This window comes from Mycobacteriales bacterium, from assembly GCA_035550055.1.
Classification (GTDB): Bacteria; Actinomycetota; Actinomycetes; order JAFAQI01; family JAFAQI01; genus DASZTV01.
In genome coordinates this window covers 1-49,014 of record DASZRO010000036.1, presented here as the reverse complement: position 1 = coordinate 49,014, position 49,014 = coordinate 1, and the positions used below count along the sequence as shown (strand labels likewise).

47 protein-coding genes and 3 tRNA genes are annotated in these 49,014 nt (G+C 69.5%); 40 read left to right on the top strand and 10 right to left on the bottom strand.

What is annotated here, in order from left to right:
• Nucleotides 1-26 precede the first annotated feature (26 nt).
• Both VG899_06575 and VG899_06570 read right to left on the bottom strand, forming a co-directional pair.
• A tRNA-Cys gene (locus tag VG899_06575) sits at nucleotides 27-98 on the bottom strand.
• 59 nt (nucleotides 99-157) lie between these two features.
• Nucleotides 158-230, bottom strand: a tRNA-Gly gene (locus tag VG899_06570).
• 73 nt (nucleotides 231-303) lie between these two features.
• On the opposite strand from VG899_06570, the gene VG899_06565 reads away from it, so the two are divergent.
• Nucleotides 304-1,221: an arginase family protein gene (locus VG899_06565; GenBank protein HWA66018.1), complete on the top strand. Its 918-nt coding sequence runs from the start codon at nucleotides 304-306 to the stop codon at nucleotides 1,219-1,221.
• Nucleotides 1,218-2,036 carry an aminotransferase class IV gene (locus tag VG899_06560; protein HWA66017.1) on the top strand — a complete coding sequence of 273 codons (819 nt, stop codon included), beginning with the start codon at nucleotides 1,218-1,220 and terminating at the stop codon, nucleotides 2,034-2,036. The genes VG899_06565 and VG899_06560 overlap by 4 nt, the downstream gene beginning before the upstream one ends.
• Before the next feature lie 22 nt (nucleotides 2,037-2,058).
• Here VG899_06560 and VG899_06555 read toward each other — a convergent pair whose 3' ends face one another.
• Nucleotides 2,059-2,484, bottom strand: coding sequence for an SsgA family sporulation/cell division regulator (locus VG899_06555; protein HWA66016.1), 426 nt, complete (start codon nucleotides 2,482-2,484; stop codon nucleotides 2,059-2,061).
• A gap of 123 nt (nucleotides 2,485-2,607) precedes the next feature.
• On the opposite strand from VG899_06555, the gene VG899_06550 reads away from it, so the two are divergent.
• Nucleotides 2,608-2,684: transfer RNA gene (locus VG899_06550), tRNA-Val, on the top strand.
• A 32-nt stretch (nucleotides 2,685-2,716) separates the two neighbouring features.
• Here the strand turns inward: VG899_06550 and VG899_06545 are convergent.
• A complete protein-coding gene (locus VG899_06545; GenBank protein ID HWA66015.1) occupies nucleotides 2,717-3,388 on the bottom strand; it encodes a hypothetical protein in 672 nt (223 codons plus the stop codon).
• 122 nt (nucleotides 3,389-3,510) lie between these two features.
• Here VG899_06545 and thrS point away from each other — a divergent pair, with 122 nt between their 5' ends.
• Nucleotides 3,511-5,442 carry a threonine--tRNA ligase gene (gene thrS / locus VG899_06540; GenBank protein HWA66014.1) on the top strand — a complete coding sequence of 644 codons (1,932 nt, stop codon included), beginning with the start codon at nucleotides 3,511-3,513 and terminating at the stop codon, nucleotides 5,440-5,442.
• Entirely contained in the window at nucleotides 5,439-5,978 is a 540-nt protein-coding gene (locus tag VG899_06535) for an HIT domain-containing protein (GenBank protein HWA66013.1), read from the top strand. Before thrS ends, VG899_06535 begins: the two co-directional genes overlap by 4 nt.
• 105 nt (nucleotides 5,979-6,083) lie before the next feature.
• On the opposite strand, the gene VG899_06530 is transcribed toward VG899_06535, so the two are convergent.
• On the bottom strand, nucleotides 6,084-6,446 hold the full coding sequence (locus VG899_06530) for a hypothetical protein (protein ID HWA66012.1): 363 nt from the start codon (nucleotides 6,444-6,446) through the stop codon (nucleotides 6,084-6,086).
• Between the two features lie 30 nt (nucleotides 6,447-6,476).
• A complete protein-coding gene (locus VG899_06525; GenBank protein ID HWA66011.1) occupies nucleotides 6,477-8,627 on the bottom strand; it encodes an elongation factor G-like protein EF-G2 in 2,151 nt (716 codons plus the stop codon).
• Nucleotides 8,628-8,726: 99 nt separating this feature from the next.
• On the opposite strand from VG899_06525, the gene VG899_06520 reads away from it, so the two are divergent.
• From VG899_06520 to VG899_06490, 7 genes are read left to right on the top strand one after another with little or no spacing between them, the layout of a single operon-like run.
• A complete protein-coding gene (locus tag VG899_06520; protein HWA66010.1) occupies nucleotides 8,727-9,356 on the top strand; it encodes a CDP-alcohol phosphatidyltransferase family protein in 630 nt (209 codons plus the stop codon).
• Entirely contained in the window at nucleotides 9,353-10,270 is a 918-nt protein-coding gene (locus VG899_06515) for a phosphatidylinositol mannoside acyltransferase (protein ID HWA66009.1), read from the top strand. The genes VG899_06520 and VG899_06515 overlap by 4 nt, the downstream gene beginning before the upstream one ends.
• Nucleotides 10,271-10,277: 7 nt before the next feature.
• Nucleotides 10,278-11,444, top strand: a complete 1,167-nt coding sequence (locus tag VG899_06510; GenBank protein ID HWA66008.1) for a glycosyltransferase family 4 protein — start codon at nucleotides 10,278-10,280, stop codon at nucleotides 11,442-11,444.
• Nucleotides 11,445-11,455: 11 nt separating this feature from the next.
• Nucleotides 11,456-12,004 (top strand): NUDIX hydrolase, encoded by a 549-nt coding sequence (locus tag VG899_06505; GenBank protein HWA66007.1) that lies wholly within the window; start codon nucleotides 11,456-11,458, stop codon nucleotides 12,002-12,004.
• Nucleotides 12,001-12,903 (top strand): pyridoxal 5'-phosphate synthase lyase subunit PdxS, encoded by a 903-nt coding sequence (gene pdxS / locus VG899_06500; protein HWA66006.1) that lies wholly within the window; start codon nucleotides 12,001-12,003, stop codon nucleotides 12,901-12,903. Before VG899_06505 ends, pdxS begins: the two co-directional genes overlap by 4 nt.
• Nucleotides 12,904-12,917: 14 nt before the next feature.
• Nucleotides 12,918-13,490 (top strand): pyridoxal 5'-phosphate synthase glutaminase subunit PdxT, encoded by a 573-nt coding sequence (gene pdxT / locus VG899_06495; protein HWA66005.1) that lies wholly within the window; start codon nucleotides 12,918-12,920, stop codon nucleotides 13,488-13,490.
• On the top strand, nucleotides 13,487-14,236 hold the full coding sequence (locus tag VG899_06490; protein ID HWA66004.1) for a YebC/PmpR family DNA-binding transcriptional regulator: 750 nt from the start codon (nucleotides 13,487-13,489) through the stop codon (nucleotides 14,234-14,236). The genes pdxT and VG899_06490 overlap by 4 nt, the downstream gene beginning before the upstream one ends.
• A 43-nt stretch (nucleotides 14,237-14,279) precedes the next feature.
• Here VG899_06490 and VG899_06485 read toward each other — a convergent pair whose 3' ends face one another.
• Entirely contained in the window at nucleotides 14,280-15,218 is a 939-nt protein-coding gene (locus VG899_06485; GenBank protein HWA66003.1) for a hypothetical protein, read from the bottom strand.
• A 213-nt stretch (nucleotides 15,219-15,431) separates the two neighbouring features.
• Between VG899_06485 and ruvC the strand changes: the two genes are divergently transcribed.
• The 9 genes from ruvC to VG899_06440 all read left to right on the top strand — a co-directional run bounded on the left by ruvC (nucleotide 15,432) and on the right by VG899_06440 (nucleotide 25,667).
• Entirely contained in the window at nucleotides 15,432-15,998 is a 567-nt protein-coding gene (gene ruvC / locus VG899_06480) for a crossover junction endodeoxyribonuclease RuvC (GenBank protein ID HWA66002.1), read from the top strand.
• Entirely contained in the window at nucleotides 15,995-16,618 is a 624-nt protein-coding gene (gene ruvA / locus VG899_06475; protein ID HWA66001.1) for a Holliday junction branch migration protein RuvA, read from the top strand. The genes ruvC and ruvA overlap by 4 nt, the downstream gene beginning before the upstream one ends.
• A gap of 7 nt (nucleotides 16,619-16,625) precedes the next feature.
• Complete coding sequence (gene ruvB / locus VG899_06470; GenBank protein ID HWA66000.1) at nucleotides 16,626-17,699, top strand: Holliday junction branch migration DNA helicase RuvB; 1,074 nt, start codon at nucleotides 16,626-16,628, stop codon at nucleotides 17,697-17,699.
• Between the two features lie 61 nt (nucleotides 17,700-17,760).
• Entirely contained in the window at nucleotides 17,761-18,204 is a 444-nt protein-coding gene (gene yajC / locus VG899_06465; GenBank protein HWA65999.1) for a preprotein translocase subunit YajC, read from the top strand.
• 56 nt (nucleotides 18,205-18,260) lie between these two features.
• Nucleotides 18,261-20,093, top strand: a complete 1,833-nt coding sequence (secD, locus tag VG899_06460) for a protein translocase subunit SecD (GenBank protein HWA65998.1) — start codon at nucleotides 18,261-18,263, stop codon at nucleotides 20,091-20,093.
• Nucleotides 20,093-21,277: a protein translocase subunit SecF gene (gene secF / locus VG899_06455; protein ID HWA65997.1), complete on the top strand. Its 1,185-nt coding sequence runs from the start codon at nucleotides 20,093-20,095 to the stop codon at nucleotides 21,275-21,277. Before secD ends, secF begins: the two co-directional genes overlap by 1 nt.
• A 23-nt stretch (nucleotides 21,278-21,300) precedes the next feature.
• Nucleotides 21,301-21,807: an adenine phosphoribosyltransferase gene (locus tag VG899_06450; GenBank protein HWA65996.1), complete on the top strand. Its 507-nt coding sequence runs from the start codon at nucleotides 21,301-21,303 to the stop codon at nucleotides 21,805-21,807.
• Between the two features lie 110 nt (nucleotides 21,808-21,917).
• Nucleotides 21,918-23,228 carry a PKD domain-containing protein gene (locus tag VG899_06445; GenBank protein ID HWA65995.1) on the top strand — a complete coding sequence of 437 codons (1,311 nt, stop codon included), beginning with the start codon at nucleotides 21,918-21,920 and terminating at the stop codon, nucleotides 23,226-23,228.
• Between the two features lie 96 nt (nucleotides 23,229-23,324).
• The gene (locus VG899_06440) at nucleotides 23,325-25,667 is read left to right on the top strand and encodes a bifunctional (p)ppGpp synthetase/guanosine-3',5'-bis(diphosphate) 3'-pyrophosphohydrolase (protein ID HWA65994.1); all 2,343 of its coding nucleotides are present in this window, start codon (nucleotides 23,325-23,327) and stop codon (nucleotides 25,665-25,667) included.
• A gap of 3 nt (nucleotides 25,668-25,670) precedes the next feature.
• Here the strand turns inward: VG899_06440 and VG899_06435 are convergent, their stop codons facing one another.
• Together VG899_06435 and VG899_06430 are read right to left on the bottom strand one after the other, a co-directional pair.
• Nucleotides 25,671-26,378, bottom strand: a complete 708-nt coding sequence (locus VG899_06435) for a peptidylprolyl isomerase (protein ID HWA65993.1) — start codon at nucleotides 26,376-26,378, stop codon at nucleotides 25,671-25,673.
• Nucleotides 26,379-26,381: 3 nt separating this feature from the next.
• The gene (locus tag VG899_06430; GenBank protein ID HWA65992.1) at nucleotides 26,382-27,074 is read right to left on the bottom strand and encodes an FKBP-type peptidyl-prolyl cis-trans isomerase; all 693 of its coding nucleotides are present in this window, start codon (nucleotides 27,072-27,074) and stop codon (nucleotides 26,382-26,384) included.
• 92 nt (nucleotides 27,075-27,166) lie between these two features.
• Between VG899_06430 and VG899_06425 the strand changes: the two genes are divergently transcribed.
• Genes VG899_06425 through aspS form a run of 3 tightly spaced genes read left to right on the top strand, consistent with a single transcriptional unit; the run spans nucleotide 27,167 to nucleotide 30,927 of the window.
• Nucleotides 27,167-27,859 carry an MBL fold metallo-hydrolase gene (locus tag VG899_06425; GenBank protein ID HWA65991.1) on the top strand — a complete coding sequence of 231 codons (693 nt, stop codon included), beginning with the start codon at nucleotides 27,167-27,169 and terminating at the stop codon, nucleotides 27,857-27,859.
• A 3-nt stretch (nucleotides 27,860-27,862) separates the two neighbouring features.
• On the top strand, nucleotides 27,863-29,194 hold the full coding sequence (gene hisS / locus VG899_06420) for a histidine--tRNA ligase (protein HWA65990.1): 1,332 nt from the start codon (nucleotides 27,863-27,865) through the stop codon (nucleotides 29,192-29,194).
• A complete protein-coding gene (aspS, locus tag VG899_06415) occupies nucleotides 29,191-30,927 on the top strand; it encodes an aspartate--tRNA ligase (protein ID HWA65989.1) in 1,737 nt (578 codons plus the stop codon). Before hisS ends, aspS begins: the two co-directional genes overlap by 4 nt.
• Before the next feature lie 9 nt (nucleotides 30,928-30,936).
• Here the strand turns inward: aspS and VG899_06410 are convergent, their stop codons facing one another.
• On the bottom strand, nucleotides 30,937-32,340 hold the full coding sequence (locus VG899_06410; protein ID HWA65988.1) for a hypothetical protein: 1,404 nt from the start codon (nucleotides 32,338-32,340) through the stop codon (nucleotides 30,937-30,939).
• Between the two features lie 22 nt (nucleotides 32,341-32,362).
• Here VG899_06410 and VG899_06405 point away from each other — a divergent pair, with 22 nt between their 5' ends.
• The 16 genes from VG899_06405 to secG all read left to right on the top strand — a co-directional run bounded on the left by VG899_06405 (nucleotide 32,363) and on the right by secG (nucleotide 48,916).
• Nucleotides 32,363-33,718, top strand: a complete 1,356-nt coding sequence (locus VG899_06405) for a replication-associated recombination protein A (GenBank protein HWA65987.1) — start codon at nucleotides 32,363-32,365, stop codon at nucleotides 33,716-33,718.
• A gap of 6 nt (nucleotides 33,719-33,724) precedes the next feature.
• Nucleotides 33,725-34,174 carry a DUF948 domain-containing protein gene (locus tag VG899_06400; GenBank protein HWA65986.1) on the top strand — a complete coding sequence of 150 codons (450 nt, stop codon included), beginning with the start codon at nucleotides 33,725-33,727 and terminating at the stop codon, nucleotides 34,172-34,174.
• On the top strand, nucleotides 34,174-34,425 hold the full coding sequence (locus VG899_06395; GenBank protein HWA65985.1) for a hypothetical protein: 252 nt from the start codon (nucleotides 34,174-34,176) through the stop codon (nucleotides 34,423-34,425). Before VG899_06400 ends, VG899_06395 begins: the two co-directional genes overlap by 1 nt.
• Nucleotides 34,422-37,097, top strand: a complete 2,676-nt coding sequence (alaS, locus tag VG899_06390) for an alanine--tRNA ligase (GenBank protein ID HWA65984.1) — start codon at nucleotides 34,422-34,424, stop codon at nucleotides 37,095-37,097. The genes VG899_06395 and alaS overlap by 4 nt, the downstream gene beginning before the upstream one ends.
• On the top strand, nucleotides 37,097-37,540 hold the full coding sequence (gene ruvX, locus VG899_06385) for a Holliday junction resolvase RuvX (protein HWA65983.1): 444 nt from the start codon (nucleotides 37,097-37,099) through the stop codon (nucleotides 37,538-37,540). The genes alaS and ruvX overlap by 1 nt, the downstream gene beginning before the upstream one ends.
• A gap of 46 nt (nucleotides 37,541-37,586) precedes the next feature.
• The gene (gene mltG, locus VG899_06380) at nucleotides 37,587-38,672 is read left to right on the top strand and encodes an endolytic transglycosylase MltG (protein HWA65982.1); all 1,086 of its coding nucleotides are present in this window, start codon (nucleotides 37,587-37,589) and stop codon (nucleotides 38,670-38,672) included.
• The gene (locus VG899_06375; protein HWA65981.1) at nucleotides 38,669-39,511 is read left to right on the top strand and encodes a shikimate dehydrogenase; all 843 of its coding nucleotides are present in this window, start codon (nucleotides 38,669-38,671) and stop codon (nucleotides 39,509-39,511) included. The genes mltG and VG899_06375 overlap by 4 nt, the downstream gene beginning before the upstream one ends.
• Nucleotides 39,512-39,561: 50 nt before the next feature.
• Nucleotides 39,562-40,575 carry a type I glyceraldehyde-3-phosphate dehydrogenase gene (gene gap, locus VG899_06370; GenBank protein HWA65980.1) on the top strand — a complete coding sequence of 338 codons (1,014 nt, stop codon included), beginning with the start codon at nucleotides 39,562-39,564 and terminating at the stop codon, nucleotides 40,573-40,575.
• A gap of 2 nt (nucleotides 40,576-40,577) precedes the next feature.
• The gene (locus tag VG899_06365; GenBank protein ID HWA65979.1) at nucleotides 40,578-41,738 is read left to right on the top strand and encodes a phosphoglycerate kinase; all 1,161 of its coding nucleotides are present in this window, start codon (nucleotides 40,578-40,580) and stop codon (nucleotides 41,736-41,738) included.
• On the top strand, nucleotides 41,738-42,535 hold the full coding sequence (gene tpiA / locus VG899_06360; protein ID HWA65978.1) for a triose-phosphate isomerase: 798 nt from the start codon (nucleotides 41,738-41,740) through the stop codon (nucleotides 42,533-42,535). Before VG899_06365 ends, tpiA begins: the two co-directional genes overlap by 1 nt.
• Before the next feature lie 124 nt (nucleotides 42,536-42,659).
• Nucleotides 42,660-44,420 carry an ABC transporter family substrate-binding protein gene (locus VG899_06355; protein HWA65977.1) on the top strand — a complete coding sequence of 587 codons (1,761 nt, stop codon included), beginning with the start codon at nucleotides 42,660-42,662 and terminating at the stop codon, nucleotides 44,418-44,420.
• 98 nt (nucleotides 44,421-44,518) lie between these two features.
• Complete coding sequence (locus tag VG899_06350) at nucleotides 44,519-45,490, top strand: ABC transporter permease (protein ID HWA65976.1); 972 nt, start codon at nucleotides 44,519-44,521, stop codon at nucleotides 45,488-45,490.
• A complete protein-coding gene (locus VG899_06345) occupies nucleotides 45,483-46,436 on the top strand; it encodes an ABC transporter permease (GenBank protein ID HWA65975.1) in 954 nt (317 codons plus the stop codon). The genes VG899_06350 and VG899_06345 overlap by 8 nt, the downstream gene beginning before the upstream one ends.
• The gene (locus tag VG899_06340) at nucleotides 46,433-47,548 is read left to right on the top strand and encodes an ABC transporter ATP-binding protein (GenBank protein ID HWA65974.1); all 1,116 of its coding nucleotides are present in this window, start codon (nucleotides 46,433-46,435) and stop codon (nucleotides 47,546-47,548) included. Before VG899_06345 ends, VG899_06340 begins: the two co-directional genes overlap by 4 nt.
• Entirely contained in the window at nucleotides 47,548-48,627 is a 1,080-nt protein-coding gene (locus VG899_06335; GenBank protein ID HWA65973.1) for an oligopeptide/dipeptide ABC transporter ATP-binding protein, read from the top strand. Before VG899_06340 ends, VG899_06335 begins: the two co-directional genes overlap by 1 nt.
• A 58-nt stretch (nucleotides 48,628-48,685) precedes the next feature.
• On the top strand, nucleotides 48,686-48,916 hold the full coding sequence (gene secG, locus VG899_06330; protein ID HWA65972.1) for a preprotein translocase subunit SecG: 231 nt from the start codon (nucleotides 48,686-48,688) through the stop codon (nucleotides 48,914-48,916).
• Nucleotides 48,917-49,014: the final 98 nt, after the last annotated feature.

Below are 49,014 nucleotides of genomic sequence, written 5' to 3'. Positions count from 1 at the left end.
TGCTCTGCCGAGATGGCCTCCGGCTGAGGCGGGTGCGGGAATCGAACCCGCGTACAGGGCTTTGCAGGCCCTTGCCTAAGCCACTCGGCCAACCCGCCTGGTCTTCCAACCAAACGCGACGGGCGCACTCTGCCGCAAAGGCGAAGGGCGCCCACCGAGCGGACGACGGGATTCGAACCCGCGACCCTCACCTTGGCAAGGTGATGCGCTACCAGCTGCGCTACGTCCGCGCGCGAGCACGCCAGGGCGTGCTTCGTGCGTCGTCGACTCTACATGTGCCGCAGCCGTGACAGCATCGCGAGCGTGAACCGGGGCACCTCCGACCACCGCTGGCCGAGCGCCGCGGAGTGGCTCGCGGCCGGTCCCGGCGCCCGACCCGTGGACCTCGCCGTCATCGGGATCCCCACTTTCGCCACGTCCGTACCGAACACCGGAGCGCACGCAACGCCCGCCGCGGTACGCCGGGCGCTGGACCAGCTGACGACCTGGTCGCCCTCGCGCGGTGTCGATCTCTCGCAGCTGGTCGCGCCGTGGGACCGCGGGGACGTCGACGACCCCGACGTCCGGGTCGAGGGGGAGTGGCGGGTCCGTACCGCCGTCGAGACCGCCGCGGCCAAGGCGCGGCTGCTGGTCGTGATCGGCGGTGACAACTCGCTGACCTACCCGGCGATGGCGGGTGTGTTCGGGGACGATCTCGGCCGTGCCGGGCTGGTCACGGTGGACGCTCATCACGACCTTCGCGAGGCGCGCAGCAACGGGGCGCCGGTCCGCGAGCTCATCGCGGCCGGGTTGCCGGGGGAGCGCATCGTGCAGGTCGGGATCGCCGACTGGGCGAACAGCCGCTCCTACGCGACGGAGGCGCACGCCCGCGGCGTGACGGTGATCGGGCGAGGTGAGGTCGCCGAGCGAGGGATCGCCGAGTGCATGCGGGAAGCCCTGGACGTCGCGGCGGCCGGCGATGCCGGCGCCTACGTCGACCTCGACCTCAACGCCTGTGACCGGGCGGTCGCGCCCGCGTGCCCGGCAAGCCTGCCCGGCGGGCTGAGCGCGCGCGAGATGCTGACCGCGGCCTTCCTTGCCGGCGCTGATCCGCGGGTGCGCGCCGCCGACATCACCGAGGTCGACGCGACACAGGACGCCGACGACGAACGGACGGTCCGCCTGGCCGCGATGTGCCTGCTCGAGATCGCGGCGGGCCTGGCGACCCGGAGCGACCGATGACGCTGTGGGTGAACGGCGTAGTCGTCGACCCGGCGGCGCCGGTGGTGCGCGCCGACGACCACGGCGTGACCGTCGGGGACGGGGTCTTCGAGACGATGAAGGTGACCGGTGGGCAGCCGTTCGCCCTCACCCGGCATCTGCGACGGCTGGAGTCCTCAGCCGCCGGGCTCGGCTTGCCGGTCGACCTCGACCTGATCCGCGACGGCGTTGCGGCGGTGGTGGCGGCGCAGCCGCTCGGCTCGGCGCGGCTGCGGGTCACCGTCACGGCCGGCCCCGCGCCGTACGGCAGTGACCGCGGCGACAGCCCGGTGACGGTCATCGTCGCCACCGCGCCGTTGGCCGAGTGGCCGCCGACCGCCGATGTGGTGACCGTGCCGTGGACCCGCAACGAGCGGGCCGCGACGGCCGGACTGAAGACGACGTCGTACGCCGACAACGTGGTCGCCCTCGACTACGCCCATCAGCGCGGCGGCGCGGAGGCGATCTTCGCCAACACGCGAGGCGAGCTGTGCGAGGGGACCGGCAGCAACGTGTTCCTCGGGATCGACGGGCAGCTCGTGACGCCTCCGCTGTCCAGCGGCTGCCTGGCCGGCATCACGCGAGAGCTCCTGGTCGAATGGCTGGGTGACGTCGCGGAGCGTGCGGTGCCGCTCGAGGCGCTCGCCGCCGCCGACGAAGCGTTCCTGACGTCGAGCACACGCGACGTGCAGCCGATCCGGGCCGTCGACGGGCGGGTGCTCGCCGCGGCGCCCGGGCCGCTCACCGCACGGGCGCGTGAGGTGTTCGCCCAGCGCAGCACCGAACCGGACCCGTGACCGGCCGGGCTACTCGGGCCGGCTACTCGTAGCCGAGCAGCGAGGCGAGCTCGGCGCCGACGTCGACGAAGTTGCTCTCGCAACCGGTCGGCACGAGGGCGTAGGTCTTGGTGAGGAACTGGACGAGCTCGGCCAGCGGCGCCTCGAACAGGGCGGTGCCGGACGGGCTCGACAGCGACAGCCGGACCTGTTGGACGCCCGCGTCCCCGGTGGACGGCCACACCTGGACGTCCCCGTCACCGACCGGATGGGTCACCCCGTCGGTCAGCAAAGAGCGCGCGAAGGTCCACTCGACGACGTCGTCGGTGCCGGTGTGGAAGCCGATGCGCACGGCGTACGGGTCGCGCGGGAGGTAGCTGAGCTCGGCGTGAACCGCGCGATCGGGTCCGTCGGCGACGACCAGTCGCAACTCCATCTCGGCGGTGACCGAGTCGTGGCGGGAACCCATCTCTACGACCCTCCGGCGGCTCAGGCTGATGATGGCATGTTCCCGGAGTCGGTGCGAGGTAACCGTTTGTCGGCCACTCCGTGCGACATCGGTTGCGCCGCTGCGCGCTAACCTGTGCCGGCCGGGCGATTAGCTCAGTTGGTTAGAGCGCTCGCCTCACACGCGAGAGGTCACTGGTTCGAGTCCAGTATCGCCCACCACCTCCTCCCACCCGGCCGCGTTCACGCCGCCTTCATCGCTGCATCGCACGTCGGATCAGTTCGGCGCGATCAGGCAGTCCGCGTCGCTCGGCGACCGCCAGTTGCAGCGCCAGGGCAGGCACGGGAATCGTCAATCCGCGCCAGACGACGTGCTCCAGGTGATCGCCCGCCGCCGGTTCCTGCTCGTGGGGCGGGTCGGCGCCGCTCGGGTGCGCGTCTGACAACCACTCGATGAGGACGCCGTGCCATGCCCGGCCGCCGCGGTCGGCGACCCAGCCGGTCAGCTCCGTGACCGGCTCGACCAGGAGATCGGCGAGGAGGCGTCCGGCGAGGGACGCATCGCTGACGTGCAGATCGAGGTCGCCGGGCGTGACGTCGACGCCGCGTACGGCGAGGGCTCCGCTGCCGTAGAGCCACCACCGCAGCCCGCTGTCCTGGACGCGGCCGACCCACTCGACCAGTCCGGCCTGCCAGTCGATCGCGACCTCGCGCAGGCTCTGCTGGATCATCAGCTCGACTCGTGAGGTGAAGCGACCGAAGATCTCCGCCACGTCGGCACTGCGGTCGAGTCTCCTGGTGAACGTGCCCGGTGCCGAGCTCGGCCACCACCCCATCTTCGGCAGTCGCTCCTGGTAGCGGGCGACATCGGTACGGACGACGAACTCGACCTGCGTGCCGACGTCGCGCAGCTCGGTCTCGATCATCGTCGCTCCAATATGCGGTGAACTGACGAACGCCTCCAAGTACCCTCGCGCTCGTGCCTGAGATCACCGTGACCGTCAACGGATCGAGCGTTGTCACGGAGTCCGGTACGACGGCCGGCGCGCTGTTCCGCAGCGCCGAGCTCGACGCGGTCGTCGCCCGTGACGGCAGCGGCGCCTTGCGCGACCTGTCGTGGAAGCCGCAAGACGGCGACGTCCTCGACCCCGTGCCGATGGACTCACCCGACGGCTTGGCGGTGCTCCGGCACTCGAGCGCCCACGTGCTCGCGCAAGCCGTGCAGGAGCTGTTCCCGTCGGCGCGGCTGGGCATCGGCCCGCCGATCACCAACGGCTACTACTACGACTTCGACGTCGACACCCCGTTCACTCCGGACGACCTCGAGCGTCTGGAAAAGCAGATGCGCAAGATCATCAAGGAGAGCCAGACCTTCACCCGCCGAGTCGTCACCGACGCCGAGGCGCGTTCCGAGCTCGCGGACGAGCCGTACAAGCTCGAGCTGATCGGCCTCAAAGGCTCCGCCGAGGAGGCTGCCGAAGGCGCCTCGATGGAGGTCGGCGCGGGCGAGCTCACGATCTACGACAACCTGCGCCGCGACGGCTCGGTGGCGTGGAAGGACCTCTGCCGCGGCCCCCACTTGCCGAGCACGAGGCTGATCCCGACGGTCAAGCTGATGCGGACCGCCGCGGCGTACTGGCGCGGGGACGAGAAGAACCAGCAGCTGCAGCGCGTCTATGGCACCGCCTGGGCCACGCAGGAGGACCTCGACCGGCATCTCGAGCTGCTCGAGGAGGCGGAGCGTCGCGACCACCGGCGCCTGGGTGCCGAGCTCGACCTGTTCTCCTTCCCTGACGAGATCGGCTCGGGCCTCGCGGTCTTCCATCCCAAGGGCGGCGTGATCCGCATGGCGATGGAGGAGTACTCCCGCCAGCGACACATCGAGGCCGGGTACGAGTTCGTGAACACCCCCCACATCACCAAGGGCAAGCTCTACGAGGTCAGCGGGCACCTCGACTGGTACGCCGAGGGCATGTTCCCGGCGATGGAGCTCGACAACGGCGAGTACTACCTCAAGCCGATGAACTGCCCGATGCACAACCTGATCTTCGGCGCGCGGGGCCGCTCCTACCGTGAGCTGCCGCTGCGGCTGTTCGAGTTCGGCACGGTCTACCGGTACGAGAAGTCCGGCGTCGTACACGGCTTGACCCGGGCACGCGGCTTCACCCAGGACGATGCGCACATCTACTGCACCCGCGAGCAGATGCGCGACGAGCTCACTTCGCTGCTTCAGTTCGTGCTCGGGCTGCTCGCGGACTACGGCCTGAACGACTTCTACCTGGAGCTGTCGACGAAGGACCCCGACAAGTACGTCGGCAGCGACGAGGACTGGGAGGTCGCGACCGAGACGCTGCGTTCGGTCGCGGAGGCCTCCGGCCTCGAGCTCGTCCCTGATCCGGGCGGCGCGGCGTTCTACGGCCCGAAGATCTCGGTACAGGCGCGTGACGCGATCGGCCGCAGCTGGCAGATGTCGACGATCCAGCTCGACTTCGCGCTTCCGGAGCGCTTCGGCCTGGAGTACCAGGGCGACGACGGCCAGCGCCACCGGCCGGTGATGATCCATCGGGCGTTGTTCGGCTCGATCGAGCGGTTCTTCGCCGTACTCCTCGAGCACTACGCGGGCGCCTTCCCCGCGTGGCTTGCGCCGATGCAGGTCGTCGGCATCCCGATCCGCAGCGAGAACGCCGCCTACCTCGACGGCGTCGTGGCGAAGCTGCGCGCTTCGGGCATCCGCGCGGAGGTCGACGCCAGCGACGACCGGATGCAGAAGAAGATCCTCAAGGCGCAGCAGGAGAAGGTGCCGTTCATGTTCGTCGCCGGCGAGCGTGACGAGGTGGCGGACGCGGTCTCGATCCGTTATCGCAACGGCATCGAACGACGCGGAGTTCCGGTCGATGCGGCGATCGCGGAGGTGGTCCGCAACGTTGCGGAGCGCCAGATCGCCGCCGACGCGCTCAACCCCGAACCCGCCACGGAATGAGCACGCCGGATCTCGAGCACCAGGCCGGCGTCGGCGTACCCGACGAGTGGCAGCGCATCTGGATGCCGGAGCGGCTCGCCTACATCCAGGGTGCCGGCAAGTCCGACGAGTGCCCGTTCTGCGCCATCCCGGCGATGTCCGACGAGGACGGGCTGATCGTTCACCGCGCGACGTTGGCGTACGTCGTGCTGAACCTCTACCCGTACAACGCGGGGCACCTGATGGTCGTGCCGTTCCGCCACGTCGCGGGCTATCCGGACCTCACCGACCCGGAGGCGGCTGAGGTAGCCACACTCACCCAGTCCGCGATGCGGGTCATCCGGGAGGTCAGCGGCGCACAGGGCTTCAACATCGGCATGAACCAGGGCGTCGTCGCGGGCGCCGGCATCGCCGAGCACCTCCACCAGCACGTCGTACCGCGGTGGGGTGGCGACACGAACTTCATGCCGGTCGTCGCCCGGACCAAAGTGCTGCCGCAACTGCTGCGCGACACCCGCCGGCTCCTCGCCGAGGCCTGGCCCGCTTTCTCGAAGTAGCACACAACGCGCCTCGGACCAACGCCGCTTTGCGGTATTTCGCCCGATTCCGGCGCGACTTCGTGTGCTACTTCGGGCGTGGGGCTGGGGTGATGGCCGCGGAAGTCAGATGTCGATGATCTTGTGGTGCCGGTCGTGGCCGGTGACCTGGTTGTTGCGGGCACCGGCGGAGAAGGCGAGTACGGCGACCGCCGACACGCCGAGCTCGATCAGGATCCGCCCGATCCAGTGGCCGTGCCGCCCGAGCGCGCCCACCGCGATGAGGCCTCCGATGATCGAGCCGGCCCAGCCGGCCACGATCGTGGCGATCACCCCGATGTTCTGCCGGCCCGGGATGATCAGCCGCGCGAGGCCACCGAGGACGATGCCGGACACCGCGATGCTGACCATCGTCCACACCAGGAAGCCGACCAGCGGGAGGACGACGAACAGCGCCAGCAGGATCAGGAAGATCGCGAGGATCGGCATGATCCGAGCCTACGTCCGCTGCTTCGGCCGTTACTGAGACCGCGATGAGGAGATCACCTTCGACGCGAGCTGCGGCGGCATCGGCTCGTAGCGGAGGTGGTGGCGGCTGAAGCTGCCCGTGCCGTGCGAGAGCGAGCGCAGGTCGATGGCGTAGCGGGTCACCTCGACTTCCGGGACCTCGGCCCGGACCAGCGTGCGGCCGGTGCCGACCGGCTCAGTCCCGGTGACGCGGCCGCGCCTGGTGGACAGGTCGCTCATGACCGCGCCGACGTAGTCGTCCGCGACGAGCACCGACACTTCGAGGACCGGTTCGAGCAGTGAGATCTGCGCCTTCTCCGCGGCGTCTTTGAGAGCGAGCCCGCCGGCCATCTGGAAGGCCATGTCCGAGGAGTCGACGGAGTGCGCCTTTCCGTCTCGCAGCGTCGCCCGGACGTCGACCACCGGATAGCCCGCGGCGACGCCGCGTTCCATCTGCGCGCGGATGCCCTTCTCCACTGACGGGATGAACTGGTTGGGCACCGACCCGCCGTAGATCTTGTCGACGAACTCGAAGCCCGCTCCCTCCGGGAGTGGCTCGAAGTCGACGTCGCAGACCGCGAACTGACCGTGGCCGCCCGACTGCTTCACGTGCCGGCCGTGGCCGCTGGCCGCGCTCGAGAACGTCTCGCGCAGCGGCACCCGGAGCTCGACCCGCTCCACCGCGACGCCGTACTTGCTCGACAGCCGATCGATGAGGACGTCGGCGTGCGCCTCGCCCATGCACCACAGGATCAGCTGGGCCGTTTCGGTGTTGCGGTCGAGGCGCACCGTCGGCTCCTCGGCGACGACCCGTTGCAGCCCGGTCGAGAGCTTGTCCTCGTCGGCCTTGCTCTTCGCCTCGATCGCGACCGGCAGAAGCGGCTCCGGCATCTCCCAGGCGGCGACGAGCAGCGGGTCGTCCTTCGTCGACAGCGTGTCGCCGGTCTCGGCGCGGGCCAGCTTCGCGATGGCGACGATGTCCCCGGCGATGGCGTGGTCCACCGGGTGCAGCGTCTTGCCGAGGGGCACCGCGAGCGAGCCGACTTTCTCGTCCACGTCGTGGTCTTCGTGACCGCGCTCGGCGAGGCCGTGACCGGACACGTGCAGCACCGCGTCGGGTCGCAACGTGCCGGAGAAGACCCGGACCAGGGAGATGCGTCCGACGTACGGGTCGGTCGTGGTCTTGACGACCTCCGCGCACAACCGGGACGCCGGGTCGCAGACCAGCGGCTCGACGGGTGTGCCGTCCGGCCGGGTCACGGGCAGCTGCGGGTGCTCGAGTGGCGAGGGAAACGCGCCGGTGAGCACCTCGAGGAGCTCGGCCATGCCGAGCCCGCTGCCGGCGCACGCCGTCAGTACGGGGTAGAAGCTGCCGCGGGCGACCGCCGTCTCCAGGTCGTCGATGAGCACCTTCACGTCGATGTCCTCACCGCCCAGGTAGCGGTCCATCAACGTCTCGTCCTCGGACTCGGCGATGATCCCCTCGATCAGGGTGTTGCGGTGCTCCTGGATCAACGGCAGGTGCTCGGGGTCGGGATCGCGTTGGACCCGCTGCCCGCCGCTGTAGTCGACGACCTGCTGGGACAGCAGCCCGATCAGGCCCGCGACCTCGTCGCCGTCCCCGTGCAGCGGCAGGTAGATCGGGAGTACGCCGTCGCCGAACGCCTCCTGGCAGGCCGCCAGGGTCGCGTCGTAGTCGGCGCGGGGCGAGTCCAGCCTCGTGATCACGACGGCACGCGGCATGCCGACCGTCGCGCACTCCTCCCACATCATCCGCGTCGTGCCGTCGATCCCATCGGCCGCGCTGACGACGAACAGCGCAGCGTCCGCGGCGCGCAACCCGGCGCGCAGGTCACCGGTGAAGTCGGCGTAGCCGGGGGAGTCCAGGAGGTTGACCTTGACGCCGGCGTGCTCGAACGGGGTGAGGGTCAGGCTGATCGACCGCTGCTGGCGGATCTCCGCTTCGTCGAAGTCGCTGACCGTCGTGCCGTCCTCGACGCGGCCGGCCCGCGGGATCGTCCCGGTCGCGACGAGGAGTGCTTCGGCCAGCGTGGTCTTGCCGGCACCCGAATGGCCGACGAGCACGACATTGCGGATCCGCCCCGGCTCGTCGGCCACTGGTGCCCTGCCCGCGGCTCCTGAAGTGCTCGTCTTGTCGGCCATGGTTGCCTCCTCGTCTCGCCCCTCGGTTCGGACTGTCCTCCTGAAGTGCCGACCCGACAAGACCTCGACCGAGATCGATCTCGCTATCCTCAGCGCACGATGCTCGGCATCCACGCTCGCCCGCAGATCAACCGTGTGGTCGATCCCATTGCGCGCCGTATGGTCGCGATCGGCATCACTCCCGACGCGCTGACGGTCGTCGGCACGATCGGGGTCACCGGCGGTGCGCTCGGCTTCTATCCGCGCGGTCGGTTCCTCGTCGGCACGCTCGTCATCACCGCGTTCGTGTTCTCCGACCTCATGGACGGCGCAGTGGCGCGGGCTCGTGGCACGAGCGGCCCGTGGGGTGCGTTCCTCGACTCGACGCTGGATCGCGTCGGCGACGGGGCGGTGTTCGGCTCGCTCGCGCTCTGGTACGCCGGGCGGGGCAACAACACCACGCTGTGTGCGGTCGCGCTTTATGACCTCGTCGCCGGCGTCGTCACGTCGTACTCCAAAGCCCGTGCCGAAAGCCTCGGGATGACCGCGAACGTCGGCATCGCCGAGCGCTCCGAGCGGCTGATCGCGATCCTCGTGCTGACCGGGTTCTCCGGGATCTTCGGGCTGCCGGTGCTGCGCGCCATCGGCTTGTGGGGCCTCGCCGCCGCGACGTCGGTGACCGTGATCCAGCGGATCGTCGAGGTACGCCGTCAGGCGAAGCTGCTCCAGGCCCGAGCCGCCGCCTCTTGAACGAGAACCTCGCCGACGTCGTCTACGCGGCGGGCTGGGCGGTCATGCGCGGCATGCCGGAGCGGCTCGCCCGGCGGCAGTTCGACGCGATCGCCGATGCCTACTGGGTCCGGTCCGGCTCCGGCGTGATCACGCTGCACGACAACCTCGCCCGCGTGGTGCCCGACGCGAGCGACCGCGAGCTGCGACTGCTCACCCGCGACGGTGTCCGGTCCTACATGCGCTACTGGTGCGAGGTGTTCCAGCTGCCGAGCATGCGCAAGGACGACCTGATCGCCCGCACGCACTGCGTCGACGAGCAGCGGCTGCGCGACGCCGTCGCCGCAGGCAAGGGCATGATCCTCGCGCTGCCGCACATGGGGAACTGGGACCAGGCCGGGGCTTGGCTGGCGGGGACAGGGGTCCCGTTCACGACCGTCGCGGAGCGGATCAGGCCCGAGTCGCTGTTCAACCGGTTCGTGACCTTCCGCGAGTCCCTCGGGATGGAGGTCGTCCCGCTCACCGGTGGCGAGCGGGCGCCGTTCGAGCTGCTCGCCGAGCGGCTTCGAGCCGGCGGGACGCTGTGCCTGCTCGCCGACCGCGACCTGACCGCGACGGGCATCGAGGTCGACTTCTTCGGGTCCGGCGCCCGGATGCCCGCGGGCCCGGCTGCGCTCGCGCACGACACCGGCGCCGCACTCCTGCCGGTCACGTTGACCTTCCCCGACCGCCGGCACTGGCGCACCCGGATCCACGAGCAGATCGTGGTGCCGGACGAGGGTGACCGGGAGGCGAAGATCCGGGCGATGACCCAGCAGATGGCGGACGCCTTTGCCGAGGCGATCAGGACCGACCCGCAGGACTGGCACATGCTGCAGCGCGTCTGGGTGGATGATCTGGACACGTCGCGGTTGAGCGACAACCTCTCGGTCTGAGGCAGCCATGCGCATCGGCATCGTGTCGCCGTACCCGTGGGACATCCCCGGCGGCGTCGTCGCGCACATCGCCGACCTGACCGAAGCCCTGCTGGGGCGGGGCCACCACGTCGAGGTGATCACTCCCGTCGACGACGACGAGGTGCCGCTCCCGGCGTACGTGACCCGTGCCGGGCGCAGCGTGCCGATCCCGTACAACGGCTCAATCTCACGGCTGCTCATCGGTCCGGTCAGCCAGCTCCGACTGCGCCGGTGGTTGCACGACGGCGACTTCGACGTGCTGCACGTCCACTCCCCGGAGACCTTCTCGCTGTCGTTGCTCGCGCTGGGCAACGCGCGAGGGCCGATCGTCGCGACCTTCCACGCCGCCAACCCGAAGTCGCGGATCCTCAGCCTGCTGCAGACGCCGCTGCAGATCTACATGGAACGGCTCGCCGGCAGGATCGCGGTCTCCTCGGCCGCCCGTAAGACGATCGTCGAGCACCTCGGCGGCGACGCGGTCGTCGTGCCGAACGGCGTGCACGTCGGGCGGTACGCCGCAGCGGCCCCGCTGTCCGGCTGGCAACGCACGGACGCCGGGATCGGCCGGACGATCGGGTTCGTCGGGCGCGTCGACGAGCCCCGCAAGGGGCTGCAGGTCCTCTTCGACGCGCTGCCGACGCTGCGTGAGGAGTTCCCCGATTTGCAGGTGCTGGTCGCCGGACCGGGGGAGCCGCCCGCCGTGCCGCGGGGGGTGACGATGCTCGGCCGGGTGAGCGATGCCGACAAGGCGCGGCTGTACGCCTCGGTCGATGTGTTCGCTGCGCCCAACACCGGCGGCGAGAGCTTCGGGATCATCCTGCTGGAAGCGATGTCGGCGGGTGCCCCGATCGTCGCGAGCAACCTCGACGCCTTCGCGCAGGTGCTCGAGGGCGGCCGGCTCGGAGAGCTGACGGCGGTTGGGGACCCGGCCTCCCTCGCCGCGGGGTGCGCCGATCTGCTGCGGTCGGCCGAGCGTCGAGACGAGCTGCGCGAAGCCGCGCGTGCCGTCGTCACCCGGTACGACTGGTCGGTCGTCGTCGGGGAGATCTTGCGGGTCTATGAGACCGCGATCGCGGCCTCGACGGGCCACGTCGAGGAGGACCCCGACCTGATCGACACCGCCGCGTTCGAAACCCAGCTCCGCGGGCTGTAGCGTCGCGCGTTGTGGCGGTCAGGTTGGTCGCTCTTGCCGCCGTCCTTGCCGTCATCGCGCTCTACGGCGTGTTCACGGCTCGACGGCTCGACGGGCTGCACGCGAGGATCGACGCGGCCGCCGCGGCCCTCGACGCCCAGCTGCGCAAGCGCAGCGCATCGGTGGCGGTGCTGGTGGCGGAGCTGCCGGCGGCGCTCGGCGGCGGCGCTGCGACGGCCGTGTCGGGGACGCTCGCCGTCCGCGGCCTCGCCCACGACCGAGAGGTGGCCGAGAACCTGCTCTCCCGCGAGCTCGCCCGCCTCGCCGAGGAGCATCGACAGGTGTTCCTCGCACCGAGTGCGGCCGCAATCGACGTGCACGACGACGCGCTGCGGGCATCGATCGCCCGGCGCTTCTACAACGACACCGTTCGCGACGCGCTGGTGATCCGGGACCGTCGTACGGTCCGCTGGCTGCGGCTGGCCGGTCACGCGCCGCACCCGGCGTACTTCGAGATGGACGACGAGGAGCTGCCGACGCCGGCGAACTCAGTTGTCAAGCGGCATAAAGTTGAGGTGTGAGCACTTCGGAATCCGCGGCCTCGACCGGTACGGCGCGCGTCAAGCGCGGGATGGCGGAGATGCTCAAGGGCGGCGTGATCATGGACGTCGTCACCCCGGAGCAGGCGAAGATCGCCGAAGACGCCGGCGCGGTCGCGGTCATGGCGCTGGAGCGGGTGCCCGCGGACATCCGTGCCGAAGGCGGCGTCTCCCGGATGAGCGACCCCGACATGATCGACGGGATCATCGCGGCGGTGTCCATCCCCGTCATGGCGAAGGCCCGGATCGGCCATTTCGTCGAGGCGCAGGTGCTTCAGTCGCTCGGCGTGGACTACATCGACGAGTCCGAGGTGCTGACCCCGGCCGACTACGCCCACCACATCGACAAGTGGGCGTTCACCGTGCCGTTCGTCTGCGGCGCGACGAACCTCGGCGAGGCGCTTCGCCGGCTCACCGAGGGTGCGGCCATGATCCGCTCGAAGGGTGAGGCCGGGACCGGAGACGTGTCCAACGCGGTGACGCACATGCGCTCGATCCGCGGCGAGATCCGCCGGCTGGCCGGGATGAGCGAGGACGAGCTCTACGTCGCGGCGAAGGAGCTGGCGGCGCCGTACGAGCTGGTCAAGGAGGTCGCCGAGACCGGTGCCCTTCCCGTGGTGCTGTTCACCGCCGGAGGCATCGCCACGCCCGCCGACGCCGCGATGATGATGCAGCTCGGGGCGGACGGCGTGTTCGTCGGCAGCGGCATCTTCAAGTCCGGCGACCCTGCGGCGCGGGCGCGGGCGATCGTCCAGGCGACCACGATGTACGACGACGCCGACGTGGTCGCGAAGGTCAGCCGCGGTCTCGGTGAGGCGATGGTCGGCATCAACGTCGAGTCGCTGCCGGTCGACCACCGGCTGGCTCAGCGCGGCTGGTGAGTGCAGTCCCCGACATCGGGGTTCTGGCGCTTCAGGGCGACGTTCGCGAGCACCGCGCAGCGCTCGAGGCCTGCGGCGCGCGGGTGAGGGCCGTTCGACGTCCGGATGAGCTCGGCGCGCTCGACGGGATCGTGATCCCCGGCGGAGAGTCGACGACGATCGGCAAGCTGCTGGTGACCTTCGAGCTGCTCGAGCCGCTGCGCAAGGCGATCGCCTCGGGGCTGCCGGCGTACGGCTCGTGTGCGGGGATGATCCTGCTGGCCGACCGCATCCTCGATGGCACCTCCGACCAGGTGGCGCTCGGCGGCATCGACATGACCGTCCGTCGCAACGCGTTCGGCCGTCAGGTCGACTCGTTCGAGGCAACGGTCGACGTGGCCGGGCTCGGCGAGGTGGACGGGGTGTTCATCCGCGCTCCGTGGGTCGAGCAGCTCGGTCCGACGGCGACCGCTCTCGCTCGCCACGACGGTAGAATCGTCGTAGTGCGGCAGGGAACGCTGCTCGCGACGGCCTTCCACCCGGAGTTGACCGGCGACCCGCGCATCCACGAGCTCTTCGTCTCGATCGTCAAGGAGAACGCGCAGTGAGCGGCCACTCGAAGTGGGCGACGACCAAGCACAAGAAGGCCGTCGTCGACGCCCGGCGCGGCAAGCTGTTCGCCAAGCTGATCAAGAACATCGAGGTCGCGGCTCGTACCGGAGGCGGCGACCCGGCCGGCAACCCGACGCTGGCCGACGCGATTGCGAAAGCCAAGGGCAACTCCGTCCCCAACGACAACATCGACCGCGCGGTGCGCCGCGGATCCGGCGTGGACGCCGGCGGCGCCGACTGGGAGGCGATCACCTACGAGGGCTACGGCCCGGGTGGCGTCGCCCTTCTCGTCGAGTGCCTCACGGACAACCGCAACCGCGCCGCGTCCGAGGTCAGGACCGCGCTCTCGCGCAACGGCGGGTCGCTGGCCGACCCCGGCAGCGTCGCGTACCTGTTCAACCGCAAGGGTGTCGTGCTGGTCGCCAAGGCTGACGGGCTGTCCGAGGACGACGTCCTCGGCGCGGTGCTCGACGCCGGCGCCGAGGAGGTCAACGACCTCGGCGAGGAGTTCGAGGTGATCTCCGAGGCCACCGACAACCCCGCCGTACGCGCCGCGCTCGAGGCGGCCAACATCCCCGTCGAGTCTGCCGACACCGCCTTCCTGCCGTCGGTCTCGGTGCCCCTCGACGACGAGAACGGCCGCAAGGTGCTGCGCCTCGTCGAGGCGCTCGAGGACTGCGACGACGTCCAGAACGTCTGGGCCAACTTCGACGTCAGCGACGAGGTCCTCGAGTCCGTCTAGCCGATCCGTGAGCCGGTGGATACCGCCGGAGGTACCGCGCGGCTCACAAAGGTCCACGACAGTTGGGACAGGGCCGCAGGACGCCCGTCCATCCCTGCTGACGCAGAACCTCCGCCTGCTCGGCCGCCACCTGACAGGGACGATCAACGACGTCTGCCCAGCCGTAGCGAAGGTGTCGGAGCCCGGCGATCTCGCTTCGGTTGTCGCGGCGCATGTCCCGCCATCGTTCGCGGGTTCGGTCGTGGCCGAGGCGTCCGTCGAGCTCGATGTGCAGGCCGAACTCCTCGATCACGACGTCGAGATACTCGACGTGGCTTCCGCAGCGACGAACCTGCCGGCGACCCGCCGGCAGACCGTGGCGGCGTCGGATGGCTGCGTCTCGGAGCTCGAGCGGTGACTGCGCGCCGGCGGCAATGTCTGGCAGCGCGTCCAAGATCAGCGGGCGCCATCGGGTACGAGGCTTCGCCAGCACTGCGCTCCGCAATCGGAACGCAGTCGTCGTACGAGTACGAACGGCGTCGCCGATCAGGCCAAGTGCGGCGTCGGCACTGTTCCTTCCGGCCAGCAGGTCGAGCACGGTTCTTTCGATCGTGGTGCGCCGCGGCGACAGGCACGGATGGATCTCGTCAGCGACCAGGGTGCGGGATCGGTGCAGGGTGAGTCCGACCTGCTCGTCGACCTGGCGGGGGTAGGGAACGAGCAGATGGACTTCGGGCGGAGTTCGACAGAGTCGCCACAAAGCGCCGGCGGACTCGTGGCTGAGCACGCTGCTCGCTCCTGCGTAGAGCAATGCGGCGTGGTGAACTGTCTCGGCCGGGAGCGGCCCGCTGAACGTGACATAGACCCGCGGGAAGGGTGACTGCCACCGGCCGCTCGCCACCAGACGATGAACCTGTCGCTTGCTCAGGCCCGCAGCCAGGCACTGGTCCAGACTTGTGGCGCCGCCGCGGTCAAGCCCAAGGGCTTCGGGTCGGTCGATCATCGGTGCAAGATGCAGTCAGCAGTCAGCAGTCAGCAGTGAGCGTCGAGCGGGGCGTCGACGCTTGGTGCGGAAGTTGCTCAGTCCGTGAGCCGGTGGATACCGCCGGAGGTACCGCGCAGCTCACAGTTGGGTTTGGGCGCGTCGCTGCGTCGTCCGCGGGCCGGTCACCGTTAATGTTCTTCCGAACGTATGTTCGGAAGAACGGGGCGAGCGGTGCGGGTGCTGGGCGTTGATCCGGGGCTGACCCGGTGCGGGCTGGGCGTGGTCGACGGCGCCCCAGGTCGTTCGCTCGACGCGGTGGCCTACGACGTCGTACAGACCCCGCCGACCGACGACGTCGCGCACCGGCTGCTCGCGATCGACCGCCAGATCGCGGACTGGATCGAGCGCCACCGCCCCGATGTCGTCGCCGTCGAGCGGGTGTTCAGCCAGCACAACGTCCGGACCGTCATGGGTACGGCGCAGGCGGCCGCAATGGCGATCACCGCAGCGGCCCGGGCCGGAGTCCCGGTGGCGATGCACACGCCGAGTGAGGTCAAGGCCGCGATCACCGGCTCCGGACGTGCCGAGAAAGCGCAGGTCGGCCACATGGTGGCCCGCATCCTGAACCTCGCTGGGGCGCCGAAGCCGGCGGACACCGCCGACGCGCTCGCGCTGGCGATCTGCCACGTGTGGCGAGGAGCGGCGATGGCGCGGCTGGCGCAGGCGCAGCAAACGACGCACGCACAGCAAGCACAGCACGCACAGCGCACCCGCGTGGCCGCGGCGGCCGCCCGATGATCGCCACGATCAGCGGGGTCGTGGCGCTGGTCAGCGCTGACGGCGCCGTCGTCGAGGTCGGCGGCATCGGGGTGGCGGTGCAGTGCACGCCGGCGACGCTCGCGACGCTGCGGGTGGGGGAGCACGTGCGGCTGGCGACCAGCCTGGTCGTGCGAGAGGACTCGCTGACCCTGTTCGGCTTCGCCACCGACGACGAGCGGTCGGTGTTCGAGACGTTGCAAGGCGTCACCGGGGTCGGACCGAAGCTCGCCCAGGCGGTGCTTGCCGTGCTGAGCCCCGACGCGGTTCGCGCCGCCGTCGCCACCGACGACGTCGGAGCGCTGACCTTGGTCTCCGGCGTGGGCCGCAAGGGCGCGCAGCGCCTGGTGCTCGAGCTGAAGGACAAGCTCGGCGCGCCGAGCGGTGGCGGGGCGACCGTGGTCCGGCTGCCGGGGCAGAACCCGGGCGCCTGGCGCGACCAGCTGCGCGACGCGCTGACCGGCCTCGGCTGGTCGGGGCGTGAGGTCGACGACGCGCTGGTGGCGGTGGGTCCCGAGGCGGAGGCGGCGATCGCGGTGGGCGACGCCCCCAACATCTCCGCTCTGCTGCGTTCCTGCCTGCAGATGCTGAGCCGGGCCTAGGCGAACCATGGCGGAGTCCGAAGACCTGGTGTCGGCGTACGCAGGTGCCGACGAAGAGGTGATCGACGCCGCGCTGCGCCCCAAGCGGCTCGACGACTTCGTCGGACAGCCGCGGGTCAGGGAGCAGCTCGCCGTGGTGCTCGACGCCGCGCGGGGGCGTGGCCGCCCCCCGGACCACGTTCTGCTGTCCGGCTCGCCGGGTCTCGGCAAGACGACGTTGGCGATGATCATCGCCAACGAGCTCGGCGCGCCGTTGCGGATCACCAGCGGGCCGGCGATCGAGCGGGCCGGCGATCTTGCGGCGCTGCTGTCGACGTTGGGCGAGGGGGAGGTGCTCTTCCTCGACGAGATCCACCGGATGGCGCGCCCCGCCGAGGAGATGCTCTACGTCGCCATGGAGGACTTCCGGGTCGACGTCGTGGTCGGCAAGGGACCGGGCGCGACCGCCATCCCGCTCGACGTCGCGCCGTTCACGCTGGTAGGCGCAACCACCCGCGCCGGCCTGCTCCCGGGTCCGCTGCGGGACCGGTTCGGCTTCGTCGCCCACCTCGACTTCTACTCCCCGGAAGAGCTCGAGACCGTGCTGCGCCGCAGCGCCACGCTGCTCGAGGTCACGCTGACCCCCGACGGCGCGGCCGAGATCGGCGGGCGGGCGAGGGGCACGCCGCGAATCGCCAACCGGTTGCTGCGACGGGTGCGTGACTACGCGGAGGTGCGCGCCGACGGCATCGTCAACCGCGAGGTGGCGCAGGCTGCTCTGGCGATGTACGACGTCGACGAGCTCGGCCTGGACCGGCTCGACCGGGCTGTGCTCGAGGCGCTGATCGTCCGCTTCGACGGCGGACCGGTCGGCCTCACCACGCTCGCCGTCGCGGTCGCCGAGGAGCCCGAGACCGTCGAGACCGTCGCTGAGCCGTTCCTCGTCCGGGCCGGGTTGCTCGCCCGCACGCCGCGCGGCAGGGTCGCGACGCCGGCTGCCTGGCGGCATCTGGGACTGCGCCGGCCGCCTCTCGGTGGAGTCGGCGACGCGGCGATGCTGCCCTTGATCGACCTCGACGATCAAGGTGCCGACGTAGACTGACCCACCGGTTGGCGGAGGAGTCTCGCCGACTCATCGGCTTGTCGAGGAGAGGGCGAGGCGCGTGCACGCCAGTTTGCTGGCCAGGGCCGTGTTGGCGCTGCCCGCGGCGAGCAGCAGCGGCGGCAGCACCAGCGGCGGCAGCAGCGCCGGTGGGAGCAGCTTCGCGCCGTTCCTGCTGCTGATCGTCCTGTTCTTCCTCGCCTACCTGCTGTTCATCCGTCCCGCCCGCAACCGGCAGCGTGCCGCGGTCGAGTCCGCCCGCAAGGCGGCACCCGGTGACGAGATCATCACCACCTCAGGTTTGCTCGCCACGGTGGTGGAGGTGAACGACGACGCGCTGACCCTCGAGATCGCTCCGGGTATCAGGGTGCGCTACGTGCCCGCCGCCATCCTGCGGGTGCTCGGCGACGAGCCGGAGGAGGGTTCGCCCGACGTGACGAACCACGAGGTCATCGAGGAGCCGGAAAACCCGCCTGACCCGACGGACGGCCCGACCGGCACGTAGCGGTCGAAGCAACGACGGTCGGCGTAGTACTCACTCCCGGAAAGGCAGACACGAACGTGGCACAAGCCACCAAGGCACGTCCAGGCAGAGCCCTGGCCGGGATGGCGCTGTTGATCGTCGGGCTCTACCTCGGCGTGTTCCTGGGCCCGTCGGCGACGCCCGCGCTCGGTCTGGATTTGCGGGGCGGCACCCAGGTGACCCTCACTGCCGAGCCGCTTCAGGGCAAGGGCGGGATCACCAAGAGCGAGCTCAACCAGGCGGTCGACATCATTCGCAACCGAGTCAACGGGCTCGGCGTGGGCGGTGCCGACGTCACGACGCAGGGCAGCAACCACATCATCATCTCGGTGCCCGGCAAGGGACGAAACAAGATCGTCGCCACCGTCGGCCAGACCGCGCTGCTGCGTTTCCGCCAGGTGCTCGGGGTCGGCAACTACGTGCCGGCGCCGACCACGACCACGTCGCCGAGCGCGTCCCCGACGGTGTCGATCTCCCCGGGCAAGTCGTCCAAGACCGCGAAGGGCACCACGCCCGGCAAGACGTCCTCGCGCAAGACGAAGTCGAACGGCGACGCGCTGACCTCCGCGTTGCTCGCCAAGCCGACCGTGACGCCGACCCCGACGCCCACGCCCACCGCGTCGGTGACATCGACCACCAGCCCCGCGGTCACGCCGTCGCCGAGCGCGAGCAGCCTTGCCTCGCAGACCAGCGACCAGCCGCTGCCGGGCAGCGAGTCGGCGACGCTGACCTCGGCGTTCGAGACGTCGTTCGCGAACTGGGACTGCTCGAAGCACCCGAACCCGACGAACGGCAACGACATCCCGGGCGACTACATCATCGCCTGCGACCCGTCCACGTCGCCGAACTACAAGTACCTGCTCGCGCCCGCCGCGATCGAGGGGACGCAGGTCAAGACGGCGTCGGCGGGCCTGAGCACCCAGGGCGTCGACTGGCAGGTCAACCTGACGTTCAACGGGTCGGGCTCGTCGGCTTGGTACAACCTGACCAAGAAGGCCTACGAAGCGACCGGGAGCAGCTCCAGCGGTTACGGCAGCTGCAGTCCCCCCAAGGGCTGCAACGGGGTCGCCATCACTCTCGACGGTGTCGTGCAGTCCGCGCCCGCTAGTCAGACCGACGGCATTGCCGGCGGCCTCACCGACATCACGGGCAACTTCAGCCAGAGCCAGGCGACCGATCTCGCCGACGTACTCAAGTACGGCTCGCTGCCGCTGAAGTTCGGCCAGTCGGATGTGGAGACGGTGTCGGCAACGCTCGGCTCGAACCAGCTGCACGGCGGTCTGATCGCCGGTGCGATCGGACTGGCCCTGGTCATCTTGTTCTCCCTGCTCTACTACCGAGCGCTCGGGCTGGTGACCATCGGCAGTCTCGCGGTGTCGGGCTTGATTCTGTACGCCGTGACGACGCTGCTCGGCCACTCGTCGGTCGGGTACACCCTGTCGCTGCCAGGCATCGCAGGCTTCATCGTCGCGGTCGGTATCACCGCGGACTCCTTCGTCGTCTACTTCGAAAGACTTCGCGACGAGGTGCGTGAGGGCCGGCGGCTGCGCAGCGCGGTGGACCGGGCGTGGCCCCGGGCGCGACGGACCATCCTGTCGGCGGACACGGTCTCGCTGCTCGCCGCGCTGATCCTCTACATCGTCTCCATCGGCGACGTACGCGGGTTCGCCTTCACGCTGGGTCTGTCGACGCTGTCCGACCTGCTGATCGTGTTCTTCTTCACCAAGCCGTTGCTGACCATCCTCGGCCGCCGCCCGGCGTTCGACTCCGGCAAGGCGTGGACCGGCATCGGGCGCGCCCGCGCCGGCGTGACACGAGACGCCGACGATGAACGGTCCAGTCGGCCCGCCCGCGGGAAGGTGGCGAACTGATGGCGCGCAACGACGCCGACTCACTGGCTACCAAGCTCTATCGCGGTGAGGTCTCCTACAACTTCATCGGCCGCAGGCTGTGGTGGTACGTCGGCTCCGGGATCGTGATCCTGGTCGGCATCGTCAGCCTTGCCGTGCAAGGCCTGAACCCGTCGATCGACTTCAAGGGCGGAGCCCAGTTCCTCGGGCCGCTCAACGGCCACTCGCTGTCGGACGTCACGGACGCGGTGAGCTCGACCGGCATCACGCCCGAGGTGTCGGAAACGGTCGGCAGCGGGTCGGCCAAGCAGTTCGACGTCCAGACGGTGACCCTCACCAACACCCAGGTCGTGAAGATCGAGGACGCGCTGAGCAGCAAGCTCGGCATCACCGAGGACCAGATCAGCCCGACCACGGTCGGTTCCAACTGGGGCTCGCAGATCACCCACAAGGCGATTGAGGGTCTGATCATCTTCCTCATCGCCGTGATCGTCTATCTGTCGATCCGCTTCGAATGGAAGATGGCGCTCGCCGCGATCATCGCGCTGCTCCACGACCTCGTGATCACGGCCGGCATCTACTCGCTGTCGGGCCTGCAGGTGAGCCCGTCGACCGTCATCGCGCTGCTGACGATCCTCGGTTACTCGCTCTACGACACCGTCGTCGTGTTCGACAAGGTGCGGGAGAACACCGCGAGCATCGCCGGCGGCAGCCGCATGACGTTCAGCCAGGCGACGAACCTCGCCGTCAACCAGACGCTGGTGCGTTCCATCAACACCTCCGTCATCGCGCTGCTGCCCGTGATCGGTCTGCTCGTGATCGGTGCCGGCTTCCTCGGCGCCGGCTCACTGAAGGACCTGTCCTTCGCGCTGTTCATCGGTCTGGCGTCCGGGGCGTACTCCTCGATCTTCATCGCCTCGCCCCTGTTGTGCGACTTCAAGGAGCGGGAGGCGACCTACCAGCAGCTGGCGAAGCGGGTCGCGACGCGGCGGGAGCGGGAGGCCGTCTCGGCCCCGGCCGTCGCGACCGCCGCAGGCCCGATCCCGGCGGACGTCGCACCTGAGGTGCTGACACCGGCCGACCTCGCCGCTGCCGAGGGCGAGGCGCCCCGCCCGCGCCGTACCGGCGCCCCGCCGAAGGCGGGTGCACGGCCCGCCGGTCGCCGGCGCCCGGGCGGTGGTAACAGGTCGCGCAAACGGAGGTGAGCCCGCTCGACCTCGAAGCCGTCATGCGTACCCGGGTGCGCGACGTCGAGGGGTTCCCCGAGCCGGGAGTGACCTTCAAGGACATCACTCCGCTGCTCGCCGACCACGTCGCCTTCGCCGGTGCAGTGGACGCCATCGTGAGCCACCACGGCCGCGGCACCATCGACAAGGTCGCCGGGATCGAGGCTCGAGGATTCATCCTCGCCGCCGCGGTCGCCTACCACTTCGGCGCCGGCTTCGTCCCAGTCCGCAAAGCCGGGAAGCTGCCGAGCGCGACGTACTCCTCGGCCTACGTCCTCGAGTACGGCGAAGCCGTCCTGGAGGTGCACCGCGACGCGTTCTCCGCGGGGGAACGCGTGCTGATCGTGGACGACGTGCTGGCGACTGGCGGCACTGTCGCGGCGGCCGCCGACCTGGTACGGCGCGGCGGCGCGCGAGTGGTCGGGTGCAGCGTGCTGCTGGAGCTCGAGGCGCTCGGCGGTCGAGCGAAGCTCGGCGATCTCGAGGTCCAGGCACTCCTTACCTACTGACTTGCGGCGGTTGCGGCGCGGTCGCCGCAAATGGCTCGAAGTAGCCATGGATACGTACGGCTCACGCGCAGATGCTTCAACTACCCAGTCTGCCCAGTGAGGGGAACACCGTGCGTTTTCACTCTGTCGTGTCATCCGGCATCGCCGTTGGCGCGGCCGCGACGATCACCGTCCTGACCGCCGCGACCGCCGTCGCCGCCACACCGAAAGCCGCCTCGGCGGCGCCCAAGCATCCCGTCGCCGCGTTGAGCGTCTCGACGAGCAAGCCGGCGGTCGGCACCGATGTCGTCGCCAACGCGAGCCGCAGCCGTCTGCCGAAGGGCGATGTGCTGCGCAAGGCGAAGGTGACCTTCGGTGACGGCACCGCCATCAGCCTTGCCAACCTGAAGACTCGCGCGAGCCACGCCTACGCCAAGCCGGGAACGTTCAACGTCGTGCTGACGATCGTCGACCGGCACGGCGTGAAGGTGACCAAATCCAAGTCCGTGACGGTCCACGCCGCGCCGGCCAAGACGCCCCCGGCGTCGTCCGGCTTGCCGGTCACGGTGCCCAGCGGGGTGACCTCGAAGTCGCTGATCTCCTCCCTCGGCCTGTCCTCGGCGACGCTGTCGAGCGTCGCGTCGCGCGTCGGCATTCCGGCGAGCACCCTCACCGACCTTCCCGTCGGCTTCCTCGGGCTGCTGCCCGGCGGCGACCTGACCGGTGCGACGTTGCCGAGCCTGCCGGGTCTGTCGGGGCTGCCGACCTCGGGCGACCTCGTCTCGCTGCTCGAGTCCACCCTCGGCGGACTGCCGTTCTCGTTGCCGACGGGCGGTGGCCTGACCGGCTCCCAGCTGATCGGCTCGGTGCCTTCGACGGTGCTGTCGGCGGTGCAGCTGTCGACGCTGTCGACGTTGTTCGGGGTGCCGACGTCGGTGCTGTCGGGACTGCCGTTGAGCATCCTGAGCCTGCTGCCCGGCAACCTCGTCCAGATCGTCGCCTCGACCGGCCTTCCGATCAGCATCCCGGCGGGACTGTCACCCGACGCCTTGATCTCTTCCCTCGGCCTGTCGTCGACAGCGTTGTCGAGCATCTCCTCGCTGACCGGTATCGCGTCGAGCACGCTCGGCGGTCTGCCGGTCGGCTTCCTGAGCCTGCTGCCGGTCAGCGACCTCACCGGGGCCGGCTTGCCCAGCCTGCCGGGCCTGTCGAGTCTGCCCGTCGTCGGCAACCTGCTCGGGGAGCTGCTCGCCGGCCTGCCGATCTCCGTGCCCGCGACGGTCTCGCCGTCGACCCTGATCTCTGCTCTGCCCGCGGGCGTGCTGTCGGCGCTGCAGCTCGACACTCTCTCGACGTTCCTCGGCGTCCCGACGTCGGTGCTGAGCACCCTGCCGGTGAACGTCGTGACGCTGCTCCCGACCGGCCTGTTCTCCGGTCTCTAGGAAGTAGTCAGGCTCTCGGAGCGTTGTAACGCTTCGAGAGCCTGACTGCTTGCGATCGTTAGACTCGGAAACGAGGCAGCGAAGGGGATTGGCGTCATGTCGAGCGAGATCGTCCCGACGGCGGACGAACTCGTGCCCGACGCCCCTGAGCTCACCGCGCTGCCCGACCCGGTCACGACGTACGAGGCCATCGCGGAGCCCGCCGCTGCGGCCCGGATGCGCGGTCGGCTGGCGCGGCTGTCGGGCAGCTCCAAGGCAGCACCACCGCCGGAGCTCGAGCCGCTGCTCAAGACGCTGCGAACCCACCATCCGAAGGCGGACCTGCGGATGGTGGTCCGCGCCTACGACGTCGCTGAGCGTTCCCATCGCGGACAGCAGCGACGCAGCGGCGACGCCTACATCTCCCATCCGCTCGCGGTGGCGCAGATCGTCGCCGACATCGGCATGGAGGCGCCCACCCTGTGCGCCGCGCTGCTGCACGACACGGTCGAGGACACGACGCTGTCCCTCGCGGACGTCACCCGGGACTTCGGCGACGAGGTGGGCCGACTCGTCGACGGCGTGACCAAGCTCGACAAGGTCCGCTACGGCGAATCGGCGGAGGCCGAGACCATCCGCAAGATGGTCGTGGCGATGGCGAAGGACCCGAAGGTCCTCGTCCTCAAGCTGGCCGACCGGCTGCACAACGTGCGGACGTTGATGTGGTTGCCGCCGGACAAGCAGCAGCGGCTCGCCAAGCAGACGCTCGAGATCTACGCCCCGCTCGCCCACCGGCTCGGCATGAACACGATCAAGTGGGAGCTGGAGGATCTGTCCTTCGCGACGTTGTATCCGAAGCGGTACGACGAGATCGTCCGGCTGGTTGCCGAGCGCGCTCCGTCTCGGGACACGTACCTGGCCGGGGTGAGCGCACGGGTGCAGACCGAGCTCCGCGCGGCGAAGGTGAAGGCGGTCGTGACCGGCCGCCCGAAGCACTACTACTCGATCTACCAGAAGATGGTCGCAGGCGGTCGCGAGTTCGACGACATCTACGACCTCGTCGGGGTGCGGATCACCGTCGACACCGAGCGTGACTGCTATGCCGCGGTCGGGGTGATCCACACGATCTGGTCGCCGGTCCCGGGCCGGTTCAAGGACTACATCGCGATGCCCAAGTTCAACCTCTACCAGTCGCTGCACACGACGGTGATCGGGCCGCAGGGCAAGCCGGTCGAGATCCAGATCCGCACCCACGAGATGCATCGCACCGCTGAGTACGGCATCGCCGCGCACTGGAAGTACAAGGAGACGAAGACGTCACCGCGCAGCGGTCCGGACACCGAGATCAGCTGGCTGCGCCAGCTCGTCGACTGGCAGCGTGAGACACAGGACCCGGGGGAGTTCCTCGACTCGCTGCGCTTCGACCTGCACGCCCAGGAATGCTTCGTCTTCACTCCGAAGGGCGACGTCATCGGGCTGCCGGCGGGCGCGACCGCCGTCGACTTCGCCTACGCGGTCCACACCGACGTCGGGCACCGCTGCATCGGCGCCCGGGTCAACGGTCGCCTGGTCCCGCTGGAGTCGGCGCTCGAGAACGGCGACGTCGTCGAGGTGTTCACCTCGAAGTCGGAGACCGCGGGTCCCAGCCGGGACTGGCTGTCCTTCGTCAAGTCCCCGCGGGCGCGCAACAAGATCCGGCAGTGGTACGCCAAGGAGCGGCGCGAGGACGCGATCGAGGCCGGAAAAGAGTCGCTGAGTCGCGCGATGCGCAAGGCCGGTCTGCCGCTGCAGCGGCTGCTCGGCGGTGACGCGCTCGTGACGCTGGCGAAGGACATGCACTACGCGGACGTGTCCTCGCTCTACGCCGCGGTCGGCGAGAACCACGTCTCGGCGCAGTCGGTCGTCAGCCGCCTGGTCCAGGCGCTGGGTGGACCCGACGGCGCCGTCGAGGACATCGCAGAGACCGAGACGGCCACCCGGGCCCCGCGTCGCCATCGCTCGGGCGGTGACCCCGGCGTACTCGTGAAGAACGAGTCCGACGTCTGGGCCAAGCTCGCCCGCTGCTGCACCCCGGTCCCGGGCGACGAGATCCTCGGCTTCGTCACCCGCGGACACGGGGTGTCGGTGCACCGCACCGACTGCTCGAACGCCGCCAACCTGACCAGCCAGCCCGAACGTCTCGTCGAAGTCGAGTGGGCGCCGACGTCAGGCTCGGTGTTCCTCGTCGCGATCCAGGTCGAGGCGCTCGACCGCAGCCGGTTGCTCGCCGACGTGACGCGGGTACTGTCCGACGCCCACGTCAACATCCTCTCGGCGTCGGTGAGCACGTCGCGAGACCGGGTTGCGCTGTCGAAGTTCACCTTCGAGATGGGCGACCCGAAGCACCTCGGTCATCTGCTCGGGGCGGTTCGCAACGTGGAAGGCGTGTACGACGCCTACCGGGTGACCTCGGGGCTGTAAGGCCTAGCTCGCCGCGGGGGCGCCCTTGGTCACCGTGAAGGTCTCGATGACCACCGGCTGAAGCGGCGCGCCGTCACCCGGCGGGTTGCTGCCGGCGGCGGCGACCCGCTTGATGACGTCGAGGCCGGACGTGATGTGCCCGAACGGGGTGTAGGCCGGCCCGAGCTGTGAGGGCCCGTACACCAGGAAGAACTGGCTGCCGCCGGTGTTGGGGCCGGCGTTGGCCATGGCGACCGTGCCGACCGGGTACGTCGCGCCGGCGAGGTTCTCGTCCGGGATCGTGTAACCGGGCCCGCCCGTGCCGGTACCGGTCGGATCGCCGCACTGCAGCACGTCGATCCCCGAGGTGGTCAGCCGGTGGCACTTCGTGTCGCTGAAGAAGCCCTTGCTCGCCAGGAAGTTGAACGAGTTCACCGTGTGCGGGGCCGCCTTGCCGTCCATCGCGACGACGATCGTGCCGCAGTTGGTGACGATCGTCGCGGTGTAGGTCGTCGGCGAGATCGTCATCTTGGGTTCGCTGGCGTAGCTCTGATGCTTGGTCTGCAGCGGCGGTGGCGGAGTGCAGCCGTTCTGGTTCAAGGCCGTCGAGCTCGTTGCCGGCGAGACCTGTGCCGAGCCGGCCCCCGACCCACCGCTGCTCGAGCTGCCGCAGCCGGCAGCCACAGCGAGGACCGGAAGGCAGAGCAGCGCCGCAACACCTGAGATGCGCATCCGCTAGCTCGGGTTCTTCACGGACTTGGCCTCGACCAGGAAGACCAGCGTGTCGTTCGGTTCGATGCCGGCGCTCGGCTGACCGGCCGCGCCGTACCCGAGTGCGGCCGGGATGATCAGCTCACGGGTGCCGCCGGCCTTCATGCCGATCAGGCCCTGGTTCCAACCCGGTATCACGCTGGCCGACCCCAGCGGCGAGACCGGGAAGGTCTTCACCGGCGGGTGCAGCCACGACGCGTCGAACACCTTGCCGGTGTCACAGGACACGCCCGTGTAGAGGACCTTGACGGTCGCCCCCTTCTTGGCGGCGGGTCCGTGGCCGACGGTGACGTCCTTCGTGACGAGCTTGTCGGTCAGCGGCCCTTTCACCTGGGGCACGACGGGCGAGCCCTTGGTCGGGGGGTTCGGCTTGATGGTCGCGCAGGTCTTCGGCGCGGCGGGTGTCGGCGACGTCGACGTCGACGCGCTCGGCGACACGGTGCTGCCGGCACCGCCGGCCTTCTTGCCGGACCCGCCCCCGGTGAAGACGGTGAAGGTCAGGATCAGCAGGACGGCCACGACCACGGCGGTGCCGGTGACCGCCCCGATGATCGTGTTGCGGCGCTTGGCCTGCGCACGGCGTTCGATCTCGGCCTGACGCCTGCGCTCGTATCGGCGGCGCGCGAGCTCGCGCTCACGACGTCGACTGGTCGCCACGTGATCCTCCGGCTCATCTGCAACGGCAAACGACTCGGGAGTCTAGGAGGTCGCCGACTAGGCTGGCCTGAAAGACGCCTGAAAGGACTTTCGTGCTCGTCGTCGGCTTCCCTGCCGGGCCTTTCGAGACCAACTGCTGGGTGGTCGCGCCCGATCGCGGTGAGCAGTGTGTGGTGATCGACCCGGGCGTCGACGCCGAGGACCGCCTCGACGAGGTGCTCGCGTCACACCACCTTGCGCCGGTGGCGGTGCTGTTGACGCACGGCCACCTGGACCACACGTGGGCCGTTGCGCCGGTCTGCGGCGCCAAGGACATCCCGGCCCTGATCCACCCTGCCGACCGCGCGATGCTGACCGACCCGACGATGGGTCTGGGCGTGCCGCCCGGAACGCCGATCTTCGGGCGTCTCGAGTGGACCGAGCCCAGCGACGTCCGCGAGCTCAGCGACGGCGAGACGCTCACCCTCGCCGGCATGGACTTCGCGGTGGACTGGGCACCGGGCCACACGAAGGGGTCGGTGACGTTCACCGCCGGCACCGACTTCTTCTCCGGCGACCTGCTGTTCGCGGGCTCGATCGGCCGCACCGACATGCCAGGCGGTTCGTACGCCGAGATCCTCGACTCGCTGAGCCGGATCCCGCTGCGGCTGCCCGACGAGTTCGTCGTCCGTCCCGGGCACGGTCCCGAGACCACCATCGGTCGCGAGCGCGCGATGAACCCGTTCCTCGTCGAGCTCGCGCAGGAGCGCGCCGAGCGCCTGCCGCCGGTGACCCGGGGCCTGTAGGCGATGCCCAAGCCCGCCCCGATGTCGGGGTTCCCCGAATGGCTGCCGTCGCAGCGGATGATCGAGCAGCACGTCGTCGACTCGCTGCGCGAGACGTTCGAGCTGCACGGGTTCGCCCCGATCGAGACCCGTTCGGTCGAGCCGCTCGACCAGCTCCTGCGCAAGGGGGAGACCGACAAGGAGATCTACCTGCTCCGCCGGCTGCAGGCCGACGCGGACGACAGTGACTCCGGCATGGGGCTGCACTTCGACCTGACGGTGCCGTTCGCGCGCTACGTCCTCGAGAACTCCGGCAAGCTCGACTTCCCGTTCCGCCGCTACCAGATCCAGAAGGCGTGGCGGGGGGAGCGGCCGCAGGAGGGCCGCTACCGGGAGTTCCTGCAGGCCGACATCGACGTGGTCGACCGTGACGAGCTGCCGTTCCACTACGAGGTCGAGCTGCCCCTCGTCGTCGCGGAGGCGCTCGCCAAGCTGCCGCTGCCGCCGATCCGGATGCACGTCAACTCCCGCAAGATCGCCGAGGGCTTCTACCGCGGCCTGGGCATCACGGACTACCCGGCCGTGCTGCGCACCGTCGACAAGCTCGCGAAGATCGGTCCGCAGAAGGTGCGCGCCCTGCTGACCGAGACAGCGGGATGCAGCGAGTCGCAAGCCGACGCCTGCCTCGGGCTCGCCGAGATCACCGCGAGCGACGCCTCGTTCGTCGAACGGGTCCGCGCCCTCGGTGTCACCGACGATCTGCTCGGCGAGGGTCTGGACGAGCTGACGCGTGTGATCGAAGCCGGACGGGAGCACGCGAGCGGGCTCTTCGTCGCCGATCTGAGCGTCGCGCGCGGCCTCGACTACTACACCGGCACGGTGTACGAGACGGTGCTGGTCGGCCACGAGCATCTCGGGTCGATCAGCTCCGGCGGCCGTTACGACGCGCTCGCATCCGACGGCGACGTGACTTACCCGGGCGTGGGCCTTTCGATCGGCGTCACCCGGGTGCTCGGTCGGCTCTTCGGCCAGGGCTTGCTCGACATCAGCCGCAAGGTGCCGACCTGCGTGCTGGTGGCCCTGCCGGACGAGGAATCCCGGGGCCGGTGCATGGCAATCGCGGCGCAGCTTCGCCGGCGTGGCATCGCCAGCCAGGTCGCACCGGCTGCGGACAAGTACGGCAAGCAGATCAAGTACGCCGAGCGTCGCGGCATCCCGTTCGTGTGGTTCCCGCAGGAGGCCGGTCCGGGCCAGGTCCGCGACATCCGCTCCGGTGAGCAGGTCGACGCCGACCCGGACGTCTGGACGCCGCCGGCCGGCGACCTTCGCCCGGCCATCACAGGAGGAGTGCAGTGATCCGCACCCACGAGGCCGGCCGCCTTCGCAGCGGTGACGTCGGCACCGACGTCACGCTGGCGGGCTGGGTGGCACGTCGCCGTGACCACGGCGGGGTCACCTTCATCGACCTGCGCGACGCCAGCGGCATCGTGCAGGTCGTCTGCCGGGACATCGCCGAGGTTGCGCAACTGCGCAGCGAGTGGTGCATCAGCGTCAAGGGCACGGTCGCGGCACGCACGGAGGGCAACACGAACGAGGCGCTCGCCACCGGAGACGTCGAGGTCGTCGCCTCCGAGGTGACGGTGCTCAGCTCTTCCGAGCCGGTGCCGTTCCCGATCGAGGGCTCCGACGACATCGAGTCGGGCGTCGACGAGACGCTTCGGTGGCGACACCGCTACCTCGACCTTCGTCGTACCGGGCCGGCGCGCGCGATCAGAACCCGCGCCAAGATCCTGTCGGTCATTCGCCGGGTGATGGAATCGCACGGCTTTCTCGACATCGAGACGCCCTATCTGACGCGCTCGACCCCGGAGGGCGCCCGGGACTTCCTGGTCCCGGTCCGGCTGCAACCCGGCCACTGGTACGCGCTGCCGCAGTCGCCGCAGCTGTTCAAACAGCTGCTGATGGTGGGCGGTCTGGAGCGGTACTACCAGATCGCGCGTTGCTTCCGTGACGAGGACTTCCGCGCGGATCGCACCGCCGAGTTCACCCAGCTCGACATCGAGATGTCCTTTCTCGACGAGGAAGACATCTTCGCGTTGACCGAGGAGCTGCTGGCCACGCTGTGGCGTGAGGTGGTCGACGTCGAGCTGCCGACGCCGTTCATGCGGATGACCTACGCGGAGGCGATGCGTCGGTACGGCTCGGACAAGCCCGACCTGCGATGCGACCTCGAGCTCGTCGACCTGACCGACCTGATGTCCGGCACCGAGTTCCGGGTGTTCCAGGCCGAACACGTCGGAGCGGTGGTCGTGCCCGGGGGCGCGTCCTACAGCCGGCGGGAGCTCGACGAGTGGCAGGAGTGGGCGAAGTCGCGCGGCGGGAAGGGCATCGCTTGGCTGCTGATCCCGGAGGACGGCGAACCGAGGGGCTCGATCACGAAGCTCGAAGCCGATCGGCTCGAGGCGATTCCCGCGGCGGCGGGAGCTCGGGCGGGCGATGCGATCCTGTTCGCGGCCGGTCCGCGTCGTACGACGCTCGAGCTGCTCGGAGCATTGCGACTCGCTGTGGCGCGCCAGCAGAACCTGTTGCGTGAGGGCGAGTGGCGCTTCCTCTGGATCGTCGGCGCCCCGATGTTCGAGCCGACGGACGACGGCGGCTGGACCGCCGTCCACCACCCCTTCACCGGGCCGACCGCGGACTGGGCGGACACCTTCCACGTCGATCCTGAGCACGCTCTGGCCCGGGCCTACGACGTCGTCGGGAACGGCGTGGAGCTCGGCGGCGGGTCGATCAGGATCCACCGCGGGGAGATGCAGCAGCGGGTGTTCGACACCATCGGGCTGACCCGTGACGAGGCGCAGAACAAGTTCGGCTTCCTGCTCGAGGCGTTCAAGTACGGTCCGCCGCCACACGGCGGCATTGCGTTCGGCATCGACCGGCTGGCGGCCGAGCTGGTCGGCACCGACGCCATCCGCGAGGTGATGGCGTTCCCGAAGGCCTCCAGCGGCGGTGACCCGCTGACCGGCGCGCCGACGCCGATCACGCCCGACCAGCGCAAGGAAGCCGGGATCGACGTCATCTCCGAATAGGGACGAGGGTCAGCGCGCCAGCAGCGTCGGCTTCGTCGGGTTCGCGACGTCCAGACCGTAGAGGTAGTCCGCGCCACTTGTGGCACCCGTTCGCGGCGCCACCCACAGCAGCCGGCCGGCGACGAGCGCCGGCTGACTGATCGCACCGAAGTGCAGCCCTGGCCAGCTGCGGCTGGCCAGGACAGCACCGGCGGAGTTGACGAGCCGGTACTGCAGCGACCGGCGCTTGCCGAGCTCTTCGTCGAAGACGATTGCGAAGGCGTCGGCGCCGACCTGGGTCATGCGCGGCTGGCCGACGATGTCGGTCTTGGTCCGTGGTGGGTTGCGGGTCAGCCACTCGAACTTCGTGGTGCCCGCGGTGACGTCGGTCGACAGCAGATAGACGTTGGGCAGGTACGACGGCTTGTTGCCGCGGACGCCGTGGAGTGGGTGATCCTGCGGGTCCGAGACCCCGGTGGTCAGCACTCCCGAAGGTCCGACGGCGAGTCCGTTCGCGGTCGCGCCGGTGAAGTTGTCGCCGACGCTGCCGGGGAACTTCAGGATCTCGAGGCGCTTGACCATGCAGTCGCTACAGACGCCGGGAAGCCCGGTGTCATAGCCCTTGATGACGTCGAGAGTGAGCGCTCGCGGATAGGCGTCGCCGTGGTCGAGGAAGTAGGCCAGCGTCCCGTCGGTGGTGACGAATTGGTTGAACGAGTGCGACACGTACGTCGAGGCCGTCGCTGCCGCGGTCATCGTGGCGGTGTCGACCACGAAGGCCATCGACGCCTCGTGGTGCTCGCCCGGGCCTGCCGTGGCGTAGACGAGCCGAGACATGTTGACGAGCAGATGCGTGCCCAGCATCGCCATCGACGGGGCGCCGGTTGCGGGCGCGAAGTTCACGCCGCCGGAGATCGCCCCGCTGGTGAGCTTGGCGATGCCGACCTGGTCGAGCGACGCGTCGTACTTCCGGACCGCGACGACGTCGCGGGCGTCGGAGTCGTCGTTGTTGGCGTGCGTCGTGAGGACGTAGAGGCTGCCGTCGGAGGCGAGATAGTCGTCGACGACCTTCCAGCCGCCGGAGAGCCGGATTGTCTTCTGTGACGTGACGCGGTACGTCGCGGGGTCGACCGTCTCGACGACCAGCACGCCCGAGTTCGGACGCAGCCGGCTCACTTCGAGCGCACCGGATGCGGTGGCGGCAAGGTCGTAGCCGTCGATCAGCGCCCAGTTCGCGTACGGGTAGTTCTGGTGACACACCCCGCACTTGGGCGGGTAGGCACTGTCCGCCGCGTAGCTGCCGACCGCGGTGAGCGCGTGCGCCGGCAGCGCCTCGCCCGCGGTCGCGGGTGCAACGGCGGCGGCAGCCGGCCCGGCACCTGCGGCGAGCAGGGTGGCCGCGGCAAGGAACGATCGCAACCGCATGGCCGTCATGGGCGGCTCATACCCTTTCTTCGTGGCCGAAGACCTCTTCAGCGTCGCCGCTGAGGGCGTGCTGAGCAAGGTCGCGCCGCTCGCCGCGCGCATGCGGCCGCGTTCGCTCGACGAGGTCGTCGGACAAGACCATCTGCTCGGCCCCGGGTCGCCGATGCGGCAGCTCGTCGAAGGTGGTGCCGCGACGAGCGTCCTGCTGTGGGGGCCGCCGGGCACCGGCAAGACGACACTCGCCCGCCTGCTGGCGACTGGCCGACGTTTCGTCGAGCTCTCGGCGGTGACTGCGGGTGTGAAGGACGTCAGGGCGGCGATCGAGGAGGCCAAGGAGCGGCTCGCCCTCGGCGGTGAGCGCAGCGTGCTGTTCGTGGACGAGGTGCATCGCTTCACCAAGTCGCAGCAGGACGCCCTGTTGCCCGGGGTCGAGTCCGGTCTGGTCACATTTGTGGGGGCGACGACCGAGAACCCGTTCTTCTCGGTCATCTCGCCGTTGCTGTCGCGCTCGCTCCTGCTCACCCTGCGGGCGCTCGATGACGCGGCCGTGGCGGAGGTCGTCGCTCGGGCGTTGGCCGACGAGCGCGGGCTTGGCGGCACGTTGACGATCGCCGACGACGCGCTCGACCACCTCGTGACGATGGCGGCGGGTGACGGCCGCCGCGCACTGACCGCCCTCGAAGCCGGGGCCGCCGCGACACAGGCCGGCGGCGGCACGACGATCGAGCTCGCGACGTTGGAGCAGGCTCTCGATCGGGCCGCCGTCCGCTATGACCGGGAGGGCGACCAGCACTACGACGTCATCAGTGCGTTCATCAAGAGCATCCGGGGCAGCGACGTCGACGCCGGGCTGCATTACCTGGCCCGGATGATCGAGGCAGGTGAGGACCCGCGGTTCATCGCGCGGCGGCTCGTGATCCTCGCCAGCGAAGACGTCGGGCTCGCCCAGCCCGATGCGCTGGGCGTCGCGGTCGCCGCTGCGCACGCGCTGGAGCTCGTGGGCTTGCCGGAGGCCAAGCTCAACCTCGCGCAGGCGGTGATCTACCTCGCGCTCGCGCCCAAGAGCAACGCGGTGACCACGGCGATCGGCGCCGCCAGCGAGGACGTGCGCTCCGGAAAGGCCGGCCCGGTGCCTGCCGCGCTGCGCGATGCGCACTACGCGGGAGCCAAACGTCTTCAGCACGGCAGCGGCTACCGATACCCTCATGACTTTCCGGGCGGTGTCGTCCGGCAGAACTACCTGCCGGAGGAGCTCGCTGACCGGGAGTACTACCGCCCGTCCGACAACGGCGCCGAACGAGCCGCGACTGCGCGGCTGGCCGTGCTCCGGGAATCGGTCCGGGGGCGGGGTAGCGACGGCGACCCGAGCCGTCCCGACGAGAGCTGAGGAACGATGGGGATCGAGGCCAGCGGCGGGCTGTCCGGCGGAGAGGTCGCGGGGCTGATCGTCGCGATCTTCTGGGGCGTGCTCGTCTGCTTTCTCGCCTACGTCCTGGTCAAGCTCGGCAAGGTGATCGGCGAGGCGGCGAAGCTGGTCTCCGGCGTCACCGACCAGACGGTTCCGTTGCTGGGTGAGGTCACGACGTCGGTGGTCCAGGTCAACACCGAGCTGGCCCGCGTCGACACCATCGCCGCCAACGTCGAGGAGATCTCGACGAACGCCCGGGCGATGAGCGCCCTGTTCTCGGCGACTCTCGGCGCACCGATGATCAAGGTTGCCGCGTTCTCCTACGGCGTGCGCAAGACGATGCGGCAGCGCGACGACGCCGACATCCGCGAGGCCGTGAAGCGTGAGATGAAGCTGCAGCGCGCCGCGCGGCGGGCCGATCGGAAGGCCGGCTGATGGTGCGCCGGATGTTCTACGTCGCCGTCGGCGCGACCGTCGGCGTGATCGCGGTTCGCAAGGTCAGCCAAGCGGCGCAGCGGTTCACCCCGAAGGGCATGGCCGAACAAGCCGGCGGGGTCGGCGGCCGCATCGCCGAATGGTGGCAGCTGGTGCAGGACACCGCCGCAGTGCGCGAAGCGGAGCTGCGCGAGGCGCTCGGCATCGACGACCCGCGAACCGACGATCACTCTGGACCCGCCGCGGCATGAAGACCGCCGAGATCTCCGGACGGTTCACGCGGTTCTTCGAAGAGCGAGGCCACACCCGCGTCCCGTCCGCGTCCCTGATCGCCGACGACCCGACCTTGCTCCTGGTCAACGCCGGCATGGTTCCGTTCAAGCCGTACTTCCTCGGCCACGAGCCGCCGCCGTACCCGCGTGCCGTCAGCATCCAGAAGTGCGTGCGTACCGCGGACATCGACATCGTCGGCACCAACAGCCGTAACGCGTCGTTCTTCCAGATGGCCGGCAACTTCTCCTTCGGCGACTACTTCAAAGAGGGCGCCATCCCGCTGGCGTGGGAGCTGCTCACGAAGAGCACCGCGGACGGGGGCTTCGGGTTCGACGAGAGCCGGCTGTGGCCGACGGTCTATCTCGACGACGACGAGGCGTACCGGATCTGGACCAAGGAGGTCGGAGTTCCGCAGACGCGCGTCCAACGCCGCGACCGCGAGGACAACTTCTGGTCGATGGGCGTGCCGGGGCCGTGCGGGCCGTGCTCGGAGATCTACTTCGACCGCGGGCCCGAATACGGCCGCGAGGGCGGGCCGATCGCCGACGAGGAGCGCTACCTCGAAGTCTGGAACCTCGTGTTCATGCAGTACGTGCGCGGCGAGGGCGAAGGTTACGGCTACGTCGACCATCTGCTCGGCGAGCTCCCCAAGCGCAACATCGACACCGGCATGGGCGTCGACCGCATGGCGGTGCTGCTGCAGGGCGTCGACAACATCTTCGAGACCGACCTCATGCGGCCACTGCTCGACTGGGCGAGCGAGACGACCGGGACGGCGTACGGCGCGGCCCACGAGTCCGACGTCCGGCTGCGTGTGGTGGCCGACCACGCGCGCACCTCGACGCTGCTGGTGTCCGACGGGGTCACGCCCGGCAACGAAGGCCGCGGCTACGTGCTGCGCCGGATGCTGCGTCGCACCATCCGCGCTCTGCGCCTGCTCGGCGTCGACCGGCCGGTGATGGCAGAGCTGACCGACCTCACGAGCGACGTCCTCGCGCCGTCGTTCCCGGACCTCGCCGAGGGCGCCGACCGAATCCGCACCGTGGTGGCTCAGGAGGAGGAGCTGTTCCTGTCCACCCTGCGTGCCGGCTCGACGATGTTCGAGCGGCTCACTCGCGATGTGCGTGCTGCCGGCGGCACCGTCGTCCCGGGTGATGCTGCGTTCCTGCTGCACGACACGCACGGCTTCCCGATCGACCTCGTCACCGAGATGGCCCGCGAAGAGGGCCTCACCGTCGACGAGCCGGAGTTCCGTCGGCTGATGGCCGAGCAGCAGCAACGTGCGAAGCGGGACAGCGCCGAGCGCAAGAGCGGGGGCCACGCCGACCTGTCGCTCTACCGCGGCCTGCTCGAGTCCGGCGGCCCGACCAGCTTCACCGGCTACGAGGCGCTCGAGTCCGAGGCGACGCTCGCCGGGCTGCTGGCGGCCGGCGCGCCGGTGCCCGCCGCAGGCGCGGGAACGGACGTCGAGGTCGTCCTCGACCGCTCCCCGTTCTACGCGGAGGGCGGTGGCCAGCTTGCCGACCACGGGACCCTGGAGCTCGCCGACGGGACCGTCGTCGAGATCTACGACGCGCAGCGTCCGCTCGGCGACCTGATCGTCCATCGCGGTCGGGTGGTGTCGGGCGAGGCTCGGGTCGGTGACTCGCTGCACGCCCGCGTCGACCCGGATCGACGCCGCGCCATCTCGCGGGCCCACACCGCGACCCATCTGGTGCATCAGGCGATTCGCCGCGCGCTGGGAGAGCACGCCAGCCAGGCCGGATCGCAGAACGACGCCGGCCGGTTCCGGTTCGACTTCGCCTCGCCCAACGCCGTACCGGACAGCGTGTTGAGCGACATCGAGGCGGAGGTCAACGCGGTCCTGCTCGCCGACCTCGACGTCCATGCGTTCGTCACGAGCCAGGACGAGGCGAAACGGCTCGGCGCGATCGCGATGTTCGGCGAGAAGTACGGCGAGCAGGTGCGCGTGGTCGAGGTAGGCGACTACTCGCGCGAGTTGTGCGGTGGCACGCACGCGCACCGGTCGTCGCAGCTCGGTGTCGTGAAGCTGCTCGGCGAATCCTCCATCGGCGCCGGCAAGCGTCGCGTCGAAGGTCTCGTCGGCGCGGACGCGTACACGTCCCTGGCGCGCGAGCACCTGCTGGTCTCGCAGCTGTCCGGGTTGCTCAACGTCGGCCCGGAGGACCTCGTCGACCGGGTAGGTGCCGTGGTCGGCAAGGTGCGTGAGCTGGAGAAGGAGCTCGAGCGGGTTCGTGGGGCGGCGGTGCTGTCGGGCGCGGCGGACCTTGCCGCCAAGGCCGCTCAGGCCGGCGGCGCCCTGGTGGTCGCCCACCGGGCTCCGGACGGTACGACGGCCGACGACCTGCGCCGGCTGGCCCTCGACGTCAGGGGCAGGCTCGACTCCGGCGTACCGGGCGTCGTGGCGGTCGCCGCGGTCTCGGAAGGTCGAGCCGTCGTGGTGGTGGCGACCAACGACGCGGCCCGCCAGCGCGGGCTGCGCGCGGGCGAGTTCGCGAAGGCGATGGCTGGCCGGCTCGGCGGTGGAGGCGGCGGCAAGGACGATGTCGCCCAGGGCGGCGGTACGGACGTCGGCCAGCTCGACGAGGTTCTGGCGGCGCTTGCGACCGAGGTCAGTGGGCGTCTTTAGTGCGGCGGGGCGTGCGGCTCGGCATCGACGTGGGCAGTGTGCGGGTGGGCGTTGCGGCGTCCGATCCGGACGGGGTGCTGGCGACGCCGTTGGCCGTGCTGCGCCGCGACGACCGCGGCGGGAGTGATCTGGGCGAGCTCGTGAGGTTGGTCGCCGAGCACGACGCCGTGGAGGTGATCGTGGGGCTGCCCCGATCGATGAACGGTCAGGAAGGCAGGGCTGCCAAGATCGCTCGCGAATACGCATCCGTGCTTGCCGAGCGGGTGGCGCCAGTTAGCGTTCGGATGGTGGATGAGCGGCTCAGCACGGTCGAGGCGACTCGCGGACTGCAACAGGCGGGGATCAGGGCGAAGGAGGCGCGGTCGATGGTCGACGCCGCAGCCGCCGTGGTGATCCTCCAGCACGCTCTCGACGCGCAGCGCGGTCCGGGACGTCCGTCGTGAGAGCGGGCAGCGTCGGCTCCGCAGCCGTTCGACGGACGGGGTGGCCGTGAGCGGGCTCGGTTTCGGCATGGAGGACGAGCCGATCCACGAGCGCCGCACCAGCCACCGTGCGGCGGGCGTCGGCGTCGTCGCGGTCCTGCTCGTGCTCGTGGCGATCGTGGTGATCGCCGCCCGGCTGATCAACGGCGTTTTCGGCAGCGGTGCCGACTACTCGGGAGACGGCACGGGGACGGTGCTGGTCGTCGTCCACTCGGGTGACAGCGCGTCGGCGATCGCGGATACCCTGGTCAGCGACGGGGTGGTGAAGAGCAGCAGCGCGTTCACCTCGGCGGCCGACGCGAACCCGGCCTCGCGCGGGATCCAACCGGGCACCTACAAGCTGCATCACCACATGAAGGCCTCGCTCGCCCTCGCGCTGCTGCTGAACCCGGCATCGCTGGTGAGTTACACCGTGCCCATCCCGGAAGGGTTCACCGCGGCCGACATCGTGGCCCGCATCGCCGCGGACACCCCGATCTCAGCAGCGGCTCTCAAGGCGGCGCTCGCCGACCCGGCCTCGCTCGGCCTGCCCTCGTGGGCGCAAGGCCACGTCGAGGGCTTCCTGTTCCCGGCGACCTACCAGGTCCAGCCCGGCGAGACCGCGACCCAGGTGCTGTCGGCGATGGTGACGCGTTTCGACCAGGCCGCTACCCAGGTCAAGCTCGCCTCAGGTGCGGCAAAGCTCGGTATGTCCGAGTACGACGTGATCACGCTCGCCTCGATCGTGCAGCGGGAAGGCCTGCTCGTGCAGGACTACTCGAAGATCGCCGAGGTCTTCGTGAACCGGTTGCATGACGGGATGCCGCTCGGTTCCGACGCGACGCTGTACTACGTGCTCGGCCCCAACCACGGTCCGCTCACCGCGTCCGACCTGCAGCTGGACTCGCCGTACAACACCCGCAAGTACGCCGGCCTCCCGCCGACGCCGATCAACTCGCCGGGTCAGGCGGCGATCGAGGCCGTCCTGCACCACGCGACCGGGCCGTACCTGTACTTCGTGACGATCGACCAGGCCGGCCACACGGCGTTCGCGACCAACCTGCAGGAGTTCAACCGGCTGGTCGCCGAGTCGCGCGCGAACGGCGTCTCGTGACCGCCCGGTTGCGGCTCGGGGCCGCCGTGCTCGGCTCGCCGATCAGCCACTCGTTGTCACCCGCTCTGCACCAGGCGGCCTACGACGCGATCGGTCTCGTCGGATGGCGCTACCGCGCGATCGAGTGCGACGAAGCGGGGCTGCTCAGCCGGTTGCTCGCGCTCGACGAGGAGGGGCTGGCGGGGGTTTCGCTGACGATGCCGCTCAAGCGCGCGGTGCTGCCGATGGTCGCCGCGACCGACGGGATGGTCGACTTCGTCGGGGCCGCCAACACGGTGCTGTTCGGACCCGAGGGCCGCTGGATCGCTGCCAACACCGACGTCCAAGGCTTCATCTCGAGCCTGTACCGGGTCGGGCTGCGCGCGGTGCGCGGCGACGTGTGGATCCTCGGCGCCGGCGCGACCGCCTGCTCGGCGCTGGCCGGCCTCGCCGAGCTCGGTGTCACTGACGCGGTGGTCGTGGCGAGGCGCCCCGGCTCGGTCTTCGACGTCCGCAACGTCGCGGCGCGGTGCGGCATCACCCTCGACGTCCTGCCGTGGACCGAGGCGCAGGGCGTCGTGGGTGCCGAGCTCATCGTCTCCTGCGTGCCGGCGGGTGTGACCGACGGCCTCGCCGGCAGCTTCGGCGGCGCCGCGCCGAGAGGGTTGTGGTTCGACGTCGTGTACAGCCCGTGGCCCACCGTCGCGGCGCTCGCGTGGGAGTCCGCAGGCGGGCGCAGCGTGGGCGGCCTCGAGCTACTCGTCGAGCAGGCGGCCGAGCAGGTTCGCCTCATGACGGGCGTGGACGCGCCGATCGATGTGATGCGCGCGGCCGGTGAGCTGGCCCTCCGGCTTCGCTAGCGGCCGGGCCGGGTAGCCTCCGGACGTCGGAAAACTGCGAGGGGAGCAGCGTGGCCACCCGGGTAGGCATCAACGGCTTCGGCCGGATCGGACGCAACTACTTCCGCGCGGCGCTGGCCGGCGGGCACGACATCGAGCTGGTCGCGTTCAACGATCTCGGTGACGCAGCCACGATCGCGCACCTGTTGAAGTACGACAGCGTGCTCGGTCGCTTTCCGCACGCGGTCGAGGTCGTGGACGGCGGCATCGCGGTCGACGGCAAGAAGATCACCGGCCTCGCCGAGCGTGGCGGCCCGGGCGCACTGCCGTGGAAGGACCTCGGGGTCGACGTCGTCATCGAGTCGACGGGTCTGTTCACCGACGCGGAGGTCGCCCGCAAGCACGTCGACGAGGGCGGGGCGAAGAAGGTCATCGTCTCGGCGCCCGCAACCGGCGACGACCTGACCGTCGTACTCGGGGTGAACGAACACCTCTACGACGGCTCGCAGACGATCATCTCCAACGCCTCGTGCACGACGAACTGCCTCGCGCCGATGGCGAAGGTCCTCAACGAGGCGTTCGGCATCGAGCGGGGGCTGATGACGACGATCCACGCCTACACGCAGGACCAGATGCTGCAGGACGGCCCGCACAAGGACCTCCGACGGGCACGAGCGGCGGCGCTGAACATCGTGCCGACGTCGACCGGAGCGGCGAAGGCGATCGGTCGTGTCCTGCCGGAGCTCGACGGCAAGCTCGACGGGTACTCGCTGCGGGTGCCGATCCCGACCGGCTCGATCACCGACCTGTCGGTCAACCTGTCCAAGTCGGCGACAGTGGCAGAGGTCAACGAGGCGTTCCGGGCGGCTGCCGCCGAAGGTCCGCTCAAGGGCATCCTGCGCTACAGCGAGGACCCGATCGTCTCCAGCGACATCGTCACCGACCCCTCGTCGTGCATCTTCGACGCGCCGATCACGAAGGCGATCGGGGACCAGGTCAAGGTGTACGGCTGGTACGACAACGAGTGGGGTTACTCCAACCGCCTCGCGGACCTCACCGTGCTCGTCGGCTCGCGACTGTCCTGACCTTGCTGCCAGGGATCGATCAGCTCGGCGACCTCGCCGGGAAACGGGTGCTGGTTCGCGCCGACCTGAACGTCCCGCTCGACGGTGACACGATCACCGACGACGGACGGATCCGGGCCAGCGTGCCGACGCTTCAGCGGCTGCTCGACGCTGGTGCCCGCCTCGTCATCACCGCGCACCTCGGTCGTCCGAAGGGCGCTCCGGACCCCGCGTACAGTCTCGCGCCGGTCGCTCGGCGGCTCGGCGAGCTCTTGGGACGCGACGTCACCTTCGTGGACTCCCACGAGCCGGAACGCTCGACCGAGGAGGTCGTGCTGCTCGAGAACGTTCGCTTCGACGCGGGCGAGACCTCGAAGGACGAGCAGGAGCGCGCCGCGTTCGCCGCACGCCTCGCTCGCGGCGTCGACTGCTACGTCGATGACGCGTTCGGCGCGGTCCACCGCCGGCACGCCAGCGTCTATGACGTCGCCAGGCTGCTCCCGCACGCGGCGGGGGACCTGGTAGCGGCCGAGCTCGCGGTGCTCCAGCAGCTCACCGAACGGCCGCGGCGGCCGTACGTCGTCGTCCTCGGCGGCTCGAAGGTCTCGGACAAGCTCGCGGTCATCGAACACCTGTTGCCGACCGTCGACCGGTTGCTGGTGGGCGGCGGGATGTGCTTCACGTTCCTCGCCGCGCAGGGTCACCAGGTCGGCAGGTCGCTGCTCGAGCTCGACCACGTGGAGACCTGCCGGGCCCTGCTCGACAGCGGGAAGGTCGCGCTTCCGGTCGATGTCGTCGTCGCCGCCGAGGTCAGTGCCGATGCCGACAGCCAGGTGGTCTCGATCGAGAGCATCCCGGCCGACCTGATGGGACTCGACATCGGGCCGGACACCGTTGCGCGGTTCGCCGAGCGGCTCGACGACGCGCAGACGGTGTTCTGGAACGGCCCGATGGGAGTGTTCGAGCTGGCGCCGTTCGCCGAGGGCACGCGCGGCGTCGCGAGCGCGATCGCCGACCTCGACGGCGCGCTGACCGTCGTCGGCGGTGGTGACTCGGCGGCGGCGGTTCGCACGCTCGGGATCGACGAGGCGGCGTTCAGCCACATCTCCACGGGTGGCGGTGCCAGCCTCGAGTACCTCGAAGGCAAACAGTTGCCCGGCCTTGCTGTGCTCTCGGAGGGATGATGGCTTCGCGCACCCCGCTGATGGCGGGCAACTGGAAGATGAACCTCAACCACCTCGAGGCCATCGCGCTCGTCCAGAAGCTCGCGTTCTCGCTGACCGACGCGGACTACGACGCGGTCGATGTCGTCGTACTGCCGCCGTTCACCGACATCCGCAGCGTCCAGACAATGGTCGACGGCGACCATCTGCGGATCCGCTACGGCGCGCAGGACCTGTCGCCCCACGACGAAGGGGCCTACACCGGCGACATCAGCGGCACGATGCTCGCCAAGCTCGGCTGCGGCTACGTCACCGTGGGCCACTCCGAACGGCGCGAGTACCACCATGAAGACGACGCGACGGTCAACGCGAAGGTGATCGCGGCGCTGCGCCACAAGCTCGTCCCGATCCTGTGCGTCGGTGAGGGCCTCGACGTGCGGCAGGCCGGCGACGCGGTGAGCCACTGCACCGGCCAGCTGAAGGCGGCGGTCAGCGGCATCACCGCCACCCAGGCGAAACAGCTGGTGCTGGCCTACGAGCCGATCTGGGCGATCGGGACCGGGGAGGTCGCCACCCCGGAGGACGCCCAGGAGGTCTGTGCCGCGCTGCGCGCGACGCTCGCCGAGGTCTACAGCCCGACGCTCGCGGCCGGCGTGCGGGTGCTCTACGGGGGTTCGGTCAAGGCGAGCAACGCCGCCGACCTGATGGCGCAGCCTGACGTGGACGGCGCGCTCGTGGGCGGCGCCAGCCTGCTGCCGGAGGAGTTCGTGCAGATCGTGCGCGCCGGGCGCGAGTCGGCGGTCGCACCGACCGCATAACCATTCGGTCACAACTTCCGCACCCCGATTGGCCCGGGAAGCGCATCCACCTAATCTCACGCGTGATTGGCGACGTTGGGGTCGCCCGTTAGCGCGCCGTCTCCGTACGGCGCTGAGGAGGACCATGCTCCGGAACCGACGCACCGCCGGCTGGGCCGCGGTAGCAGCCATCTCAAGCGTTGTCATCGCGGCATGTGGGGGAGGCAGTAGCGGCGGTGGGGGCAACCAAGGGGGCGGCAACACCCCGATCACTGCCTCGGCGGACACCTACAACAGCGGTACGGCGCAGTCCGGTGGCACCTTCACCTACGTCATCGAGGCGAACCCCTCGAACTGGAACATTGACAGCGCTGAAGGCAACAACTTCAACACGGCCGAGATCATGAACCTGATCTACCCGGGCGTGTACAACGACCTGCCGGACACGAGCAACGTCCAGCTCAACACCGACCTCGTGACGAGCGCCACCGAGACCAGCACCAACCCCGAGACGATCGTCTACAAGATCAACCCGAAGGCGGTCTGGAGCGACGGCGTCCCGATCACGTACAAGGACTTCCAGTACGCCTGGCAGACCCAGGACACGGGCCCCAACAACGCGCACGGGCACTGCCCGACCTGCGCCATCGCGGGCAACGCCGGCTACGACCAGATCAAGTCGGTCACCGGTTCGGACAACGGCAAGACGGTCACCGTCGTGTTCAACACCCCGTTCGGCGATTGGAAGTCGCTGTTCGGTGCGGGCTACGGCCTGATGCCGGAGCACATCGCGGCACAGCACGGCAGCCTGGCGGACAGCTTCAACAACTACTTCTCCAAGACCGTGCCGACGGTGTCGGGCGGCCCGTTCGAGATCCAGAGCTTCAAGTCGAACCAGGCTGTGACGCTCGTCCCGAACCCGAAGTACTACGGCGCCGCGCCGAAGCTGTCGAAGCTGATCTTCCGGATCATCACCGAGGCGACCGCGGAGCCGACCGCGCTGCAGAACCACGAGGTCGACGCGATCTACCCGCAGCCGGAGCTCGACCTGGTCAACCAGATCAAGGCGCTGGCCGGTCAGGGCGTGAAGTACCAGCTCGACCTCGGTCTGGACTGGGAGCACTTCGACTTCAACCTGCACAACAAGTTCCTGCAGTCGCTTCCGCTGCGGCAGGCGCTGTTCACCGCGGTTGACCGCCAGGCGATCATCGCGCGCACGGTCGGCCAGTTCGACCCGAACGTGACGGTGCTCAACAACCGGTTCCTGATGCCCGACCAGGCGGGCTACCAGGACAACGTGACGTCGACCGGGCTCGGTTCGGGCAACATCGACGCCGCGAAGTCGATCCTGACCAAGGCCGGCTACACCGGCGTCGGCACCAAGTTGGTTGCGCCGAACGGCCAGGCGGTCCCGACCTTCCAGATGAAGTACACGGTCGGCAACTCGATCCGCCAGACCGAGTGCGAGCTGTTCGCGAACTACGCCAAGCAGCTCGGCGTCGACGTCAACGTCTCGAGCACCGACGACCTCGGTGCCTCGCTGACGCACGCGGACCCGCAGCACGACTACGACATCATCGTGTTCGCCTGGGTCGGTACGCCGTTCTTCGCATCGGGCAGCGGCTCGAACTACACCACCGGCGGCGGCAACAACTTCGGTGGCTACAGCAACCCGATGGTCGACAAGCTGATGAAGCAGGCGGTTTCGAGCTCGGACCGCAACGTCCAGGTCGCCGACGTGAACAAGGTCGACCTGCAGCTGTCGAAGGACGCCTACACCCTGCCGCTGTACCAGAAGCCGACGTTCCTGGCCTACTACGACAAGTGGGTCAACATTCGCGACAACGCGACGAACGAAGGCCCGACGTACAACGCCCAGGAGTGGGGTCTCGGCACGGCTAGCTAAGCAAATGCGCCTGAGGGTGTGACGATGGTGGCCGGTGCGTGACGAGCGCACCGGCCACCATCTTGCTTTCTAGTGATCCGAGTCGGCAGGGGTGAACCATGTGGGCGTACGCCGTCAAGCGGCTGCTGCTCGCCATTCCGACGCTGATCGTGTCCACGTTCGTGATCTTCCTGATCTGTGCCTCGTTCATGAACCCGACGTCGTTCCTGTACGGACACGGTCAGCCTCCGCCACCTCGGGTCATCGCCTTCGAGCGACACAAGTACTGGCTCGATCAGGGGCTGCTGCCGCGGTACTGGCACTGGATCACGGGGATCCTGCTGCACGGCCGGTGGGGCCCGTCGGTCCAGGGCTACGACATCGGCCACGAGATCTTCGCGCGGCTGTGGGTCACGTCACGACTCGTGATCGCTGCAATGGTGATCGCGGCGATTCTCGCCGTGATCGTGGGCGTCATCAGTGCGGTCAGGCAGTACTCGATCATCGACTACACGCTCAGCTTCAGCGGCTTCCTGTTCCTGTCGCTGCCGGCGTTCTGGTTCGCGATCCTGCTCAAGGAAGCCGGGATTCACCTCAACGAGTCATCCGGCCACCAGCTCTTCGACACGATCGGCCAACAGGGCTTCGGTCCCGGCGCCGGCAGTGTCGGTGACATCCTGAGCCATCTCATCCTTCCGACGATCACGTTGGCGCTGATCTCGTTCGCTTCGTGGAGCCGGTTCAACCGCGGTTCGATGCTCGAAGTGCTCAACAGCGACTACATCCGGCTGGCCCGCGCCAAAGGCCTGCGCAACCGGACGGTGATGCTGCGCCACGCCCTGCGCACCGCACTGATCCCGATGATGACGGTCATGGCGCTCGACGTCGCGGCGATCTTCGGCGGCGCGATCGTCACCGAAACCGTCTTCCAGTGGCACGGCATGGGCGACTTCCTGGTCACCTCGGTGCAGAAGCAGGACCAGTTCGCGGTCCTCGCGTGGCTGCTGGTGGCTGGGTTCATCGTGATCCTGTTCAACCTGCTCACCGACCTGCTCTACGCCTGGCTCGACCCGAGGATCCGTTATGAGTAGCGCCGAACCGCAGCCGGGCGAAGCGCCCGCGCTCGAAGCTCCGCGGATGCAGGGCCAGACGCCGATCGAGCGTGAGTTCACCGTCGCCGAGCGCAGTCAGGCGCGCCAGATCATCCGCCGGTTCCTGCACCACCGGCTGGCGGTGGCGAGCGCCGTCGTACTCATCCTGCTGTTTCTGCTGGCGTTCGTCGGTGGGCACTTCTGGCGCTACAACTACCAGGAGTTCACCAACGACCTGTCGCAGGCCCCGTCGTGGAAGCATCCGTTCGGCACCGACTCCAACGGTGTCGACACGTTTGCGGCCGTGCTGCGGGGTACCCAGCGCTCGCTGGAGATCGCGTTGTTCGTCGCGGTGGTGTCGACGATCGTCGGCGCGATCTACGGCGCCATCGCCGGCCTCTACCGGGGCGCGCTCGACACGGTCATGTTGCGCATCGTCGACCTGTTCCTCACCTTCCCGCCGATCGCGATCGCCGCGGTGCTCGGCGACAAGTACGGCGCGAAGGCCCAGGGATGGCTGTTCATCGCCCTGATCCTCACCGCGCTGCAGTGGCCTTACGTCGCTCGCGTGATGCGCGGCGTCGTGCTCTCGCTGCGTGAGAAGGAGTTCATCGAGGCGGCGCGTGCCCTCGGCGCCAGCGACCGTCGGATCATCTTCCGGCACCTGATCCCCAACGCCGCCGGGCCGCTCATCGTCACGGTCACCGTCCTGGTGGCGATCGCGATCCTGACCGAGACCGCCTTGTCCTTCATCGGCTTCGGCGTGCAGTTCCCGGACACCTCGCTCGGCCTGCTCGTGACGAACGCGCAGACCGCGGTGGACGACCGGCCGTGGCTGTTCTACTTCCCCGGGTTGTTCATCATCCTGATCGTGCTGTCGATCAACTTCATCGGTGACGGGCTGCGCGACGCCTTCGACCCGGCTCAGACGCGGGTGCGTGCATGAGCGACGACGTCACGGCGATGCAGGTCGCCGAGCCCGAACACAGCGACGGGGACCAGGTCCTCGTCGTCGAGGACCTGACGGTGTCGTTCTCGACGGACGACGGCGTCGTACAGGCCGTTCGCGGCGTCAGCTTCGGGCTGAGCAAAGGGGAAGTGCTCGGCATCGTCGGTGAGTCCGGATCGGGGAAGTCGGTGACCTCGCTCGCCGTCATGGGCCTGCTGCCGAAGTCCGCCCGGGTCTCCGGATCGGCGCGGGTGCACGGACACGAGCTGCTCGGCCGCTCGGACGCGGACTTGTCGAAGGTCCGCGGCAAGCAGATCGCGATGATCTTCCAGGACCCGATGAGCTCGCTGAACCCGGTGTACGCCGTCGGCAAGCAGCTCGCCGAGGCGGTCCGAGCGCACCAGGACGTCACGCGCGAGCAGGCCTGGGACCGTGCCGTCGAGCTGCTCGACCTCGTGGCCATCCCGCAGGCGCGCGACCGCGCGAGGCAGTACCCGCACGAGTTCTCCGGCGGCATGCGGCAACGGGTCGTCATCGCGATGGCGATGGCCAACGATCCCGACGTGATCATCGCCGACGAGCCGACCACGGCGCTCGACGTGACCGTCCAGGCCCAGATCCTGCGGTCCCTGGAGAAGGCGCAGGAGGAGACCGGCGCCGCGATGATCCTGATCACCCACGACCTGGGCGTCGTCGCCGGGCAGGCTGACCGGGTCCTCGTGATGTACGCCGGGAAGCCGGTGGAGATCGGACCGGTCGACGACATCTACAACGACCCCCGGATGCCCTACACGATCGGGCTGCTGGGCAGCCTGCCGCGCATGGACACCGCCGAACCGCAGCGGCTGACGCCGATCACGGGCTCGCCCCCGTCGCTGATCAACCTGCCGCCGGGCTGCCCGTTCACGCCACGTTGCCCCCGCGCCGAGGAGATCTGCGACGCGCAGGAGCCCGGCCTGGTGATCACCACCTCGGCGGCACACCGCGCCGCCTGCCACTTCGCCCGCGAGCTCGGCGATGTCGAGGCCCGCGACCTGTTCGAGACGGAGACCCTCAACCGCGACGCGCTCAACGACCTGCTCGGCAACGGGTCGAAGGGAACCGACTGATGGCCGCCGCCGCGCCCGCCCAGCCGGCTCAGCCATCTCAGCCGTCGCCCGCACCCTCGGCGGACGGCGAGCCGCTGCTGTCCGTGAGGGGCCTGGTCAAGCACTTCCCGGTACGCAACCGGGGGATCGTGCGCCGGGTGATCGGCGAGGTGCACGCGGTGTGCGGCGTCTCACTCGACGTACATCATCACGAGACGCTCGGCCTGGTCGGCGAGTCGGGTTGTGGCAAGAGCACGACCGGGCGCGCGATTCTCAACCTCCAGCCCCCGACGGCAGGCGAAGTGTGGTTCCAGGGACAGGACATCTCGAAGCTGTCCCGCAAGCAGATGCGTCCGCTGCGCCGCGACATGCAGATCGTGTTCCAGGACCCGTACGCCTCGCTCGACCCGCGGATGCCGGTCGCGGAGATCATCGCCGAGCCGCTGCGCATCCACGGCCTGTACGACGACGGCGCCAAAGGCCAGGTGCGCGACCTGATGCGCCTCGTCGGGCTCGCTCCCGAGCACGGCAACCGGTACGCCCACGAGTTCTCCGGCGGCCAGCGGCAGCGCGTCGGCATCGCGCGCGCCCTTGCGTTGCGACCGAAGCTGCTCGTGCTCGACGAGCCGGTGTCGGCACTCGACGTATCCATCCAGGCCGGTGTCATCAACCTGCTGGAAGACCTGCAAAGCGAGTTCGGACTGTCCTACCTGTTCGTCGCCCACGACCTGTCGGTGGTGCGTCACATCGCCGACCGGGTGGCGGTGATGTACCTCGGCAAGATCGTCGAGACCGCGCCCGCGGCCGAGCTGTTCAGCGCGTCGGCGCATCCGTACACGCAGGGCCTGATCTCGGCGATCCCGCTGCCCGACCCGGCCAAGGAGCGCAGCCGGGAGCGCATCCTGATCGCCGGCGATGTCCCGAGCCCGGTGTCACCGCCGTCCGGTTGCCGGTTCCGCACCCGCTGCCCGAAGTTCGCCAACCAGCTCACCGACGCCGAGCGCCAGGCGTGCATCGAGGACGAGCCGGAGCTGATCGAGCGGCCTGGCGTCGCGCATCCCGCTGCGTGCCACTACGCAGCGCCGCTCGCTCTGGTCTGACCGGTCGCGATGGGCCACGTACACTGGCCCCGACCCGCCGTACCCGAGGAGCTTTGACGTGACCGCCGCACTGTCCGTCCTGCTGATCATCGTCAGCCTGCTCCTCGTCCTGCTCGTGCTGTTGCACCGGGGCAAGGGCGGCGGCCTGTCGGACATGTTCGGCGGCGGCGTCTCGTCATCGCTGTCCGGGTCGTCCGTGGTCGAGAAGAACCTCGACCGGCTGACCATCATCTGCGGCGTCATCTGGTTCGGCTGCGTGATCGGGATCGGCCTGCTCCTCAAGTCCTAGGCAAGTCCTAGGCGCGAGCCGCGCGCGGACGCGGCGACCGACCACCAAACCCGTCCGTCGAGCCCAACGTTGTTGGTCTTTCAGCCTCGCTGAAAGAC

Bases quoted from the DNA above. Each gene is read 5' to 3' on its own strand.
- VG899_06560 (HWA66017.1), top strand. From the start codon at position 1,218: ATGACGCTGTGGGTGAACGGCGTAGTCGTCGACCCGGCGGCGCCGGTG.
- VG899_06555 (HWA66016.1), bottom strand. From the start codon at position 2,484: ATGGGTTCCCGCCACGACTCGGTCACCGCCGAGATGGAGTTGCGACTG.
- VG899_06545 (HWA66015.1), bottom strand. From the start codon at position 3,388: ATGATCGAGACCGAGCTGCGCGACGTCGGCACGCAGGTCGAGTTCGTC.
- VG899_06535 (HWA66013.1), top strand. From the start codon at position 5,439: ATGAGCACGCCGGATCTCGAGCACCAGGCCGGCGTCGGCGTACCCGAC.
- VG899_06530 (HWA66012.1), bottom strand. From the start codon at position 6,446: ATGCCGATCCTCGCGATCTTCCTGATCCTGCTGGCGCTGTTCGTCGTC.
- VG899_06525 (HWA66011.1), bottom strand. From the start codon at position 8,627: ATGGCCGACAAGACGAGCACTTCAGGAGCCGCGGGCAGGGCACCAGTG.
- VG899_06520 (HWA66010.1), top strand. From the start codon at position 8,727: ATGCTCGGCATCCACGCTCGCCCGCAGATCAACCGTGTGGTCGATCCC.
- VG899_06510 (HWA66008.1), top strand. From the start codon at position 10,278: ATGCGCATCGGCATCGTGTCGCCGTACCCGTGGGACATCCCCGGCGGC.
- VG899_06485 (HWA66003.1), bottom strand. From the start codon at position 15,218: ATGATCGACCGACCCGAAGCCCTTGGGCTTGACCGCGGCGGCGCCACA.
- ruvA (HWA66001.1), top strand. From the start codon at position 15,995: ATGATCGCCACGATCAGCGGGGTCGTGGCGCTGGTCAGCGCTGACGGC.
- ruvB (HWA66000.1), top strand. From the start codon at position 16,626: ATGGCGGAGTCCGAAGACCTGGTGTCGGCGTACGCAGGTGCCGACGAA.
- secF (HWA65997.1), top strand. From the start codon at position 20,093: ATGGCGCGCAACGACGCCGACTCACTGGCTACCAAGCTCTATCGCGGT.
- VG899_06450 (HWA65996.1), top strand. From the start codon at position 21,301: ATGCGTACCCGGGTGCGCGACGTCGAGGGGTTCCCCGAGCCGGGAGTG.
- VG899_06440 (HWA65994.1), top strand. From the start codon at position 23,325: ATGTCGAGCGAGATCGTCCCGACGGCGGACGAACTCGTGCCCGACGCC.
- VG899_06435 (HWA65993.1), bottom strand. From the start codon at position 26,378: ATGCGCATCTCAGGTGTTGCGGCGCTGCTCTGCCTTCCGGTCCTCGCT.
- hisS (HWA65990.1), top strand. From the start codon at position 27,863: ATGCCCAAGCCCGCCCCGATGTCGGGGTTCCCCGAATGGCTGCCGTCG.
- VG899_06410 (HWA65988.1), bottom strand. From the start codon at position 32,340: ATGACGGCCATGCGGTTGCGATCGTTCCTTGCCGCGGCCACCCTGCTC.
- VG899_06400 (HWA65986.1), top strand. From the start codon at position 33,725: ATGGGGATCGAGGCCAGCGGCGGGCTGTCCGGCGGAGAGGTCGCGGGG.
- VG899_06395 (HWA65985.1), top strand. From the start codon at position 34,174: ATGGTGCGCCGGATGTTCTACGTCGCCGTCGGCGCGACCGTCGGCGTG.
- alaS (HWA65984.1), top strand. From the start codon at position 34,422: ATGAAGACCGCCGAGATCTCCGGACGGTTCACGCGGTTCTTCGAAGAG.
- tpiA (HWA65978.1), top strand. From the start codon at position 41,738: ATGGCTTCGCGCACCCCGCTGATGGCGGGCAACTGGAAGATGAACCTC.
- VG899_06355 (HWA65977.1), top strand. From the start codon at position 42,660: ATGCTCCGGAACCGACGCACCGCCGGCTGGGCCGCGGTAGCAGCCATC.
- VG899_06350 (HWA65976.1), top strand. From the start codon at position 44,519: ATGTGGGCGTACGCCGTCAAGCGGCTGCTGCTCGCCATTCCGACGCTG.
- VG899_06345 (HWA65975.1), top strand. From the start codon at position 45,483: ATGAGTAGCGCCGAACCGCAGCCGGGCGAAGCGCCCGCGCTCGAAGCT.
- VG899_06340 (HWA65974.1), top strand. From the start codon at position 46,433: ATGAGCGACGACGTCACGGCGATGCAGGTCGCCGAGCCCGAACACAGC.
- VG899_06335 (HWA65973.1), top strand. From the start codon at position 47,548: ATGGCCGCCGCCGCGCCCGCCCAGCCGGCTCAGCCATCTCAGCCGTCG.